Source organism: Streptomyces sp. NPDC059816 (genome assembly GCF_042732055.1).
GTDB lineage: Bacteria > Actinomycetota > Actinomycetes > Streptomycetales > Streptomycetaceae > Streptomyces.
Map to the genome: position 1 here is coordinate 171,504 of NZ_JBHWIQ010000015.1, position 49,937 is coordinate 221,440.

Sequence of the window (49,937 nt, forward strand, 5' to 3'; positions counted from 1 at the left end):
CGTCGACATCGCGGTGCAGACCAACGGCCTCGGCCTGGACGAGCGGTACCTGGAGCTCTTCGCCGAACTGGACGTCCACGTCGGCGTCAGCCTCGACGGCGACGCGGCCGGCCACGACCGGCACCGGCGCCGGGCGAACGGCCGCGGCAGCCACACCGAGGTCGCCGCCGCCCTGCGGCGCCTCACCGAGGGGCCCCACCGGCACCTGTTCGGCGGGCTGCTGTGCGTCATCGACCCGCGCAACGACCCGCTGGCCACCTACCGACACCTGCTGGGCTACGCGCCGCCCGTCATCGACTTCCTGCTGCCCCACGGGAACTGGTCCCAGCCCCCACCGGGCCGCCTTCCCGGCTCCCCGGCCACGCCCTACGCCGACTGGCTGGCCGCGGTGTTCGACGTGTGGTTCGACGCGCCCGTGCGGGAGACCCGGATCAGACTGCTCGACGACCTGGTCGCCCTGCTGCTGGGCGGCCGGGCCGAGACGGAAGGGCTCGGGCTCGCCCCCGTCGGTTACGTCGTGGTGGAGACCGACGGGGCCATCGGCCGGGACGCGACCCTGCGCACCACCTACCCCGGCGCCATCAGCACCGGACTGCACGTCCTGCGCGACCCCTTCGACCGCGCCCTGCACCCCACCGGGAGCCGCCCGCCCCCCGGTGTCCCCGCCCCCGCCCCTGCCGCCGTGCCGGGTCCCGGGCTCGCCGGGCTGTCGGCGACCTGCCGGGCCTGCCCGCTGCACCGCGTCTGCGGCGGCGGCCACGTCACCCACCGCTACCGCGCCGACGGCACGCACTTCGCCAACCCCAGCGTCTACTGTCCCGACCTCGCCTCCCTCATCGCCCACGTCGGCCGTCGACTGAACCAGGACCTGGGACGGCTGCTGGCCCGTCCGGCACCGGCTCCGACGGGGGCGGCATGAGCACCCCCCGACACCGGATGGGCGGAGCGCTCTTCGACCGGATCGCCCTCGGCGGCGGTGGGCCGGAGGCCGTCGAACTGCTGCGCCGCGGTCAGTACAGCCGTCGACTGCTCCTGGTCCGCGAGGTGGTGGCGCACGCCGAGCGGCACGGCGGGCCGACCGCGCGGACCGTCCGCGACGCCTGGTCGCTGCTGGCCGCGGTGCACCGGGCGGCCCCCGGGGCGGTACGGGAGACGCTCACCCACCCCTCCCTCGGGCCGGCCCAACTACGCGCCCTCAACGCCCTGCTGGACCCGGCCGCCGACGGTGGCGGCGGCCCGGACCGGCTGCTCGCCGCCGCCGCGGTGGCGGCCCTGCGGGCGGGGCTGTCCACCGAGGTGTCGCTCCCGCTGCGGCACGGCCGGGTGCTGCTGCCCTCCCTCGGCGCGGCCCAGTTCGGGGACGCCTCCCCCGGGCAGTCGGCGCGGGTGCGCACCGGCCCGCGCGGGGCGACCGTGACCGTCGCGGGCCGCAGCGTGAGCGTCCACGTGACGGTGCCGGGCACCCCGACCCCCGAACCGCCGGCCGACCCGGAGCCCGGCGGCACGGGCTGGCTCGCCCTCCACCCCCTCGCCGCATCGGTCGGGGGCCCGCCGTTGGTCCTCGACGACCTCGACCCGGACTGCTTCCCCGCCTCCCGGGGAACCGGCCGGCTGGCCCCCGGGGAACGGGCCCACTGGCAGCGGACGTTCACCGCTGCCTGGCAACTGCTGCACCGCGTCCATCCGCAGCCGCTGGCGGAGGTGGCGGCCGTGTTCCGGGCCGTCGTCCCGGTGCTCGCACCCGACTCCCGCGATCTGAGCGGAAGTTCCAACGAGACCTTCGGGTGCACCGGCATGTCCGCGCCGCGCTCGGCGCTCGGCCTCGCGGTGGACCTGGTCCACGAGGCCCAGCACAACAAGCTCGCCGCCCTCACCCACCTCTTCGACCTCGTTGACGAGCGCCCCGGGGAACTCTTCTACGCCCCCTGGCGGGACGACCCCCGTCCGCTCGTCGGTCTGCTGCACGGTGTGTACGCGCACCTCGGCGTCGCCCGGTTCTGGCTGAGACAGCTCGAAGCCGCCGCGGAACCGGAGGCACGGCACCGCGCCTGGATCGAGTTCGCCCGCTGGCGGGACGTCACCCGGGAGGCCAACGCGACCCTGCTCGGGAGCGGCCGACTGACCGCCGTCGGCGCCCGGTTCGTCCGGCGGACGGGGGAGGCCCTGACCGCGTTGGAGGCCCACCGGGTGCCGGCCCCGGCGGCGGCCCGCGCCGCCGAGCTGGCCCGGGCCCACCGGGGCCGCTGGAGCCGCCGTCACGCCGGCCCCCTGCGGTCCACCCGGCCGTAGCCGCCCGCGTGCGGTTACGCGGCCTTCGCCTTGGTGGCGTACACGTCCACGTACTCCTGCCCCGACAGCTGCATGACCTCCGTCATCACCGAGTCGGTGACGGCCCGCAGCACGTACCGGTCGCGGTCCATGCCCTCGTAGCGGGAGAACTCCATCGGCGCGCCGAACCGGACGGTGACCTTGCCCGGGTGCGGGATGCCCCGGCCGCCGGGCTGGAGCTTGTCGGTGCCGATCATGGCGAACGGCACCACGGGCGCCCCGGTCATCAGGGTGAGCCGGGCGATGCCCGTGCGGCCCCGGTACAACCGGCCGTCGGGGGAGCGGGTGCCCTCCGGGTAGATGCCGAACACCCGGCCGTCCTCCAGGATGCGGCGACCCGTCATCAGGGCGGCCACCCCGCCCCGGCCGCCGTCGCGGTCCACCGGAACCATGCCGACGCCCGTGAAGAACCAGGCCATCAGACGGCCCTTGAGCCCCTTGCCCGTGACGTACTCGTCCTTGCCGATGAAGACCACCTGACGGTCACAGACGAGCGGCAGGATCATCGAGTCGATGAAGGTCAGGTGATTGCCCGCCAGGATGACCGGTCCCGTGCCCGGAACGTTCTGAGCGCCCTCCACCCGGAGCCGGAAGATCAGGCGCATGATCGGTCCGAGCACTGCCTTGATGAGCGCAAAACGGGACAACGGGCCCTCCGGGGTCGGGATTCTTGGGTGCGCCGGTCACGGAATCCGCGAGCAGTCCGTGCAGGTGAAGGACGATACTCGCGCGTCACCGGCCCGTGCACATCGGGTTTACGAAATGGTCACGCGGTGTCGATCAAACGTAACGCAGGGTCCTCCGGTCGGCGGGGGTGCGCCACGGGCCGTACCGCTTCCGTCCGGCCGGCGTTCAACCGCGGGTCCCTCGACGGTCACCGTCCCGCTCCTACGCTCGGCACCGCACGCGACGGCCACGCACACGGGACGGGCGCACCGAAGGGCGCCCGTCGGAGGGAGCACGCGATGGGTACCCGAGAACGAGCCGCGGACGCACCGCGCCCGGACGGCACCGAACGGCCGCACACCACGGCTGGTGCGGGAGGGCCCGGCGCGGGGCGCGCCGCTCCCCGTCGGCGGGCGCTCCTCGGCGCGGCGGCTGCGGGAACGGCGGCCGCGGGAACGGTGCTCGCCCTGGGGGCGCCCGCCTCGGCCGCCCGGCGAACGGGCGGGGGAGGCGGCGTCGAACTCCCCGTACCCACCGTCATCGCCCACCGGGGCGCCAGCGGTCACCGGCCCGAACACACCCTCGGCGCCTACCAGTTCGCCGTCGACCTGGGCGCCCACGTGGTGGAGCAGGACATCGTCCCCACCCGGGACGGCCATCTGGTGTGCCGTCACGAGAACGACATCACCGCAACCACCGACGTGGCGGACCACCCCGAGTTCGCGGACCGCCGCACGACCAAGACCATCGACGGCACCCGGATCACCGGCTGGTTCACCGAGGACTTCACGCTCGCCGAACTGAGGACGTTGCGCGCCGCGGAACGCATCCCGGCGAACCGGCCGCACAACACCCTCTACGACGGCCGGTGGCGGGTGCCCACCCTGGAGGAAGTGCTCCAGTGGGCCGACCGCACGGGCCGCCGGCGCGACGCACCCGTCTGGCTGCACATCGAGACCAAACACCCCACCTACTTCCGCGGCATCGGCCTCGGGCTGGAGGAACGGCTCGCCCGCTTGCTGCGCCGGTACGGTCGCCACCGCAGCGACGCGCCCGCCTTCGTCCAGTCCTTCGAGCCGAGCAGCGTCCGGCGGTTGGCCCGGCTCGTGGACACTCCCGGGGTCGTCCTGCTGTCCACCGCCGGATCGCGGCCGTGGGACTTCGTGGTCGGGGGCGACCCCCGCACCACCGCCGACCTGGTCACCCCGTCGGGACTGGACTGGATCGCCGCCTACGCGCGGGGCATCGGCCCCACCCTCGACCTGGTGATCCCCCGGGACGCGGCGGGACGGCTCACCAGGCCGACGGCCCTCGTCGCCGACGCCCACCGCGCCGGACTGCTCCTGCACCCCTACACCCTGCGCAACGAGAACCCCTTCCTCCCCGCCGAGTTCCGCAGGGGCACCGCACCGGACGGCTACGGCGACGCCTTCGGCGCCTTCCGCCGGTACTTCGAGACCGGTATCGACGGGATCTTCACCGACCACCCCGACACCGCCCTGTTGGCCCGCGCCGACTTCGTCAACCGCTGAGCCGTCGGCCCCCGTGCGACTGAATCGGCGCCGCACCGGCAACCCGGACCGGGCCGGCGACGTCCCTGGTCCACATGAGCCACCCCACCCCCCGTCCGCACCCGTTGGTGGATGACCTCACCCCGTTGCTCGCCCGCGCGGTGGCGGCCGAGGCGGACCGCCCCGGGTTCCCGTCCGAGGACCTCACCCAGGACGTGTGGTTGCGCCTGTTCGAACACCTGGACGCCGTCGGGCCGCCGGTGGACCCGGCCCGCTGGTTGCGCGCCGCCGTCCGCGCGGAGGCCCACCGCGCCCGGTGCGCGGCCCGCCGCGAGCTGCCCTGCGGGACCCGACTGCCCGTCGCGGTGCAAGGCGACCCCGAAGACCTCGCGTTCGCCGCCGACCTGCGTCGCTCCCTGCGCGCGGCGGTCCGGCGACTGCCCTCGCGCTGCCGTGGGCTCGTGCTGGCCTTCCTGTCGCCGGATCGCCTGACGTACCGCGAAATCGCAGGGGAGTTGGGTATCTCACAGGGGAGCCTAGGGCCGGAACGTTCCCGATGCCTGGGATGTCTGCGCAGAATGCTCGCGGCGGAGGTTGCGGTTCCCGACCCGCGGGGAAGGGTGCGTTAGACAACCGGTGGAGCAGGTGAGCGGGAGGCATGCGCACATGGGCATGAGCGTGACCATCTCTGCGGCGACGGAGCAGGACGCCGAACAGATCCTGAAGTTGCAGTACCTGTGTTACCAGAGCGAGGCGGAGCTCTACGGCGACTACTCCATCGAGCCGCTCACCCAGTCGCTGGCGTCCCTCCGGTCGGAACTGAGCACGGGCCTGGTCCTGGTCGCCCGGCTCGGCGACGAGGTCGTGGCCTCGGTCCGCGGCACGGTCGACGCGGTGGGCGTGGCCCACATCGGCAAGCTCATCGTCCACCCCCGGATGCGCCGGCACGGGCTCGGCGGCCGGCTGCTCGCCGCGATCGAGGAACGGCTGGGCGCGGCGGGCACGGCCACCCGCTTCGAGCTGTTCACCGGCCACCGCTCCGACCGCAACCTGCGGCTGTACCGCAAGCACGGGTACGCGCCGGTCGGCACCCGCGAGATCGACGACCGGATCACCGTCGTCACCCTCACCAAGACCGTGGGCCTGCTGGCCGCCACGGCCTGAGCGATTCCGCGGCGGCGGGCCACCCGCCGCCGCGGACGGCACGGGGAAGGGGACTCAGCCCGTCCCGGTGTCCGCGGACGGTGCGGTGCGCGCCCGCCGGAGCCAGTACATGGCGGTCAGGGGCAGCAGTACCGGGATGAAGAGGTATCCCATGCCGTACTCGGACCAGACCGTGGTGTCGGGGAAGGCCGACGGATCGACCAGCGTCCAGGTGCCCACGACCAGCACTCCGGCCAGTTCGGCCGCGCAGCACACCAGCGCGGCCCGCCGGGCCCGCTCGCCGCCGCGCACCAACGAGTAGGTGATGAACCCGTACACCAGACCGGCGATCGCGGACAGGGCGTAGGCCAGCGGCGCCCGTTCGAAGTCGGTGGCGATCTGCACCGCGGAGCGCGACACCGCGCCGACGACCATCACCCCGTACAACCACACCAGCAGGGTGCCCGGTCCGCTGATCAGCGCCCGGCGCGCGTCCGGCGCTTCCTGCTCGGTCCCCACCACCTCAACCTCTCCAGACGTCGTAGAGGCGCACCTGGAGGACCGCGAGCACCACACCACCGGCCGCCACGGTCACCGAACCCCAGCGGGTGCGCTCGGCCAGTGACAGGAATCCGGCGGCGGGGATGCAGCACGCCGAACCGATCAGGTACCCCACGAAGATCGCCGTGCCCTTCACCGGTTCCTCGCCCCGCGCGAGCTGGACGATGCCGACCACCAGCTGGGCCAGTGCCATGACCGACACCACGGCCATGCCCATGAAGTGCCAGTCCTTGGTCGGCTGGTCGCGGTACGCGGCGAAACCGCACCAGGCGGCGAGCACGAGCGCGGCCACCGCGGTCGCGATCGTCAGTGCAGCAAGCATGCGGTGACCCTATTACGCGGCCGGGCGCGGGCCCGCGCCGCCCCCGCCGCACGGGCCCGGTACGCCGGAGTGCGCCCGTCGTGCGCTCGGCACCCTCAGGCCGTGGTCTTGGCCACAGTCGCCGGGCGCGCGCCGGGCCGCACCGGGGACGCGCGCATGCCCAAAGGGTCCCGTACCGGCTGGTGACGGGCGGGGTTGCGGGCGTTGGCACGGGTACGGGCGGGTGTCCAGGGATTGTCCAAGCCCGTCCGCTATTCGGACAGAGGGGGTGGACACCGCCCTGACGTCTGCTTTACTTGCCCGCATGACCACGACGAGCAGCCGCACCCTTGCGACCGAGGCGATGATGACGCCCGGTGCTGCTTGTATGTGTCGAATGTGCGCCTTCTGAGGGCCCCCGCACCACCAGCCTCGCGCCCCGAAGCGAGACGGTCGAGCCGTGTCCCCGACCGAACGTCGGCCGGACCCGCCTGCCCCGAGCGCACGATTCTCCCCCCGCACCACCGCCACCACGAGAACCGTGCCGCGTTCTGAAGACGAATGCCCCGTGCCCGGCGCCCACCACGGCGTCGCGCACTCGACAGTGACGGAATCCCAGTGATCACCACCCAGGGCCTCACCAAGGTCTACCGTTCGCGCGGTCGCGAGGTCACCGCCCTCGACGGCGTCGACCTCCATGTACGGGAAGGAGAGGTCTACGGCGTCATCGGACAGAGCGGCGCCGGCAAGTCCTCCCTCATCCGCTGCGTCAACCTCCTCGAACGCCCGACCGCCGGCACCGTGACGGTCGACGGTCAGGACCTCACGGCACTCGCCGGTCGCGGTCCCCGCGCGGGCAAGGCCCTGCGCGACGCCCGCAGCCGGATCGGCATGGTCTTCCAGCACTTCAACCTGCTGTCCACGCGCACCGTCCAGGACAACGTCGAACTGCCGTTGGAGATCCTCGGCGTCTCCGGCAAGGAGCGTTCCCGCAAGGCGCTCGAACTGTTGGACCTCGTCGGGCTCGCGGACAAGGCCCGGGTCTACCCCGCCCAGCTGTCCGGCGGCCAGAAGCAGCGCGTCGGCATCGCCCGCGCCCTCGCCGGCGACCCCAAGGTCCTGCTCTCCGACGAGGCGACCAGCGCCCTCGACCCGGAGACCACCCGTTCCATCCTCCAGCTGCTGCGCGACCTCAACCGGCAGCTCGGACTGACCGTCCTGCTCATCACCCACGAGATGGACGTCGTCAAGTCGATCTGCGACTCCGCCGCCCTGATGGAGCACGGACAGATCATCGAGTCCGGAACGGTCGGCGAACTGCTCGCCACCCCCGGCTCCGAACTCGCCACCGCGCTCTTCCCCGTCAGCGGGGACGCCACCGGGCCGGACCGGACCGTCGTGGACGTCACCTTCCACGGCGAGGCGGCCACCCAGCCCGTCATCTCGCAACTCTCCCGCACCTACAACATCGACATCTCGATCCTCGGTGCCGCGATGGACACCGTCGCCGGGAAGCAGGTCGGCCGGATGCGCATCCAACTGCCCGGGCGCTACGAGGACAACGTCGTACCGGTCGGATTCCTGCGCGAGCAGGGCCTCCAGGTGGACGTCGTCGATCGGGCCGAGCGGTCCACCCTGGTGAAGGAAGGTGCCAAGTGACCTGGTCCGAGATGTGGCCGCTGCTGGAGCAGGCGTGTTGGGACACCCTGTACATGGTGGGCTGGTCCACGGTGATCGCCGTGGTCGGCGGACTGCCGCTCGGCGTCCTCCTGGTCCTCACCGACCGGGGCGGCCTCCTCCAGAACACCGTCGTGAACAAGGTGATCGGGCAGGTCGTCAACATCGCCCGCTCGATGCCGTTCATCATCCTGATGGTGGCCCTCATGGGCTTCACCCGGACGATCACCGGCACCACCATCGGCCGCGAGGCCGCGATCGTCCCGCTGGCGATCGGCGCGATCCCGTTCTTCGCCCGACTGGTGGAGACCGCGGTGCGCGAGGTGGACGGCGGCCTGGTGGAAGCCGTGCAGTCCATGGGCGGCAACACCTGGACGGTGGTCCGCAAGGTCCTCGTCCCCGAGTCGCTGCCCTCGTTGATCTCCAGTGCCACCACCACCGTCGTCGCCCTCATCGGCTACAGCGCGATGGCCGGCACGGTCGGCGCCGGCGGACTCGGCGACATCGCCATCCGCTACGGCTACCAGCGCTTCGAGACCGAACTGATGTGGATCACCGTGGCGGTCCTCGCCGTCGTGATCTCCGTCATCCAGTTCGCCGGCGACTTCGCCGCCCGCTCCCTGCACCGCAGGGGAGGCCGCGCCGGCTCCGCGCCCCGGCTGCGCCTGCTGCGGGCGGCCCCGCCGCCCTCCGGCGGCGCCGCTCCGGCGAGCGCCGAACTCGACCCCCTCAAGGTCCCCTGACCCCGGTCGGCGGTGCCGACCGCACCGCCGCCGCCCACCTACGCGTCCCGCGCAGACCGCCGGGACCGGCACCATGGAGAAAGGCACTTTTCGTGCGTAACACCGCCAAGATCACCACCGCTGTCCTCGCCGCCGGAGCCCTCACCCTCGGCCTCACCGCCTGCGGTGCGGACGACTCCGACTCCGGCTCCGACGGACCCCTGAAGGTCGCCGCGACCGCCACCCCGCAGGGCGAGATCCTCGCCTACATCAAGGACAACCTCGCGGCCAAGGAGGACCTGGAGCTGGAGGTCAAGGAGTTCACGGAGTACGTGACCCCGAACACCGCCGTCCAGGAGGGCGAGCTCGACGCCAACTACTTCCAGCACAAGCCGTACCTGGACGACTTCAACAAGAAGAAGGGCACCGACATCGTGCCCGTCCCGGGTGCCACGGTCCACCTGGAGCCGCTCGGCGTCTACTCCAAGAACGTCAAGGCCCTCGCCGACCTCAAGAAGGGGGCCACCATAGCGGTCCCCAACGACACCACCAACGAGGCCCGCGCCCTCCAGCTCCTCGCCGCCAACGGCGTCATCAAGCTGAAGGAAGGCGTCGGCTTCGCGGCGACCCCCAAGGACATCGTCGACAACCCGAAGGACCTCAAGTTCAGCGAACTGGAGGCCCCACAGCTGCCCCGGGCCCTGTCGGACGTCGACGCCGCGGTGATCAACGGCAACTACGCCATCGAGGCGAAGCTCAGCCCCGCCAAGGACGCCATCGCCGCCGAGGACGCCAAGGACAACCCGTACGGCAACTTCCTCGCGGTGAAGAAGGGCGACGAGGACGACCCCCGGGTCAAGAAGCTCGCCAAGCTGCTGACCTCCCCCGAGGTGAAGAAGTTCATCGAGGACAAGTACGACGGCGCCGTCATCCCCGCCTTCTGATCCGGCGGACCCGGCACCCCCGACCCCTCGCATCCCTCAGCAGCGGAGTACCACCCCCATGCGCACCACCCGAACCCTGTTCGCCGCGGCGGCCGGGACCGCACTGGCCGTCGCCCTGACGGCCTGCGGCTCCGGCTCGTCCGGGGGCGACGACAACGGCGCCCTGGTCGTCGGCGTCACCCCCGTCCCGGCCGGCGAGGTCCTCGCCCACGTCAAGGACGAACTCGCCGAGAAGGCGGGCCTCGACCTGGAGATCAAGGAGTTCCAGGACTACGTCCTGCCGAACACCGCCCTCCAGGAGGGCTCGCTCGACGCCAACCTGTACCAGCACCAGCCCTACCTGGACGACTTCAACAAGTCCAAGAAGACCGACCTGGTCCCCGTCGCCGAGGTGTACCTGCCGCCCATGGGCGTGTACTCCAAGGAGGTCGACGACCTCGCCGACCTGCCGGACGGGGCGACCGTCGCGGTGCCCAACGACACCACCAACGAGGGACGGGCGTTCCAGCTCCTCGCCTCCCAGGGCCTCATCGAACTGAAGGCGGACGCGGGCCCCGACGCCAGCCCCGCCGACGTCGCCGAGAACCCCAAGAAGCTGGTGTTCAAGGAACTCGACCCGGCGCAGCTGCCGCGCTCCCTCGATGACGTCGACGCCGCGGTCATCAACAACAACTTCGCCCTGGACGCGGGCCTCAGCCCGAAGAAGGACGCGATCCTGCTGGAGACCGCCGAGGACAACCCGTACAACAACGTCCTCGCCGTGAAGAAGGGCGAGGAGGACGACCCCCGGGTCAAGAAGCTCGCCGACCTGCTGACCTCGCCCGAGGTCGCGAAGTTCATCGAGGACACCTACCAGGGCTCCGTCCTCCCCGTCGGACGGGGCTGACCCCGGCGCCCGGGGCGTTCGGCCACCGCGCCGCGACGCCCCGGGCCCGCCCGCACCACGCCCGCGCCCCCGTCGGACGGCGGCCCCGTGGTGCGTCGGCGCCCGCGGATGTTGCATGCTGGTCCACTCAACAGAGACCTGAAGGTTCCTGAAGGTTACGGAGCGGCGCCATGACGACCACCTTTCCCGACATCTCCCTCAGCACGGAACGGTTGGTCCTACGCCCCTTCGAGGACGCGGACGCCCCGGCCCTGACCGAGATGATGAACGACGAACTCGTCGTCATGTGGAGCTCGGCACCGTACCCGTACACCGAGGACGACGCCCGCACCTGGATCACCGAAGGGGCCCCGGGGACACGCACCGGCGGCCACGGCATCGCCTTCGCCGTGACGGAGTTCCTCACCCAGCGCCTGGTCGGCACCGTCCGACTGCGCGCCGTCGACTGGCGCGTCCGGTCCGCCGAACTCGCCTACGCCACCGCCCCTTGGGCGCGCGGCGAGGGTTACGCCTGCGAGGCGTCGCTCGCCACCGCCGGGTGGCTGTTCCACGACCAGAAGTTCGAGCGCCTGGAGTTGCGGACGGCCGCCGCCAACACGGCCGCCCAACAGGTCGCGCAGAAGATCGGCTGCATCAGCGAAGGGGTCCTGCGCGGCGCGCGGATAGCGCGTGCCCGCACCGATGACGGCGGCTGGATCGACCAGCGCACCGACCTCATCGTATGGAGCCTGCTCCCCGAGGACCTGGAGGGCTCCGGCGAGCAGTTCGCGGACGCCGGCTCCTACACGGCCTTCACCGACTGGAACTGATCGGAGCCCTCCCCGGCCGGCCCGTGCACAGCGGGGGCACCGGACGTCCGCACCCGGTACGCTCACGGTGCCCGATCGCGCGCGGCACCCTCCCGCCGTCCGGTCACCCTCCCGCGCCCTGCTCCGCGCCCGCCCCGTTCCCCTCGGTGCCCCACCCCCACGCGCCCCCGCGCCTGCTGCCACCCCGTACCGCCGCCCGGACACCGTCCCTACCGCCTCGACCCCTGGAGACTGACGACGATGGCCGACCGGGTCACGGTGATCGGCTGGGACGGTTCACCACTTCCCGTCGGGGCTCGCTCGGCGCTCGCGGTGGCCACCCTGGTCGCCGGGGCCCCGCACCACCTGGCCTTCCCCGAGGTGCCCGAGCACGCCGAACGCATCCGGCTCGGCAGCTTCGCCCTCGCCGCCCGCCGGATCGCCGCCCACCGGGGCACCGCGGTCGTCCTCGCGGACGGCGACCCGGGCTTCTTCGGCGTCGTCCGCGCCCTGCGCGACCCCGAGTTCGGCCTGGAGGTCGAGGTGGTACCCGCCACCTCCGCGGTGGCCCAGGCGTTCGCCCGGGCCGGGATGCCCTGGGACGACGCGGAGGTCGTGGTCGCCCACCGCCGCACCCTGCGCCGGGCCGTCAACGTGTGTCGCGCCCACACCAAGGTCGCCGTGCTCACCGCCCCCGGCGCGGGCCCCGCGGAACTCGGCCTCCTCCTCGACGGCGTGATCCGCACCTTCGTCGTCTGCGAGGAACTCGGCACCGACCGCGAACGGGTCACCGTGATGACCTCCGACAAGGCCGCCGACCGCAGCTGGCGCGACCCCAACGTGGTGATCTCCATCGGCGGGACGTCCGCCACCGAACCCGGCTGGATCGCCGGCCGCGACCCCGGCACCGGCCCGCGCGGCTGGGCCCTGCCCGCCGACGCCTACGGCCACGGACTGCGCGAGAGCGAGAACGAGCGACTGCGCGCCGCCCAACTAGCCCGCCTCGGCCCCCGCGTCGGCGACCTGGTCTGGGACATCGGTTGCGCCAGCGGCGCCTTCGCGGTGGAGGCGGCCCGCTTCGGCGCCGCCGTCATCGCCGTCGACCAGCACCCCGACAACTGCGCCCGCGCCGCCGCCACCGCCCGTCGCTTCGGCGTCCAGCTCCAGGCCGTCCACGGTCGCGCCCCGCACGTCCTGGAGACGCTGCCCGAGCCCGACGTCGTACGGATCGGCGGCGGCGGCGCCCCCGTCGTCTCCGCCGTCGCCGACCGGCGCCCCGGCCGGATCGTCACGCACGCCGCGACCCGGGACGCCGCCGAACGCATCGGCCGCGACCTGGTCGAACACGGGTACGAAGTCGAATGTGCCCTCCTCCAGTCCGTCGAACTCGACACCCGCGCCTGGACGGAGAAGGAACGGACGGTCGGATTCCTCCTTTCCGGACACCTCCCGGACCGCGCCCCCTGAGCGCCGCGGCGGTGCGCGCGAGGTAGGCTGGACGATCGTTGTACCGCACTGGGCCCCTGGCTCATTCGTGACCCAATGTCCAGAAATCCCGCCCGTTTTGGGTGGACTGTGGTACGGCAGAGGCCAAGGACGCGCGACGTGGCGCAGTCCAGCAGTCCAACAGGGACCGTTCCGGGAACTACGTGCCGAGGTGGGGGCCAACCGGGACAATGCCTTGTGGCGGCGCCGCCTGCGCCGTCGGCACGTGCCGCGCGGCGCGCCCGCTCGTTCTCCGGACGGGCGGTCGGACGCCGCCCGGTTCGGGCGCACCGACCGGCGGGGGCCGGAACGGTCGTAGAAGCACTACCGATGGGCGAGGGGTACGCATGACCGACACCGGCCGGATTCCGGACGAGGCACTGCCGGACCACCCCGGCGAGGGGACCACTGCCGCGTCCGTCCGCGGCCGGACGGCACCGCAGCCGGGCCCCGGAGCGCCCGCCCCGTACCCCGACCACGCCGAGCCCCACGACGACGACCAACTCCTGATGCCCGGCTCGCAGGGCGCGTGGATCGAGGGCCGCAGCGGGTCCGGAGTGTTCCCGATCGCCCCTGCGGTCGACACCTACCCCCCGGTGGTCCACACCACCGGTGCCCCGGCGCCGGGCCCCGCCCCGGTGCAGCCGGGGGAGCCCACCGGGTCGACTCTGCCTCCCGCCGCTCCTGCTGTTCCTGCCGCTTCTGCCGCTCCCGCCGAACCGCGCCCCACCGCGCCCGCAGGGCCCGCCCCCGTCCTCTCGGTGCCCACCTCGCTGGAGACACTGGACGACGACGAGCCCCCGAACCCGTACGAGGCCGACGCACCCGTGACCGCCGAACCCCCCACACCGATCCCCGCCGCCCAGGCGCCCGTGCCCGAGGCCGGTCCCGAGACACCTCGGGCCGCCACCGGGCACGAGCCGGGACCGCACGAGACGGCCGGCCGCGACAGCGCCTCCGTCGAGGTGTCCGACGGTCGAGCCCCCGGCGCGCACCCCGCGCCCGGCCAGGGCCCCGGCGCGCCCCGCCGCCCCCTGCACCTCGGTCCGCCCACCCCGGACACCGCCTCCAGCCCGGTGCGCTCGCTCGCCGACCGGGGCCCCGCCGGCTCCCGTCGGGGTGCGGTCAAGGTCCGCCGGCAGAGCCCGCAGGCCGAGCAGCCGGACGCTCCCGAGCAGCCGGAGCCCCAGCGCGCCGCGGCCCCGCTGCCGGGCCCCCAACTCGCCGAGATCCCCCCGCAGGCCGGCGCCCCCTGGGGCCCGCCGCCCGCCTCCGGCGGGGCCACCCCGGGCCGGAACGAGCTGCTGCACCCGGTGGGGACCGCCCCGCAGGGCGCCCAGACCGTGCCCGCGGCCCAGGTGTCCGCGCCCGCCGCCACGACCGGGGTCCCCGTGACCGACGGGCCCCCGGCCCCCGCGCTCCCCGCCGAGACCCCGTCGACCGCCGCCGCTGAGCAGCAGCCGTCCACCGGGACGGCGGTCCGACCGGACGGCGACGTACCCGACCCACTCGCCCCGGTGGCCCCGGTCGCCCCGGTTGTCGAGGGGTTGCCCACCGAGGCGTCGACCCCCGCTGCCGGTGCGCAGCCGGTCGGGGACCCCACCGAAGGCCGGGGCGTACGGGTGGCCCCGGCAGCGCAGTCCGCCGCGCCCGTGAGCGTTGTGCCGATGACCCCCGCGCCCGATGCCGCGCTCGCCGCCGTGGCCCGGGCGACCGGCACGTTCCCGATCCAGGACGTGCTCGTCCAGGAAGCGCCCGCCCAGGAAGCACCGGTCCACGAGGCACCGGTCCACGAGGCACGGGTGGCCGAAGCTCCGGCCCCGGTCGGGGAGTTCGTCCCGGTCGCGGGCTCCGTGCCCTCCACGCCGCACCTCGCGCCGACCCCGCCGCACGCCCTCGTCCTCCCCCCGCAGCAGGAGCCGCCCGTACCCGTCGCGCCGGCGGTGCCCGAGGCCCCCGCGCCGGAGGTCACCGCCGGGCCCGAGGCCGTCGCGCCCGCGCCCGTTGCCCCGGTCGTGACGCCCGCTCCGGCGACGGAGCCCGACGCCACCCCGGCGGCCGGACCCGTGGACCCACAGCCCGAGTCCGCGGCCGACACCGCTGAACCGGCCGCCGACCAGCCCGCGACCGCCCCCGTCGGGCTCGCCCCCGACGCCGTCGAGCCCGCCCCGGCCCCCGTGCAGGACCAGCCCGCCCCCCCGCCGTCCGACGCGGTCACCGCCCCGGTTGCGGTCGCGACCGCGGAGCCGGCCCAGGTCGCACCGGATCAGCCGCAGTCCCCCGAGGCCACCGTGCCCGAGGCGGAGCCCGCGACGGCCGAGACCGGGTCCGAGCCGGTCACCCCGGAGCCGGCCACCCCGGACCCGGTTGCCGAAGCCACGCCCACGGCATCCGCCGACGCCGCTGCCCCGGAGGAGCCCTCCGCCGAGGAGCCCCCCGCCGAGCCGGCTGTGGCCGTGGCCGCGCCCGAGGCGACCGTCGCCTCCGCAGCAGGGCCGGACCCGTCCGGTGCACCCGAGACGCCCACCCCTGCCCAGCAGGAACCGCCCACCGCCACCGAGGCGCCCACCGCGCCCACCGGCGAGACCGCCGCGGCACCACCGGCCGAGCCGCACGAGCCCCCCGCCGAACCCACCGCACCCGCACCCGCGCCCGCGCCCCCGGCAGCGGCGGCGGCTGACGAGACGACGACCGACGCCCCGGCCGCCGAAGCCTCCGTGGCCCCGGCCGAGGTCGCCGAAGCGCCCGAAGCCCCGGCCACCGGGGCGACGCCGAACGCACCGGAAGCGCCCGCCGAGCCGGCCGCGGAAGCCGACACCGCGGCTCCCGCCGAGGCACAGAGCGCGCCGGAAGCCGTGGCGGCACCGGAGCCCGCGAGCGCTCAGGCACCCGCCGACCAGGCGCCCCCCGTCGAGACCCCGGCCGCCCCGGTCACCCCCGAGGCAGCCGACGTCGCCGAGCCGGCCGAGGCCCCGGCCGCCCCCGCCGGCCCCGAGGAGGAAGCCCCGGCCACCGACGGGACCGACGTCCCCGAAGGCGCCGACGTTCCCGAAGACGCCGACGCCGCCGAAGCGGAGACCCCCGCGCAGACCCCGGACAGCCTGCCCACCCACTCCGCCGACGACGAGCCCGGCGGCCCCGACGCGGGTACGGAGGCGGACACCGTCACCGTGTCCGTCCAGGACCGCAGCGCTGCCCTCGCCGGCCCGGCGGCCACCCCGGCCCCGGCCGAGGAGCAGGCACCCGAGCCCGCCGAACCGGCCGGACCCGCCGACCAGCTGGCCCCCGCCGACCCCGTCGTCCCCGAGGCGCCCCGGGCCGCCCGCCCCGCCGCCCCGGGATACGACGAGGCCGAGCGCGAGGCGGTGCTGCGGGTCATGCGCGAGCGCCGGGACATCCGCAACGGGTTCCGCTCCGACCCCATTCCGCACGAGGTCCTGCTGCGGGTCCTGGAGGCCGCGCACACCGCGCCGTCCGTCGGCCACTCCCAGCCCTGGGACTTCGTGGTGATCCGGTCCGACGAGACCCGGCAGGCGATGCACGAACTGGCCGCCCGCCAGCGCGACGCCTACGCCAAGTCCCTGCCCAAGGGCCGGGCCAAGCAGTTCAAGGAACTGAAGATCGAGGCGATCCTCGACACCCCGGTCAACATCGTCGTCACCGCCGACCCGACCCGCGGTGGCCGTCACACCCTCGGCCGTCACACCCAGCCGCAGATGGCCCCGTACTCCTCCGCGCTCGCCGTGGAGAACCTGTGGCTCGCCGCCCGCGCCGAGGGCCTGGGCGTCGGCTGGGTCAGCTTCTTCGACGAGCGCGAGATGGTCCGCGCCCTCGACCTCCCCGAGCACCTGGAGGTCGTCGCGTACCTGTGCGTGGGGTACGTCGACGAGTTCCCCGAGGAGCCGGAGCTCGCGCAGGCCGGCTGGTCCCAGCGCCGCCCGTTGTCCTGGGTCGTCCACGAGGAGACGTACGGGCGCCGCGCCCTGCCGGGCGAAGAGCCGCACGACCTGCTCGCCGAGACCGTCGCCGGCATCCGCCCCCTGGACGCCAAGGCGCTCGGCGAGGCGTGGGAGCGGCAGAAGCGGATGACCAAGCCCGCCGGAGCGCTCGGCATGCTGGAGATCATCTCGGCACAGCTCAGCGGCCTCTCCCGGGTGTGCCCGCCGCCGATCCCGGAGCCGGCGGCCGTCGCGGTCTTCGCGGGCGACCACGGCGTGCACGCCCAGGGCGTGACCCCGTGGCCGCAGGAGGTCACCGGCCAGATGGTCGCCAACTTCCTCAGCGGCGGCGCGGTCTGCAACGCGTTCGCCCAGCAGGTCGGCGCCGAGGTGTGCGTCATCGACGTCGGCGTGGCGTCCGACCTGCCCGCCTCACCGGGCCTGCTGCCGCGCAAGGTGCGCGCCGGCACCGCCGACATGACCACCGGGCCCGCGTTGACCCGTGAAGAGGTCACCTCGGCCATCGAGGTCGGCATCGAGACCGCCCGCGACCTGGTGGCCGCGGGCAACAAGGCGCTGCTCACCGGAGAGATGGGCATCGCCAACACCACCGCGTCGGCCGCGCTGATCTCCGTGTACACCGGGGCCGACCCCGCGGAGGTCACCGGTCGGGGCACCGGCATCAACGACGAGACGCTGGCCCGCAAGACGGACGTCGTCCGGCGGGCGCTGCAACTCCACCAGCCGGACCCGGCCGACCCGATCGGCGTGCTCGCGGCGGTCGGCGGCCTGGAACACGCCGCGTTGGTGGGTCTGGTGCTGGGTGGCGCCTCCCTGCGCACCCCCGTCATCCTGGACGGCGTCAGCGCGGGTGCGGCGGCCCTGGTCGCCCGGGCCATCGCCCCCGAGGCGCTCGCGGCGTGCATCGCCGGCCATCGCAGCGCCGAGCCGGGCCATGTCGCGGCCCTCAACAAGCTCGGACTGCGGCCCCTGGTCGACCTGGACCTGCGGCTCGGCGAGGGAACCGGCGCGCTGCTCGCACTGCCGCTCGTCCAGAGCGCGGCCCGCGCGATGCACGAGGTGGCCACCTTCGACTCCGCCGGGGTCACTGAGAAGTGACCCGCCCCGATCCGGGGGAGCACCGGCCGCGCGACCGGCCGCAGTTCCCCCGGATCGCCGGGCCCGTCACCGCCCCGCTCGGCACCGGCTCGGCGGGGCGTCCCGCCGAGCCCTCGTTCCGACGCCCCGGGGACGGCCCCGACCGCGGCCTTGACCAGCGAAACCGTATCGTTGACCAGCGGGAACCCCGCCCACGGGCATCCGACACGTCCCACCCGTGGGGTCCCCCGCCCGTCCGGAACAGCACGCCGCTCCACCGTCGCAGCGGCCCACCCGAGGAGCCGCCATGCCCACGTCCGCCAGCGATCCTGCCTACCCCGTCGGGCTCCGCCTCACCGGCCGCCGGGTCGTGGTGCTCGGCGGCGGCCAGGTGGCGCAACGCCGCCTTCCCGCACTGATCGCAGCCGGCGCCGACATCCACCTCGTCTCGCCCTCGGCCACCCCCTCCGTGGAGGCCATGGCCGACTCCGGCGAACTCACCTGGCACCGCCGCCGCTACGAGGACGGCGACCTCGCGGACGCCTGGTACGTCCTGGTGGCCACCCAGGACCGTGCGGCGAACACCCGGGCGTCCGCGGAGGCCGAGGCCCGCCGGATCTGGTGCGTGCGCTCCGACGACGCCGACGCCGCCACCGCCTGGACCCCCGCCACCGGCCACAGCGCCGGCGTCACCGTGGCCGTCCTCACCACCGACGCCCAGGGCCGTGACCCCCGGCACACCGCGGCGATCCGGGACGCCGTGGTCGAGGGCCTGCGCGACGGGACCCTGGTCGCCCCCCACCACCGGGCCCGCGCCGCGTCCGTCGCGCTCGTCGGCGGAGGCCCCGGCGACCCCGACCTGATCACCGTCCGCGGCCGCAGACTGCTCGCCGAGGCGGACGTCGTCATCGCGGACCGGCTCGGCCCCCGCGATCTGCTCGCCGAACTGCCGCCGCACGTCGAGGTGATCGACGCGGCGAAGATCCCCTACGGCCGGTTCATGGCCCAGGAGGCCATCAACGAGGCGCTGATCGAGCACGCCAGGGCCGGCCGGACGGTGGTCCGGCTCAAGGGCGGCGACCCGTTCGTCTTCGGTCGGGGCATGGAGGAGGCCGAGGCGCTGGTCGAGGCCGGCATCCCGTACACGGTCGTGCCCGGCATCTCCAGCTCGATCTCCGTGCCCGGCGCGGCGGGCATTCCGGTCACCCACCGGGGCGTCGCCCACGAGTTCACCGTGGTCAGCGGCCACGTGGCACCCGACGACGACCGCTCGCTGGTGGACTGGGCGGCCCTCGCCCGACTGCGCGGCACCCTCGTCGTGCTGATGGGCGTGGACAAGATCGGCCGGATCGCTGAGGCACTGATCGCCCACGGCCGGGGCGCCGACACGCCCGTGGCCCTCGTCCAGGAGGGCACCACCGCCGCCCAGCGCCGGGTGGACGCGACGCTCGCGACCGTCGCCGCCACCGTCGAACGCGAGGGCGTGCGCCCGCCCGCGGTGATCGTCATCGGTGACGTCGTCCGGGTCGGCCCCCAGGCGCCGGGCGCCCCCACCGGGGCCGCACCCAGCTGAACCCGTACCGGCCCGGTGCCACCCACCGGGCCGGTGGGCACGGCCGCAGCGCCCACCCCTCCCACCTCCACTGGCCCCGAACCCGGACAAGGCGGTACCACCCCGTGGCCGAACTGATCACCGTCGAGGACCCCGACGACCCCCGACTGCGGGACTACACCGGACTCACCGACGTCGAACTGCGCCGCCGGCGCGAGCCCGCCGAAGGACTGTTCATCGCCGAGGGCGAGAAGGTCATCCGCCGCGCACGGGACGCCGGGTACGCGATGCGGTCGATGTTGCTGTCGTCCAAATGGGTCGACGCCCTGCGGGATGTGATCGACGAACTCCCCGCGCCCGTCTACGTGGTGACCCCCGAACTGGCGGAGCGGGTCACCGGTTACCACGTCCACCGGGGCGCCCTCGCCTCCATGCAGCGCGCGCCCCTGCCGACCGCGGACGACCTGCTGACCACCGCCCGCCGGGTCGTCGTCATGGAGTCGGTGAACGACCACACCAACATCGGCGCCATCTTCCGTTCCGCCGCGGCCCTCGGCATGGACGCCGTGCTGCTCTCCCCGGACTGCGCCGACCCGCTGTACCGCCGTTCCGTGAAGGTCTCCATGGGCGCCGTGTTCTCCGTGCCGTACGCCCGATTGGAGTCCTGGCCGAACGGTCTGGAAACGGTGCGCGCGGCCGGCTTCGACCTCCTCGCGCTGACCCCCGACGCGCAGGCGGTCACCCTGGACGCGGCGGCGCCGCACCGTCGGGAACGGGTCGCGCTGATGCTGGGGGCCGAGGGCGACGGCCTCTCCACCCGGGCCCTGCGGGCCGCGGACGAGTGGGTCCGCATCCCGATGGCGCACGGCGTGGACTCGCTGAACGTCGGCGCCGCCGCGGCGGTCGCCTTCTACGCGGTCGTCACCGGTCGCCCGACCGGCTGATCCGACCGGCTCCCCGTCGGCGGTCGGCGTTCAGCGGTCAGTGGCGACGGGAGCGGCCCGGTCCGCGGCGTTCGTCACCACGGGTGCGGGAACCCCGGCCCCGTTGGCGGGCCCCTGGCAGCCTTGGGCAGCGGCGATGCCCAGTGCCACCAGCAGCGTCACCACCACGAACACGATGAGCCGTTGGCGCAGCAGCCTGGGGTTCGCCGGACGTCGCCCCGCACCCGTCCGCCGCTGTCTCTCGCGCCCGCTGCGGGGGGCGGGCCGGGCGCCCGAGCGGGGGGCCCGGGTGCCGCTCCGCGATCCGTTCCCCGGACGGGTGCCCGAGCGGTTGGCGCCGGAGGATTGGGTGGGGCGGGGCGGGCGACCCGCTCCGGAGCGCTGGGTCGGCTGCGCGGCCCGGGACGCCTTGGACGACGCGGAGGGCCGCGGGGGCGGGGTGCCCTGCGGACGGCGCTGGGTGCGCTGGGCGGCGTACTCCGCGGCCAGTCCCCCCGACGGCCGGTCCGGCTGACCGCGCGGCACGGGCGGTCGCGGATCGGTCAGACCCTGGGCCTCACGAGCGGCGATCTCCTTGAGCCGCAAGGACAGTTGCAGGGTGCTGGGCCGCTCCTCCGGGTCCTTCGCGAGACAGGCCCGCACCAGGGGCGCCAGCGCGTCGGGCACTCCGCTCAGCTGCGGCTCCTCGTGCACCACGCGGTACAGCATCACCTCGGAACTGCCGTGACCGAAGGGCGAGTCGGAGGTCGCCGCGTACGCGAGCGTCGCACCGAGCGCGAACACGTCGGTCGCCGGGGTGACGGCGGCACCACGCACTTGTTCCGGGGCGAGGAACCCGGGGGAGCCCACCGCGGTGCCGACGTGCGTCAACGTGCTCGCGCCGGTCGCCCAGGCGATGCCGAAGTCGATGATCCGGGGGCCCTTGGGAGACAGCAGGATGTTCGACGGCTTCAGGTCCCGGTGGACGACCCCGGCCTCGTGGACCGCGACCAGCCCCTCGGACAGTGCCGCTCCGATCGCCGCCGCGTCGGCCGCGGGCAGCGGACCGTCGTCGGCGACCCGGTCGTGCAGGGAGGGCCCGGGTACGTACTGGGTGGCGAACCAGGGCCGCTCCGCCTCCAGATCGGCGGCGACCAGCCGCGCCGTGCAGCCACCGCGGATCCGGCGGGCCGCCGACACCTCACGGGCGAACCGCTGACGGAACTCCTGGTCCTCGGCGAGATCGGGGCGGATGACCTTCAGCGCGACCCGCTGGCCACGGCGGTCGGACCCGAGGTAGACGACCCCCATGCCGCCCGCTCCGAGCCGTCGGTGCAGCCTGAACGAGCCGACCACACGCGGGTCCTCACGCCTCAGGCGCATCATCGCCATGTTCATCCCCGCTGCCCGGTCCGGTTGACGAGCCACAGCTTACGTACACCGGGCCCGGAGCGCGCAGAGGCCGCGCCCTCTCGATCCGATCGATTGTCGGTGCCGGACCAGCGGTATGAAGGGGAGTCAGGGAACTGCCGAGGCTCGGGCGACTGACCCGGAACCGGGGCCAACCGGCTTTTCGGCCAAGGAGGTTGACCTGACGGCGAGTGGCGGCCCCGGAATGCCGGCACGCCTGCCCCGGGGGCGTCACGAGGAGGTGCGGGCGACCGGCGGAGCGGGTCGCCGCGGGGCGTCGCGGACCCGGGCGGACGGGGTGGAAGTGAGCGAACTCACCCGTGGCGGGCACACCGCCCCGACCATCCGCCACCCGCCCCGCCGGTCCCCTCGGGGAAGACCCCGAGACGTGCACGGCCGTCTCCACCCAGGGGAGTACGTGCGGGGGAGCCGGTCATCCTTGCGGAGGCCAGGCAATCGATACGAGGGCATGACGACCGGACGGCTCCCCGGTCATAGATTTGTCGTCAAGCGGCGGGTGCGGTACTCGTCCCCCGAGGTCAAGCGCCCGCCGCTCCGTACACACACGACGTGCGACGGGCCCGGCAACGGGTCCCGCACGGGAGACAACCAGGAGAGGGACCATGGCGGACACGGCCACCCGGACCATGATCCGTGCACGAGGACGCAAGGCGTACGCCGCGTTCGACGGCAGCCGGCCCGGTGAGCGCCACCCCTTGGTGGCGACGGCCATGGTCCTCCCCCTGGCGGCCCTGCTCGTAGTCGTCTTCGGCGGCTGGGAGGCAGTGGTCACCCAAGCGTCGTCCGTGGTGGAGATGCTGGGGCGCTGAGCGGCGCCCCGGGCCCGGAAGAGCGGTCCGGGCGGGGACATCCCACCATGAAACCCCGTGGGGACGGGGGTGCGGCGGACGGCACAAGGCCCGCGCAACCTGGGGAGGTTGCGCGGGCACTTTGCTGTGTCGGCCCGCAGCCCCCTGGACGTGCGGGGCCGGCCGGGCTCGTAGGCTGACGGGAGCGCGGCGGCCGGTACGGACCGTCCGCCGAGCGGGGCGTCGAACCAGGGGCGGGGCAGTCGATGAGCGGTGCGGTGGTGCGGGGACTGCGCGTACGGGCCCGGACCGCGGTCCACGGGGCGGACCGGGAGTGCGACTGCGGGCACGCCGGTGAGGTGCTTGCCCGCCGGGACGACGGGGTCGTGGTGCGTCACGGCGGCGTGGTGGCCAAGGCGCACGCCGGCGGCTCCGACCCGGACGAGCTGGCCGCCCGGATCGCGGTGGCGGGCCATCCGGCGCTGGCGGACGTGCTGCTGCCCCCACTGGTGCCCCGCCCGACGGAGCGCACCGCCCCACCCGCGACGGCACTGGCCGGCCGCCCGGTCAGCCTCTGGCCCTACGGGGTCCCGGTCGACCCCGACGCCCCCGAGCGGGCGCCGTGGGAGGCGGCGGGCGCCCTGCTGGCCCGCCTCCACCGCGTCGACGTGTCCCGGCTGCCGGGCCCCCTGCCCGCGATGCGGGGGCCGGCGAAGGCCGCGCTGGCCGTCCACCGGATGCGGACCGGGGTCGGCGGGCCCGGCCTTCCTTGGCCGCTGGCCGCGGGCCCGGCGGCAGCGGCGGTCGCGGCCGTGGAGCGCGCCTGGCGGACCCTGCCGCCCTGGGCCCGGGGCGAGGCACCGGCACCCGGCCCGCCCGCGCTCTGCCACGGCGACCTCCACCTGGGGCAACTGGTCAGGGCGCCGGACGGCCCCTGGCGCTTGATCGACGTGGACGACCTCGGCGCCGGGCCGGCCGTCTGGGACCTCGCCCGGCCGGCCGCCTGGTACGCGTGCGGGTTGCTCGGCCCGGCCCAGTGGAACCGTTTCCTCGGTGCGTACCGGGCGGGTCGGGGCCCCGCGGTGCCCGCCGGGGGCGACCCCTGGCCGGCGCTGGACGTCGTCGCGCGGGCCCTGACCGTGCAGACGGCGGCCCTGACGATCACCAGGAGCCTGCGGGAGGGGCGCCCGCCCGACGGGGACGAGTGGGCGGTGATCAGCGCCTGCGACCGGATGGGCGGGACGCCGCCCGTCGAGTGACCCGTTCGCCGGGGGAGTTGGCCGGGAGGGAAGCGAAGTAGGGTGCAGAAGAACGAAAGCCGGGCAGTATTCCGGCGAAGCGGTACCTAACGGCGAGGAGTTGAGCCCGTCCATGCAGTGTCCGAAGTGCCACGCGCCCATGAACACCTACAACCGCAACGGCGTCCAGATCGAGCAGTGCTCCGGTTGCCGCGGGATATTCCTGGACTACGGCGAGCTGGAGGCGCTGACGCGGTTGGAGTCCCAGTGGACCCAGCCCGCGCCGCCGCCGCCCGCCCCGCAGGGCTACCCCGCCCAGGCCCCGCCCGCACCGGCCTGGGGCGCACCGCAGCACGGTGGGCACGGCGCGCACCACGGTCACCACGGGGGTCACGGCGGCCACCGGAACCGCGGCTTCGGGCGGATGCTGTTCTCCTCCTGAGCCCACGGCCCGCCCGCCGCACGACGGCGTGTGAAGGGCTCCGTGCCCCTGGAGGACCCCTGGTCCCCGGGGCGCGGAGCCGGTCCGTGCGCAGGTGAGCACGCGGCCCGGGCACGACACAGCCCCCGGTGTCCAGGACGACCGGGGGCTGACGGGTGGTGCGCGATACTGGGATTGAACCAGTGACCTCTTCCGTGTCAGGGAAGCGCTCTCCCGCTGAGCTAATCGCGCGGGGTGTCCCGGGAGACTACCAGGAGCGGTGACCCGAGGGCCGCCCGGAAGTCGACCGGAGGGTGGTGCGGTGTACTGCGTGCGCGATACTGGGATTGAACCAGTGACCTCTTCCGTGTCAGGGAAGCGCTCTCCCGCTGAGCTAATCGCGCGGGCACCCGATGCCGGGTCCAGTGGACGATACTGGGATTGAACCAGTGACCTCTTCCGTGTCAGGGAAGCGCTCTCCCGCTGAGCTAATCGTCCGTGGAGGTGGAGACGGGATTTGAACCCGTGTAGACGGCTTTGCAGGCCGTTGCCTCGCCTCTCGGCCACTCCACCAGGGATGCGGCGGGTTCTGAGAACTCCCCGCTCCTGAGCGGACGACGAGGTTCGAACTCGCGACCTCAACCTTGGCAAGGTTGCGCTCTACCAACTGAGCTACGTCCGCATGTCGTTTCGGTGCGCTTGCGCGTCCCGGCGACGTGTTGAACTCTAGCGGATTCCCGGGGAACCACAAAAACGCGTTTACGCAGCGTGCTGCCCCGACACCACCCCACGGCGCCCACCGGGTCCCCCGGCCTAGACTCGCAGCCGTGCGTACCCTCCCCGCCCTGGCCCGCTTCGGCGGCCTCCTCGCCACCGGTCTGCGTGACGTGACCAGCGATCCCGCCGCGCTGGACGGCCGGGGCTTCTGGGCCGTGTGTGCCGACTTCGAGGGCCGGCTGGTGTGCGCGCGCTTCGACGACGTACGACCCGCCCCGGTGCCCGCGCCGACTCCGGGGGCGTGGCGGGGCCCCGGCCCGGACGACTGGGCGTCCTCGCTCGACCGCGAGGCGTACACCCGGGGCGTGCGGCGCATCCGTGCCCACATAGCGGCGGGCGAGGTGTACCAGGCGAACCTGTGTCGGGTCCTGTCGGCTCCCGTGGCTGCGGACGCGGACGTGGACGCGTTGACCGCACTGCTCGCCCGCGGCAACCCCGCCCCCTACGCCGGAACGATTCGCCTGCCGGAGCACGGCGTGGAGATCGCCACCGCCTCGCCCGAACTGTTCCTGCGCCGTACGGGCCGGACCGTGGAGTCGGGTCCGATCAAGGGGACCGGGCGCACCGAAGCCGACCTGCTGGAGAAGGACCACGCCGAGAACGTCATGATCGTGGACCTGGTCCGCAACGACCTCGGCCGGGTCTGCGTCACGGGCTCGGTCACCGTCCCCGACCTCTGCGTGGTCGAGAAGCACCCCGGGCTCGTCCACCTCGTCTCCACCGTCCGCGGTGAACTGCGCCCCGGCGCGGGCTGGGCGGAGCTGCTGGGCGCCGCCTTCCCGCCCGGGTCCGTCACGGGGGCGCCCAAGTCCAGCGCCCTGCGGATCATCGAGGCCCTGGAGGTCGGACCGCGCGGCCCCTACTGTGGGGGCATCGGCTGGGTCGACGCCGACCGGGGCACGGGTGAGCTGGCCGTGGGCATCCGCACCTTCTGGATCGACCGTGCCGCGGGTCTCCTGCGCTTCGGCACCGGTGCGGGCATCACCTGGGGCTCGGACCCGGAACGCGAGTGGCGCGAGACCGAACTGAAGGCGGCCAGACTGCTCGCCGTGGCATCGGGCGGCTCGCCGCCCCCCACGGACCCCGACCCCCTGGAGGGCTCCCTGTGAAAATCTGGCTCGACGGCGCACTCCGGGACGCCACGTCCGCGCGCGTCTCCGTGTTCGACCACGGACTCACCGTCGGTGACGGGATCTTCGAGACGATGAAGACCGTCAACGGGCGGGCCTTCGCCCTGACCCGCCACCTGGACCGGCTGGCGCGCTCCGCCCGCGGCCTCGGCCTCCCGGAGCCCGACCTCGACGAGGTCCGCCGGGCCTGCCGCGCCGTCGTGGACGCCAACCCCATGCCGCTCGGACGGCTGCGCGTCACCTACACGGGGGGCGAGTCCCCGCTCGGCTCCGACCGGGGCGAACACCCGCCCACCCTGGTCGTCGCGATCGGCCCGGTCCCCCGGCGCGCCGACACCACCGCGGTCGTCACCGTGCCCTGGACCCGCAACGAGCGCGGGGCGCTGGCCGGGCTGAAGACCACCTCGTACGCCGAGAACGTGGTCGCGCTCGCCCGGGCCCGGGAACGGGGCGCCACGGAGGCGCTGTTCGGCAACACGGTCGGACGGCTCTGCGAGGGCACCGGATCGAACGTCTTCGTCGTCCTCGACGGCCAGCTCCACACCCCGCCCGTCGCCTCGGGCTGCCTCGCGGGCATCACCCGTGCGCTCGCGGTCGAGTGGTCGGGCGCCCAGGAGACGGACCTGCCGTTGGACGTCCTGGACCGCGCGGAGGAGATATTCCTCACCTCGACGCTGCGTGACGTCCAGGCCGTGCACCGCGTCGACGGCCGTGAACTGCCGGCGCCCGGACCGGTGACCGCCAAGGCGATGCGGATCTTCACGGAGCGGTCCGCCGACGACTTGGACCCGTGAGCCCGTGACCGCGCCCCCGGCGCGCTCGCGCAAATTCCGATGACTGGGTGCCGCACGGCGGGTAGACATCAGCGATGACCACCACCCTGCGGCCGACCGGGCCGCTCCAGCAACTGGCCGACGGGGGCCGTTCCCGGCACTTCCGGATCTGCGTCAACAGTCGTCCCGTGGGCGAGATCGACCTCGCCACCGACGAGCGGTTCGGCCCCCGGGTGGCCCGGGTGCGCGCGCTGCGGGTCGACGAGCCGGACCGGGCCCGCGGCCGGGGGACCGTCGCCGCGCTCGCCGCCGAGGAGGTGGCCCGCGGCTGGGGCTGCCGGCGGATCGAGGCGTCGGTCCCGGCCGACGCCCCGGTGGCCCTGCGACTGGGCCGGGCCCTCGGGTACGTGGAGCGCAACCGGCTCATGGCCCTCGACCTCGACCGGGCGGCGCCGCCGCCCCCGGACCCCTCGGCCCGGCCGATGACCGCGGCCGAGTACGGTCCCTGGCGCACGACGTCCCAGGAGGCGTACGTCGGTGACTGGATCGAACGGGGCGTGCCGGAAGACGAGGCCCGGGCCAAGGCCGAGCGCGACTACGTCCGTCTGCTGCCCGACGGGCTCGACACCCCGGGGGCGGCGATCAGCGTCCTCGAACACCGGGGCACGGTGGTCGGGACGGTCTGGGTCGCGCTCGGCGCCGAGAGTTCCTACGTCTACGAAGTGGAGGTCGTCCCGGAGCACCGGGGCCACGGCCACGGACGCACCCTGATGCGGCACGCCGCGGCGCAGGCGCTCGCCGCGGGGCACCGGACGATCGGCCTCAACGTCTTCCTCGGCAACACCCCGGCCCTGCGGCTGTACGAGTCGCTGGGGTACGAGCCGACCGTCCACCACCTCTACAAGCCCCTGTGACCGCTGTGACGGGAAGGGGCGTGGAAACCCAGGGGTTCCGGAGGATCCGGGGAATCGGGGGAGTCAGCGGGCGAGCAGTCGGTCCACGATCTCCTCGATGCGCTCCCGCAGTCCGTCCTGACTCTCGCCCCCGTCGAGCCGCTGCCCGTCGATGACGTACGTCGGGGTTCCCGTCACGCCCAGCGCCTTGCCCTCCGCCTGGTCGGCGTCGACGATCAGGGTGTGCCGCCCGTCGATCAGCGCGGTGTCGAACTCCTCCGCGTCCAACCCCAGCTCCCGGGCCACCTCGACCAGCAACGCCTCGCCCCCGCGGTCCAGTTCCTCGGCCCGGGCGAGCACCGCCTCGACGTAGGGCCAACCCCGGCCCTGCGCCGTCGCTTCCTCCGCGGCCTGGGCGGCGGCGAACGCATGCCGGTGCTTGGCCAGCGGGAAGTGGCGCAGCCGCAGCTCCAGCCGGTCCCCGTAGCGGGCCCGCAGGGCGTGGAGGTCGTCCAGCGCGGTCCGGCAGTCGGGGCACTGGAGCTCGCACCAGAGGTCGAGGACGGGACGGCCCGCGGGCTGCGGGGAAGGGGAAGCGGAGTCGTTCATGGGGCAAGTCTCGCAGCTCTCCCCGGCCGGGTCCGGCCCGGGACCTGGGGAGGAGATCGACCCCGAGTTCTCCCTGAGGTGCGTTCCGGCCGTGGCCCGAGGGGCCGGGGTCGGTGCAGGATGGATGGGGACGAACCGTCCGACCGATTCAGCTGGAGGCCGGAATGATTGCCGAAACCGTGTGTTCCGCCGTGGCCGTGGCGGGCCTGGGCATCGCGGCGGTCACCGCCTACCGCAAGCGGTTCCTCGCTGCGGCCCGGACCGCTGCCTATGCGCTCGTGCCGCTCGGGCTGGTCATGACCGGGGCCGTCCAGTGGATCGTGGACACCGCTTTCAGCCCGACCGCGTGGGCCGGGTTCGGGGTGCTCGGCGTGGCGTGGGGCCTGTTCCTGACGACCCGGGCGGTGGAGCGGCGGCGCGGGGTGAGCCGCAAGGACCGGCGGGCGGCCAAGGCCCAGGCGAAGGCGGCCGGTGCCGGGGAGCGGGAGGCGGTGGCGCCCGGCGCGTCGGCACAGGCGAGCGGCCGTCCGTCGCTCAAGCCGTCCAAGCCGTCCGCCAAGCCCGCCTCCCGGCCGTCCTCGGGCCCCGGCTCGGAGGACTTCAGCGACATCGAGGCCATTCTGAAGAAGCACGGCATCTGACGGCTGTCGACTCCCGCCGGGAGCTGCGCCCGGGGCACGAACGCCCTGCCGAGCCGTCTCAACATGTGACACGGAATCCGGTGAACTCCCGCCCAATACGGGCGTGTTGATCGCGTCGCGTCTGGCGATGCGTCATCATCGGCGCGAGATGCTCGACACCACGCACCACGGTGCCGCCCTCGTCGATCCAGTTGCCGCGAACACGGCGGACCGGGCCGGTCGGGCCCCCCTGGACGACGGCGCCACCAGGAACCACACAGCCACCCCCGCCCACACCGTGCGCCCCAGCGCACGCCGCCCCCGGAACCGACGCACCGCGCCATCGGCGTGGCTCACGTCCGGGGCGGACCCCTCCCACGCGCACCCGGCAGGACCACCCCCGTCCCCGGTGGCGGTCCGCCGGGCGCACGCCCGTCCGGTGGGCCGCAAGGACCTGCGACGGTCACCCTGGGTCACCGCGTACGGGGGGCGGTCGGCGCGTCCCGTCGGCCGGCGGGACCCGGTCGAACCGCCGCCGGCCGCCCCTGCTCGGCCGGAACGGACCGGGACGCCCTCCGTCGACGTGCCCCCGGGCGTTCCCCAAGAGGCGCAGGGCTGTCTCTACGCCCTCTCCCAACCACCACTGATGATCTTCCTGACGGTGATCGGCACCCTGTTGATGATGGGGGCGGTGCACGACCTGTTCCTGCTGGGACGCTGACCGGGGGCGGAGGGCGGGCGGCCCGCCGCGTTCAGCCGGTGGCCTCCCTGCGGCGGGCCCGGTACGCGGCGACGTGCAGACGGTTGCCGCAGGTGCGGCCGTCGCAGTAGCGACGGGAGCGGTTGCGGGACAGGTCCACGAAGGCCCGCCGGCAGTCCGGGGCCGCGCAGCGGCGCAGCCGCTCCTGCTCCCCGGCGACCACGAAGAACGCGAGGGCCATGCCGCAGTCCGCCGCGAGGTGGTCCCCGATGGAGGCTCCCGGCGCGAAGTAGTGCATGTGCCAGTCGTAGCCGTCGTGGTCGGTGAGCCGCGGGGTGGTGCCCGCCTCGGCCACCAGTTCGTTGATCAGTGCCGCCATCGTCGCCGGACCGTGGCCCGCGAACGCCTCGGCGAACCGGGCGCGGACCCGGTGCACGGCCGTGAGGTCCGCCTCGCTCAGGGCGCCGACGTCACTGATCTCGTGGTCGAGCACGAAGGCCCGCAGCGCTGTGAGGTCGGCCAACCCGTCACTCTTCGGATCGGCGCCGTCGTCCTCCGGTGCGGAGTTCACCAGATCGACCACGGTGTTCAGGGCGCACCGGGTGTCATGGGTGATCAGCACGAATCGCTCCCCTGGCCGCGAACCGGGCCCGTGGCCCGTCTTGAGGGCCGATGCTACTGGCTCCGCGAGCCCCTGTACGGGCGCCTGCGCCCCTCCCGCGCCCCGAACGCACTCACCGGCGCCCCCGCACGGTGTTCCGCTGCGGTGGCGCCGGTGAGTGCCCTCTACGGGGGCCGGGGCCCGCGCCGTCTCCCCGAGTCGGACGGCGTCGGGCTCGTTCGGTGTGGCTGTGCCCACCTTCTCTCGTCGTGCGGTGGCTCTCCCGGACCTCTCCTAGCTCTCGGCCAGGATGTGGGACAGCTCCGTATCGAGATCGAAGTGGCGGTGTTCCGTGCCCGGCGGCACGGCTGCGTCCGTTCGCTTCAGGAACGATTCCAGGGCCCGCGCCGGGGCCTCCAGTAGAGCCTCACCTTCGGGGGAGCTCAGGGCGATGCACACCACGCCCTGACCGTGGCTCCGGGACGGCCAGACGCGGACGTCGCCGGTGCCGGTGGGCCGGTGCAGGCCCTCGGCGAGGAGATCACGGGCGAAGACCCACTCGACGGTCTCCTCGGCTCCGGTGTGAAAGGTGGCGTGCACGGCGTAGGGATCGGCCGTGTCATACCGCAGTCCTGCGGGAACAGGCAGTGAGGACTCGCTCGACACAACGAGGCGCAGGTGCAGCTCGCAGCTGACCGTGGTGTTCATAAGCGCCATGGCCTTTCGCTCAGTGTGCGCTCGGGGATTCGCACGTCGGCGAAATCGACATGCCACCTACGGTGCCGTTGTAAACCCCTCTGAGGGTTTTGCGTGTCTTTAGGTACCCCGTACGGCGGAGCCATTGTTCGTACCACGGGACCATTCCGGTGACCGGATTCCTTCGGGTACGTTTGTCCTCATGAATACGGGGAGTGACGGAACGGGGAAGGTGGCCTTGGCGGCCGACGGCGCGGAAGACGAGCAGGCGGAACGGCCCCTGGGCTCCCGGGCCCCGGCGTACGTCCAGCGGCGCAGGGTGCTGCACCTGAGCTGGCAGGTCGGCGTGTTCATCGTGGGACTCGCCGTGGTCGGCGCCGGTGTCGCGATGCTGGTGCTGCCCGGGCCCGGCTGGCTGGTCATCTTCGCCGGCATGGCCATCTGGGCGACCGAGTTCGTCTGGGCCCAGCTGGTGCTCCGCTGGACGAAACGCAAGGTCACCGAGGCGGCGCAGCGGGCACTCGACCCCAAGGTGCGCCGTCGGAACATGATCCTCACGGGGCTCGGGCTCACCATCATCGGTGTGCTCATGGGCTACTACCTGTGGAAGTACGGGCTGACCATGCCCTGGGACGTCGAGTGGTGAGCCACCCGGCGGGCCCGTCCGGTGGGCGGGCCGGGGTGGTCGGAGCGCCGGCTGACATGCGGTAATGTTCTCCGTGCACCCGGGGCGATTAGCTCAGTGGGAGAGCGCTTCGTTCACACCGAAGAGGTCACTGGTTCGAACCCAGTATCGCCCACCCCGGACCCGTGGCCCGGAGGCCCCAAAGCCTCCGGGCCACGGGTATTTGGCGTGATACTTCACTGACCGTGTTCGAGGCTGAATTGCCACCGTCGCTTTCCGGTGAATTCCACGCGTCGGAACTCCGCTTCTCCGGGGTGATTCTGACCGGCGCTCAGTTCGCCTCGCCGCCAACCCCGTCGAAGCCCCGCCCGGGCCGCGCGGCCCGGGCGGGGCAGCCCTCACCCGCCGGCTCTCAGTGCAGCCGACCGAGCACCGTACGGAAACGGCGGACGTCCCGCAGACGGTGTTCGTACGTCGCTCCCACCCCCAACAGCAGCAGACCGGCGAGCGCCGGGGGCAGCCAGCGCGGCAGGGCTCCCGCCACCTGGGCGACGTACGGGGCGAGTTCGCGCAGGGCCACCAGCGCGAGGACCGTCCCGCCGAGGACCAACGGCGCCTGGAGGCGGTGGCGCGCCCCCACCAGGGTCACGCCGAGCGCCCCCGCGCCGAGCAGCAGCGGCCGTACCCATCCGGTGTCGGACCACGCGGCCATCAGCGAGGGCAGCAGCGTCACGGCCAGACCCGGTCCGTACGCGGCCCAGGAGGAGGTCAGCGGAGCGCCGCGCCTGCGCAGCGCTCCCACCGCCAGGGCCAGGGCCGTCACCGGAAGGGCGTACGCCTCCGGGGCCGTCACCTCCCACCCGAGCAGCCGGGCCCAGGCGGACAACACGAACAGCGCCGCCGCCACGTACCCCGCCGCCCGCCGGTCGGCGCGCAGCGCGGTCACCGCCGCCAGCCCGCCGCACACTCCGAGGACCAGGGAGAGCACCGCTGCGTCCGGTACGGCGAGCAGCACCGCGACGAGGGCCGCTGGCACCCCGCCGCCCTCCACGGCCCGGGTCAGCGGATCGTCCCCGAGCCAGGCCGCGAGCAGGACGGTGACCGTCGGCACGGTGAGGACCAGCAGGGCGGTACCCGGGCGGCCGAGGTCGAGCGCCGCACCGACGGCCCCGAGCAGACCGGTGGCGTAGCCGAGGCAGACCACGGCCGCCACCGGGGCCGCGAGCGGCACGCGGCCCCCGCGCAGCGCCCGACCGGCACCGGCGGACACGGCGCACAGGGCACCCAGGACCATCAGGGTGGCGGTCTGCGTGGCCAGGGCCAGGGAGGTGGTGCTGAGCGAGGTCAGCAGGGCGAGCGGCAGCGCCGGGTGCGGCAGTGCCGTCGGCCCGCCCTCCTTGCCGGGCGTGGCACCAGCGGGCGCGATCCCGCCCCGACGGCACCCCTGGGCCACCAGAACGGCCACCAGCACCCCGTACGCCGTCAGCGCCGCCGCGTAGGGCAGTCGCAGGGCCGACGGGAGCGAGACGGCGCCCGCCCAGCCCAGTACGACGACGGCGAGCCGCAGCCGCGGGTCCGGGACGCCGCCCCGCTCCCGCAGGACGGCGAGGCCGTACGCCACGGCGGCGAGCACCCCGAGCACCACGGTCGCCGCCAGCGGCTCCGGGAGCCCGGCCCTTCCGGCCGAGGACGGCAGGTGCTCGGGGCTCCCGGACCACACGGCGCCCCACTGCCGCAGCGGCCCCACCACGCCCAGCGCCACCACGGGGCCCGCCCACAGCAGGCCCGCCGCCTGCACGACCCCCGCCGCCAGCAGCACACCGCGGCGCACCGGACCGGCCGGCCACCGCGACGGGTCCGGCAGCAGGGCCGCCGCGCCCAGGACGAGCGCGACCGACAGGTACCCGGGAAGCACCCAGGCGTCCGGCAGGAACCGGGCCGGAGCGACACCGAGCGCCGCCACCGCGAGGAGGCCACCGGCCAGCGACAGCGCCAGGGCGAGCCCTCTCGACGTCACCGCCCGGGCCGCCGCCACCGCGAGGGCCGCGGTCGCCGCCAGCAGCGCGGCACCGATCAGGGAGTCCGCCAGCGAGCCGGCCGACCCAACCTGCCACAGGCTCGCGAGCACCGCCGCCGAGCCCACGACCCCCGCCGTCACGGCGGCGGTGATCCGCACGGCACGGCCCGGGGCGCGCAGGGCCAGCACCGTGTCGCCGGCGCTCGTCACCAGCAGCGCCGTAGCCAGCACCGGGACCTCCGCCCCCGCCGCCACCGCCCACAGGAACAGCACCGGTTGCGCGGCGAGCACCGCCGCGGGGAGGGGGAGCCGCAGGGCGCGGACCCGCAGCCCGTACCCCGCCCACCCGGTGGCCAGGGCCGCCGCGGCGACCGCCGTGTAGGCCGTCGTCCCCAGCTCGGGCAGCGCCACCCGGTGCACGGCGTACGCGTCCAGGACCGTCAGCACGAGGCCGGTGCCCGCGATCGCCTCGGCGGTGGAGCGCAACCCCCGTCGCAGCACGACCAGCGGCACGGCGAGCGCCGCCGTGGTCACCGCGCCGAGCACCAGGGAGCGCCCCGTGATGCCCATCCGCCCCCAGCTCAGCAGCGTGAAGGCGACGGCCGCCACCGCGAGCAGCAACCCGCCCAACACCAGAAGGAGGTTCTGCACCCCGCGCGCACCCGTGTCGGGGCCCGGAGCCCTCGACCCGGACGGGGGGCCCGTGCCGGCCGGCGGCGGGGCGGGGGCGGCGGCCCGGAGCACGTTCAGCAGCCAGGCCCGGCGCTGGAGCAGGACCGCTCGACGGGCGTCCAGCATCCCGAGTTCGCGGTCCACCAGCCGTAGTTCCTCGGCCGGCGGGGGGTAGTTCGTCATACCGGGAGTGTGACGACGATCGGCGCGCACCACCTGAGCACGCGTACTCAGCCGGCGTACTCAGTGGTCGGGCGCGTCCCGCCGGGCGGGACGCCCCCGGCCGGGCACACTGACCGGCATGGACTGGTGCCACTACCGCCTCCACAGCCGTTGGGACCTGCCCGCGCCGCCCGGCACCGTCTTCGCCGTCCTGGAGCGGGCGGAGGACTATCCGCGCTGGTGGCCGCAGGTGCGGGAGGTGACCCCGGCGCCCGGGCGCGCCGGGGACGGGGAGCCCACCGGCACCGCCCGGTTCCGCTCGTTCCTGCCGTACGCGCTCGTCGTCACCGCGACCCGCGTGCGGAGCGACCCGGCCGCCGGGGTGCTGGAGGTCGCCATGAGCGGGGACCTCGACGGCTGGGCCCGCTGGACCCTGGCGCCCGGCGGGCTGGGCACCCTCGCCCGCTACGAACAGGAGGTCGAGGTGCGCCGGCCGTCGATGCGGCGGCTCGCCGTCCCGGGCCGGCCCTTCTTCCTGCTCAACCACGCGTGGATGATGCGCTGCGGGCGGCGCGGCCTCACCGCGCTGCTGCGTCGGGGCACGCACCGCAGGGCGGGCAGAACGGTTTGAACGAACCCGCCCGGGACCTGTATGGTTCAGTGCGTTCCCGGGCGATTAGCTCAGTGGGAGAGCGCTTCGTTCACACCGAAGAGGTCACTGGTTCGAACCCAGTATCGCCCACCCGGGAGAGGACCGGTCCGCCGAGAGGCGGGCCGGTCCTTCTGCGTCCGGACCCCGCCGGGCCCTCAGACGGCGGTCCGCAGTTCGGGGCGCAGCGGCCAGGCCGGGTCGACCGCTTCCTCGGTGCCGGTGCGGGCGAACCACGCCTGGGGACCGCGGGCTTGTGCGGCGTGCCAGACCGCCTGGAGGGTGTGCAGTTCGGCGGGCGAGAGCCGGCCGAGCCGGGCCGCGAAGCGCTGGCCCACCGCCCGGACCACCTCCATCGCCCGCAGGGCGTCGGCCGCCGTGTCGTGCGCTCCGACCGGTTCCACGGCGTAGTGCGCGCACAGGTCGGCCAGGGTCCGGCCGCCCTTGCGGTAGCGGTCGAAGTGCCGGTCGAGCACCCACGGGTCGAGCACCCGCAGCGGAGTGGTCTCCAGGTAGCGGGGGAGCGTGGCCGCCCGGTGCCGACGCAACTCGCGGTCCAGCAGGGTCAGGTCGAACGGCGCGTTCATCACCACCAGGGGGCGGCTCGCGGCGCCGTGATCGCTGAGCGCGCGGGCGATCTCCTCCATCACCGGGGACGGCCACCGGCCGGTCCGTGCCACCTGCTCGTCCGTCAGGCCGTGCACCGCCGTGGCCCGCTGCGGTATCGGCACGCCCGGGTTGACCAGCCAGCGCGTGACCCGGGGGCGCCCGCCCGGCACGTCCTGACAGACCACGGCCGCCGCGACGATCCGGTCGGACTCGACGTCCACGCCGGTGGTCTCCGTGGCGAAGGCGGCCAGCGGGCCCTCGTACCAGAGCGTCATGGTCACCCAACTCCTCAGTCCAACTCGGCACTTGGCTGTCGCCTGCTGCCCGCTCGGGTGATACCCGGGCCGCTTCGGGCATACGCGGGCCGGCGGCAAGACCCCGCCTCGGTTACGGCAGTTCGACGACCCGCCGGCACCGCTGGTTGCGGAGGGGGAACGTCCTCCCCCCGAGGAGACCCGGCGCCGCCGTGCGGGGCGGGGGCACGGTGACCGGGCGCGGGCGGGCCGGGGCGTGCGAGGGCGCGCCGGGGGAGTACACGCGGCGTCGCCCGCGGTAACCGTTTCGCGGTGGACGGCCCCGGCTCGGTACGATCCGGGGAGCGCGTACCCGCGACTGGTAGCGCCCCACCTTCAGGCAGGAGAGTCCGGTGTCAGACGTCCGTGTGGTCATCCAACGCGATTCCGAGCGGGAAGAGCGAGCGGTGACGACGGGCACCACGGCCGCCGACCTGTTCCCCGGCGAGCGTTCCGTCGTCGCCGCCCGGGTGGACGGCGACCTGAAGGACCTCGCGTACGAGGTGCGCGACGGGGAGAGCGTCGAACCCGTCGACATCTCCTCCGAGGACGGCCTCAACATCCTGCGCCACTCCGCCGCGCACGTCATGGCGCAGGCCGTGCAGGAACTGTTCCCCGAGGCCAAGCTCGGCATCGGCCCGCCGGTCCGGGACGGCTTCTACTACGACTTCGACGTGGCGAGGCCCTTCACTCCCGAGGACCTCAAGGCCGTCGAGAAGAAGATGCAGGAGATCCAGAAGCGCGGTCAGCGCTTCTCGCGCCGCGTCGTCAGCGACGAGGCGGCCCGCGAGGAGCTGGCGGACGAGCCGTACAAGCTGGAGCTGATCGGCCTCAAGGGCGCCGCCTCGCACGACGACGGCGCGGACGTCGAGGTCGGCGCCGGCGAGCTGACGATCTACGACAACCTGGACGCCAAGACCGGGGACCTGTGCTGGAAGGACCTCTGTCGGGGCCCCCACCTGCCGACCACCCGGAACATCCCCGCGTTCAAGCTGATGCGCAACGCCGCTGCGTACTGGCGCGGCAGCGAGAAGAACCCGATGCTCCAGCGCATCTACGGCACCGCCTGGCCCTCCAAGGAGGAGCTGAAGGCGCACCTCGACTTCCTGGCCGAGGCCGAGAAGCGCGACCACCGCAAGCTCGGCAACGAGCTGGACCTCTTCTCGATCCCCGACCAGATCGGCTCCGGTCTCGCCGTCTTCCACCCCAAGGGCGGCGTCGTCCGTCGGGTCATGGAGGACTACTCCCGGCGCCGCCACGAGGAGGAGGGGTACGAGTTCGTCTACACCCCGCACGCCACCAAGGGGAAGCTGTTCGAGACCTCCGGGCACCTCGACTGGTACGCCGACGGCATGTACCCGCCCATGCAGCTCGACGAGGGCGTGGACTACTACCTGAAGCCCATGAACTGCCCGATGCACAACCTGATCTTCGACGCGCGGGGTCGCTCCTACCGCGAGCTCCCGCTGCGCCTGTTCGAGTTCGGGACGGTGTACCGGTACGAGAAGTCGGGGGTCGTGCACGGCCTCACCCGTGCCCGCGGCTTCACCCAGGACGATGCGCACATCTACTGCACCAAGGAGCAGATGGCGGACGAGCTGGACTCGACGCTGACCTTCGTGCTGAACCTGCTGCGCGACTACGGCCTCACCGACTTCTACCTGGAGCTGTCCACCAAGGACCCCGAGAAGTTCGTCGGCTCCGACGAGATCTGGGACGAGGCCACCGAGACGCTGCGCAAGGTCGCCGAGAAGCAGGGCCTGCCGCTGGTCCCGGACCCGGGCGGCGCCGCCTTCTACGGCCCGAAGATCTCCGTCCAGGCCAAGGACGCCATCGGCCGGACCTGGCAGATGTCGACCGTGCAGCTCGACTTCAACCTGCCGGAGCGCTTCGACCTGGAGTACACCGGCCCCGACGGCACCAAGCAGCGGCCGGTCATGATCCACCGTGCGCTGTTCGGGTCGATCGAGCGGTTCTTCGCGGTGCTCCTGGAGCACTACGCGGGGGCCTTCCCGGCGTGGCTGGCACCGGTCCAGGCGACCGGCATCCCGATCGGCGACGCCCACGTGCCCTACCTGGAGGACTTCGCCCGGCAGGCCCGCAAGCGCGGGCTGCGGGTGGAGGTCGACTCCTCCTCGGACCGGATGCAGAAGAAGATCCGCAACGCGCAGAAGCAGAAGGTGCCGTTCATGATCATCGCGGGCGATGAGGACATGGCGAACGGCGCGGTCTCCTTCCGCTACCGCGACGGTTCCCAGGAGAACGGCATCGCCGTCGCCGACGCCCTGGCCAAGATCGAGCAGGTCGTCGCGGACCGCACCCAGGTCTGAGCCGACGCCCCGGCATCCGGCCCCCGGGAGGCTCGTCCTCCCGGGGGTCTTATGCTGCACAGCATGACGACGAGTGAGCCGGAGCACCAGATCGGAGTGGGCGTCCCCGACGCTTTCCAGAGGCTGTGGACGCCCCACCGGATGGCGTACATCCAGGGAGAGAACAAGCCGACCGGCCCCGGGGTGGACGACGGTTGTCCGTTCTGTGCGATTCCGGCCAAGTCGGACGAGGACGGGCTGATCATCGCCCGGGGCGAGCAGGTCTACGCGGTGCTCAACCTGTACCCGTACACCGGCGGGCACGCCATGGCCGTGCCCTACCGGCACGTCGCCGACTACACCGAGTTGGACCGGAGCGAGACGCTGGAGCTGGCGGACTTCACCCAGCGCCTGATGACCGCACTGCGGGCCGCGTCCGGAGCGCACGGCTTCAACATCGGCATGAACCAGGGGACCGTCGCCGGCGCCGGCATCGCCGCGCACCTGCACCAGCACGTGGTGCCGCGCTGGGGCGGTGACACCAACTTCATGCCCGTCGTCGGACACACGAAGGTGCTGCCCCAGCTCCTCGCCGACACCCGGGCCATGCTCGCCGCGGCCTGGCCCGTCTGAGCCGCCCGCCGCCCGTGCCCCTCGGGGCGCGGGCGGCGCAGCCGCGGACCTCAGGCGTCGTACAGGTCGGCCTTGCGCGGTGACGGGTCCTGGACGGCGCCCGAGAGGAACGCCGAACGGGCTCCGAACTTGTCGGTGTCGACGCCGTTCTCGTCGAGCACCTTCAACGCCGCCGCGTGCACCACCCGCAGGACCGGGGTGGCCGCCCGCAGCGCGTCGTCCGCCATGAACCGGTGCCGCCAGGGCTGCGAGGCCCACGCGTGCCGCAGCCCGAACGGCTCCGGCAGCGACATCTTGCCGCCGAGCCAGTCCAGTAGCGGCGGGTACCAGGTGAGCGGTGCCCGCGCGGCCAGCCGCACCACCTCGTCCGGTTCGATCAGCGGCAGGTTCACCGTCCTGGTCTCCCAGAACCTGATCGCCTTGGACACGGACTTCGTCTTCGGTGACGACGGTGTGGTGAACAGCCCGTGCACCGGCCCCAGGGCGTGCCCCGTGACCTCGATGCGCAGCGTCTCGTGGAGCACCGTGACGGTGATCATCATGGTGATCACCAGCTGACCGTCCCACAGGACGAACTGGACGCCCAGGTAGTGCCGGTCACCGCTGCCGAACTGCTGCTCGTTGCAGATCCGCTGTATCTCGTGCGACTTGATCTGGTACGCGTCGACGTCCGTGCCGCTGGGCCGTGACACCCCCTTCGCGCCCTCACCGATCGGCGTCACGATCCAGTGCCGTATCGAGGGGGTCGGGAAACCACCGGTGTGCAGGGGTCCGCGGGTCAGCATCCGCAACTGGTCGTGGATGGCGCGCACGACGTCCCAGCTGCGGAACGGATGGATCTCCTTGCCCGGCTCCCGGGACACCAGGTCCTCGGCGAGCTGCCAACTGCCCCAGCGGGTGCCCATCCCCAGGATGCCCTTGGGGCCGGCGTAGAAGACGGAGTTGGACTGCTGCTCGGCGCCCAGTCGGGCCAGCCCCTGGCGCAGCGCCTCGGCGGCGGTCTGGTTGGGGTGGGTGGGCACCGACTCGGGGATCTTCGCCCCGACCCCGCCGCCGGACAGCAGACCGTCCCAGCGCGAACGCAGGTCCTGCGCCGTCCGCTCGCAGATCTGCTTGGCCCACAACCAGCCGATGACCGGAGCGACGATCGCGGCCCGCGCGTACCAGGGCCAGAAGCCGGTGAACGGCAGCTTCCACAGCAGCAGGGCGGCGAACACGCCGACCCCGATCAGCAGTGCGGTGCCCAGGGTGGAGGCGCGCTTGTCGCTGGAGCCGTTCACCCAGCGGCGCACCTGGAAGACCAACAGCCAGCCCAGCAGCCCCGGGAGGAAGACGAACCCGCACAGCGCCATGATCGCGGTGAGCCAGCTGTCCCGGTGCTTGCGGATGCGACTGGCCGCCAGGGCGTGTTCCACGACGGCCTGCGGATCGATGCCGAAGGACTGGATCAGCGGCGCCCGGCCGCCCCCCAGCATCCGGACCTGGATCGCCCGGGAGAACGCCTCGCCGAGGTTCGGCGCGAACAGGGACGCCCAGGGGCGACCGCCGTCGACGCCCGACTGGTACAACTCGTTGTCCGCCTGCTTGATGTCCTCGATCGGACTGTCCCGGTACGCGGCCGACGCGAGCGCCGTGGTGGCCGCGGTCTGACCCGATGAACCCGAGAGCGGAACCTGAGCCCCCGGAGTGAAATCGAAACCGTCCGCCACCGCAGAACCCCCTCCTCGCCGCGCTGTCGCTCCTGCGGCCCTTCCCGACTTGACTGCTCCGCACACCTGTTGACCAGGTGGACGGCTGGATCGAACCGCCCCCGCCGTCGTGACGGCACGGGGTGCACGCGCACCGCGACATGACCAGGACTCAGCGTATCCGCAGGGGCCGGTATCCGTCAGGGGACGAGGAAAGGCCACCCGCCGGGGCGAGTTCGGCCCTCGCCACCGGGGCCGACGCTCAGGCGTGCGCCTCCCGTTGCCCCCGCACCCGCTCCGCGACCTGCCGCGGCATGGGTTCGTGACGGAGGTAGCCGCGGCTGAAGCGCGCCGTCCCGTGCGCCAGCGAACGCAGGTCCACCGCGTACCGTCCGATCTCGATCTCCGGGACCTCGGCCCGTACCAGCGTGCGGCCCCCGGGCTCCTGCTCGGTGCCCACCACCCGGCCCCGTCGCCCGGTCAGATCGCTCATCACCGGGCCCACGTACGCGTCGCCCACCAGGACCCGCACCTCGGCGAACGGCTCCAACAGATGGACCGTCGCGCCCTCGGCGGCCTCCCGCAGGGCGAGTGCCCCGGCCGCCTGGAACGCGGCGTCCGACGAGTCCACCGAGTGCGCCTTCCCGTCCCGCAGGGTGACCCGCACGTCGATCAACGGATAGCCCGCGACCACCCCCTTCGACGCCTGCGCGCGCACGCCCTTCTCCACCGAGGGGACGAACGCACGGGGCACCGCCCCACCGACCACCGCATCCACGAACTCGATCCCCGAACCGCCCGGCAGCGGCTCCACCTCGATCTCGCAGACGGCGAACTGCCCGTGCCCGCCGGACTGCTTGACGTGCCGACCCTGCCCGGTCGAGGGGCCCGCGAAGGTCTCCCGCAGCGGCACCCGGTGGGGCACGACGTCGACCTGCACCCCGTACCGGGCGCGCAGGCGCTCCAGGGCCAGCTCGGCGTGCGCCTCCCCGACGCACCACAGGACCACCTGGTGGGTGTCCTGGTTCTGCTCCAGCCGCAGCGTCGGGTCCTCCGCGGCCAACCGCGCCAATCCCGTCGACAGCCGGTCCTCGTCGGCCTTGCCGTGCGCCCGGACCGCGACCGGCAACAGCGGGTCCGGCAACTCCCACGGGGCCATCAGCAGCGGGTCGTCGATCGAGGACAGGGTGTCACCGGTCTCCGCGGCGCCCAGCTTCGCCACACACGCCAGATCACCCGCGACGCACTCGGCCAGCATCCGCTGCTGCTTCCCGAAGGGCGAGGTCAGCGCACCGATCCGGGCCTGCGCGTCATGGTCCTCGTGGCCCCGGTCGGCGAGCCCGTGCCCGGACACGTGCACCGTCGCGTCCGGCCGCAGCGTCCCGGAGAACACCCGCACCAGCGACACCCGGCCCACGTACGGGTCCGACAGCGTCTTCACCACCTCCGCGACCAGCGGGCCGTCCGGGTCGCAGACCACCCCGGGCCGCCCCGCGCCGTCCGGGGTCGTGACCGGTGGCGCCGTGCGCTCCAACGGGGTGGGGAAGCCACCGGTCAGCAGCTCCAGCAGCTCCACCGTGCCGAGGCCCTGCCGGGCACCCGGGGCGGCCGGGGCCGCCGCGAGCACCGGGTGGAACACCCCGCGCGCCACCGCCCGCTCCAGGTCGGCCACCAGCGTCTCCACCTCGACGACCGCACCGGCGAGGTAGCGGTCCATCAGCCCCTCGTCCTCGCTCTCGGCGATGATCCCCTCGATCAGCCGGCTCCGTGCCTCCCGCACCAGCGGCACCTGCACGGGTCCCGTCTCCGCCGCCACCCGCCGACCGGAGGAGTAGTCGTACGACCGCCCCGACACCAGGTCGACCAGCCCGGTCACGGGTGCGTGGCCGTCCGGCCCCGGCTCGCCCCGCAGCGGCAGGTGGAGCGGGAGCACCGCATCGGGGTCCTCACCGCCGAAGGTCCGTGCGCACAGCTGGGCCACCTCCTCGAAACCGGCGCGCGCCGACTCCAGGTGGGTGACCACGACGGCCCGGGGCGTCCCCACCGCGGCGCACTCCTCCCACAGCAGCCGGGTCGCCCCCGCCGTCACCTCCGGCCCCTCGGCCGCCGACACCACGAAGAGCGCCGCGTCGGCCGCGCGCAGCCCGGCCCGCAGCTCCCCGACGTAGTCCGCGTAGCCGGGGGTGTCCAACAGGTTCACCTTGCAGCCGTTCCACTCCAGCGGGACCACGGACAGCTGCACCGAACGGTGCTGCCGGTGCTCGATCTCGTCGTGGTCGGAGACGGTGCTGCCGTCCTCGACCCGGCCCGCCCGGTTCACCGCCCCCGCGGTCAGTGCCAGGGCCTCCACCAGGGTCGTCTTGCCGGAGCCGCTGTGGCCCACCAGCGCCACGTTCCGGACCGACGCGGGACCGTCGGCCGGCACCACCCCCGCGGCGGCTGTGGGATGCGCGTTCGCCTTGTCGCCCATGGCCTGCCTCCCGGTCGTGTGCACGGTGGGAGCCCCGTCCGGAGCGGGTCCTGCGGGGCCGCACGGGGAGGCCGGCCCCGCAGGACGCCCGCGGTGTTGCGGGGCCTTCCCCTCCCGCAACCGTGCGTCCATCCGTCGGACGCGGCCACCGGGGCGGACGGTGCCCGGGGGGAGCACCCGGCCGGGCGTGGCTACGATGGGCCAGCCGGAGGCCAGTAAGGGCCGACCGGTCCACCGAACCTCCGGGAAGGCCATGCTGAACAAGTACGCGCGTGCATTCTTCACGCGTGTCCTCACGCCGTTCGCCGCATTTCTGATCCGCCGCGGGGTGAGCCCGGACACGGTCACCCTCCTCGGGACCGCCGGAGTGGTGGTGGGCGCGCTGGTCTTCTTCCCCCGGGGTGAGTTCTTCTGGGGGACGATCGTCATCACCCTGTTCGTCTTCTCGGACCTCGTCGACGGGAACATGGCCCGCCAGCTGGGCCGCTCCAGCCGCTGGGGGGCGTTCCTCGACTCCACCCTGGACCGGGTCGCCGACGGGGCCATCTTCGGCGGGTTCGCCCTCTGGTACGCGGGGCAGGGCGACAACAACGTCCTGTGCGCGGTGTCGATCTTCTGTCTGGCCAGCGGCCAGGTGGTGTCGTACACCAAGGCGCGCGGCGAGTCGATCGGGCTGCCGGTCGCGGTCAACGGCCTCGTGGAGCGCGCCGAACGGCTCGTGGTGTCGCTGGTCGCGGCGGGCCTCGCCGGACTGCACGCCTTCGGGGTCCCCGGCATCGACGTGCTGCTCCCCGTCGCGCTGTGGATCGTCGCCGTGGGCAGCCTCGTCACGCTCGTCCAGCGGGTGATCACCGTCCGCAAGGAAGCCGCCGAGGCCGACGCCGAGAACCCGCGCCCGCCCAGCGGCCACACCGCTGCCGGCACCGAGGCGACCGGATGAGCCTCGGCGACCGGCTCGCGGACACCCTGTACGGCACCGGCTGGGCCACCGTGAAGAAGCTGCCGGAGCCGGCCGCCGCCCGTCTGGGCCGCACGGTCGCCGATCTCGCCTGGAAGCGCCGCGGCCAGGGGGTCCTGCGGCTGGAGGCCAACCTCGCCCGGGTGGTCCCGGACGCCGGCCCCGAGCGCCTCGCGGAGCTGTCCCGGGCCGGCATGCGCTCCTACCTGCGCTACTGGATGGAGTCGTTCCGGCTCCCCGCCTGGAGCGAACAGCGGGTGCGCACCGGATTCACCTGCGAGGACGTCCACCACCTCACCGACGGGCTCGCCGAGGGCCGGGGCGTCGTCCTGGCCCTGCCGCACCTCGCCAACTGGGACCTCGCCGGGGCGTGGGTCACCACCGAACTCGGGACGCCGTTCACCACCGTCGCCGAACGCCTGAAGCCCGAGACCCTGTACGACCGCTTCGTCGCCTACCGGGAGGGCCTCGGCATGGAGGTGCTGCCGCACAGCGGTGGCGCCGCCTTCGGCACCCTCGCCCGCCGGCTGCGCGCGGGCGGCCTGGTCTGCCTGGTGGCGGACCGCGACCTGTCCGCGTCCGGTGTCGAGGTCCGGTTCTTCGGGGACACCGCCCGGATGCCCGCAGGGCCCGCCCTGCTCGCCCAGCAGACCGGGGCCCTGCTGCTGCCCGTCACCCTCTGGTACGACGACTCGCCGGTGATGCGGGGCCGGGTCCACCCGCCCGTCGAGGTGCCCGCGTCAGGTGACCGGGCCGAAAAGACGTCCCTCATGACCCAGGCCCTGGCGGACGCGTTCGCCGCCGGGATCGCCGACCACCCGGAGGACTGGCACATGCTCCAGCGGCTGTGGCTCGCGGACCTCGACCCGGCGCGGGCGCCCGACGCCCCGCGGTACGGGGGAGCGGCATGAGGATCGGCATCGTCTGCCCGTACTCCTGGGACGTGCCCGGCGGCGTCCAGTTCCACATCCGCGACCTCGCCGAGCACCTGATCGGGCTGGGCCACGAGGTCTCGGTCCTCGCGCCCGCCGACGACGAGACGCCGCTGCCGCCGTACGTGGTGTCCGCCGGACGCGCGGTGCCCGTCCCGTACAACGGTTCGGTGGCGCGGCTCAACTTCGGTTTCCTGTCCGCCGCCCGGGTGCGCCGCTGGTTGCACGACGGTACCTTCGACGTGATCCACATCCACGAGCCCGCCTCGCCCTCGCTCGGCCTGCTGGCCTGCTGGGCCGCGCAGGGCCCGATCGTGGCGACCTTCCACACCTCCAACCCGCGCTCGCGGGCGATGATCGCCGCGTACTCCATCCTCCAGGCCGCCCTGGAGAAGATCAGCGCCCGGATCGCGGTCAGCGAGTACGCCCGCCGGACCCTGGTCGAGCACTTGGGCGGCGACGCGGTCGTCATCCCCAACGGCGTCGACGTCGACTTCTTCGCGCGCGCCGAGCCCCGCCCCGAGTGGCAGGGCGAGACGATCGGTTTCATCGGACGGATCGACGAGCCGCGCAAGGGCCTCCCGGTGCTGATGGGTGCCCTGCCCGAGATCTTCGCCGAACGGCCGGGCGCCCGGCTCCTGGTGGCGGGCCGCGGGGACGCCGAGGAAGCCGTCGCGACCCTGCCCGCAGCCCTGCGCTCCCGGGTCGAGTTCCTCGGCATGATCAGCGACGAGGACAAGGCACGGCTGCTGCGCAGCGTCGACGTGTACGTGGCGCCGAACACCGGTGGCGAGAGCTTCGGCATCATCCTCGTCGAGGCCATGTCCGCGGGAGCGCCCGTCCTCGCCGCGGACCTCGACGCGTTCGCCCAGGTGCTGGACCGGGGCAACGCCGGGGAACTGTTCGCCAACGAGGACGCGGACGCACTCGCCAAGGGCGCGGTCCGGCTGCTGGCGGACCCCGAACGCCGCGCGGAACTGCGCCGGCTCGGCAGCACGCACGTGCGCCGCTTCGACTGGTCCACCGTGGGCGCCGACATCCTGTCCGTCTACGAGACCGTCACCGCGGGTGCCGCGGCCGTCGCCGCGGACGAGCGGGCCACCGGGCTGCGCGCCCGGCTCGGCATCGGCAACTGACCGCGCGCCCGGCGGCTCCCCGCGGGCGGGCGGCTAGCCTTGCCCCCCGTGACCTCCACATTGATCTGGATCGTCGTGGCCCTGGTGGCCGTCGGCCTCTACCTGAGCTGGACCGCGGGTCGGCTGGACCGCCTGCACACCCGCATCGACTCGACCCGCGCCGCCCTGGACGCGCAACTGCTGCGACGGGCCTCCGTCGCCCAGGAACTGGCCACCTCGGGGGTGTTGGACCCGGCGGCCTCCATCGTCCTGTACGAGGCGGCCCACGAGGCCCGGCAGGCGGACGAGGAGCACCGCGAGGTCGCCGAGAGCGATCTGAGCCAGGCGTTGCGCGCGGTCTTCGGGGAGGCCCCCCAGGTCGAGGCGGTCCGCGCGGTGCCGGGCGGTGAGGAGGCCACCGGCGAACTGGCCCGGGCGGTGCGCATGGTGCCGATGGCCCGCCGGTTCCACAACGACGCCGTACGCGCCGCGCGGGCCCTGCGCCGGCACCGCAAGGTCCGCTGGTTCCGGCTGGCCGGGCACGCACCCTTCCCGCTGGCCTTCGAGATGGACGACCGGCCGCCGGCCGCGCTGGCGGAGCGCGCCGCCTAGCCCGCCGCACGTACCCCACGGGCCGCACATACCCCACGTACCCCACGGGCCCCAAGGGCCGCACACGGCTCCACAGGGCCGTAGGGGGCGCACGGGGGCGCTGCTCCCCGGTGGCCCTGCTCGGGGGAGCGGCGCCCCCTCGTGCTCGGCCGCTGGGGCCACCGCGCGGGCCGGGCGGGAGCACCGCCGGGGTGGACGGGCGAGAACGATCCACCGGCTCCCCATTGGCTCTTGTCGCCCGACCCGCCCGAAAGGTTTCCTCGGGGCAGCAGAATCACTCTTCCCCCGAGCGAGGTCCTCCCGTGTCCAGCACGCTTCCCAGCACCGACCAGACCGCCCCGGCCGCCCCGCAGGGCACCCCCGCCACCGGCACCGCGCGCGTCAAGCGCGGCATGGCGGAGCAGCTCAAGGGCGGCGTGATCATGGATGTCGTCACCCCGGAGCAGGCGAAGATCGCCGAAGACGCGGGTGCCGTCGCCGTCATGGCCCTGGAGCGGGTCCCGGCCGACATCCGCAAGGACGGCGGGGTGGCCCGGATGTCCGACCCGGACATGATCGAGGGCATCATCGGGGCCGTCTCGATCCCCGTCATGGCGAAGTCCCGCATCGGCCACTTCGTCGAGGCCCAGGTCCTCCAGGCGCTCGGCGTCGACTACATCGACGAGTCGGAGGTGCTCACCCCGGCCGACGAGGTCAACCACTCCGACAAGTTCGCCTTCACCACCCCGTTCGTCTGTGGCGCCACCAACCTCGGCGAGGCGCTGCGCCGGATCGCCGAGGGCGCGGCGATGATCCGCTCCAAGGGCGAGGCCGGCACCGGCAACGTGGTCGAGGCCGTCCGGCACCTGCGGCAGATCAAGAACGAGATCGCCCGGCTGCGCGGCTACGACAACAACGAGCTGTACGCCGCGGCCAAGGAGCTGCGCGCCCCCTACGAGCTGGTCAAGGAGGTCGCCGAGCTGGGCAAGCTGCCCGTGGTGCTGTTCTCCGCCGGCGGCGTCGCCACCCCGGCCGACGCGGCGCTGATGCGGCAGCTCGGCGCCGAGGGCGTCTTCGTCGGCTCCGGCATCTTCAAGTCCGGCGACCCGGCCAAGCGCGCCGCCGCGATCGTCCGCGCCACCACCTTCTTCGACGACCCCAAGGTCATCGCCGACGCCTCCCGCAACCTCGGCGAGGCCATGGTGGGCATCAACTGCGACACCCTCCCCGAGACGGAGCGGTACGCCAACCGCGGTTGGTGACCGGCCACCGCCCCCGGTACGGCGCCCCCGCGGCGCCGTACCCCTGTACCGCACCGAGTAGCGAGGCACAGGTCACCCGACCATGACGACCACCACCGTGATCCCCCCGCAGCCGACCGCGCCGGACGCCCGCACGCCGTTGATCGGCGTGCTCGCCCTCCAGGGCGACGTACGGGAGCACCTGGCCGCCCTCGCCGCGGCCGACGCCGTGGCCCGACCGGTCCGCCGCCCCGAGGAACTCGCGGAGGTGGACGCCCTGGTGATCCCCGGCGGCGAGTCCACCACCATCTCCAAGCTCGCGGTGCTCTTCGGGCTGATGGCGCCGTTGCGGGCGCGGGTCCGCGCGGGCATGCCCGTCTACGGCACCTGTGCGGGCCTGATCATGCTCGCGGACCGCATCCTCGACCCCCGGTCCGGTCAGGAGACGATCGGCGGGATCGACATGGTGGTGCGGCGCAACGCGTTCGGCCGGCAGAACGAGTCCTTCGAGGCCGCCGTCGAGGTCGCGGGCGTCACCGGGTCCCCCGTGGAGGGGGTCTTCATCCGCGCGCCCTGGGTCGAGTCGGTCGGCCCCGGGGTCGAGGTGCTGGCCACTCACGCCGGGCACGTGGTCGCCGTCCGCCAGGGCCGTGCGCTGGCCACCTCCTTCCACCCGGAACTGACCGGCGACCACCGGGTGCACGCCCTCTTCGTGGCGATGGTGCGGGCCGCCGTCGCCTCCTGACGGAGGACGTCCCGCGCCCGTCCCGGTGCCCGGGACGGGTCGGGCGTGCGGACGGGGGGCCGTGCGATCCTTGTAGGATCGCTGGCGTTCGTAAAGAGATGGGTTACGCGAAGGAGACAGGCAGATGTCCGGCCACTCTAAATGGGCCACGACGAAGCACAAGAAGGCCGTGATCGACGCCAAGCGCGGCAAGCTCTTCGCGAAGCTGATCAAGAACGTCGAGGTCGCGGCCCGCCTCGGTGGCGTCGACCTCGAAGGCAACCCGACGCTGTTCGACGCCGTGCAGAAGGCCAAGAAGCAGTCGGTTCCCAACAAGAACATCGACTCCGCGATCAAGCGCGGTGGCGGTCTCGAAGCCGGTGGCGCCGACTACGAGACGATCATGTACGAGGGTTACGGCCCCAACGGCGTCGCCGTCCTGATCGAGTGCCTCACCGACAACCGCAACCGGGCCGCCTCCGACGTGCGGGTCGCGATGACCCGCAACGGCGGCTCCATGGCCGACCCGGGCTCGGTGTCGTACCTCTTCCACCGCAAGGGCGTCGTGATCGTCCCCAAGGGCGAGCTGAGCGAGGACGACGTCCTCGGCGCCGTCCTGGACGCGGGTGCCGAAGAGGTCAACGACCTCGGCGAGTCCTTCGAGGTGCTGAGCGAGGCGTCCGACCTGGTCGCCGTCCGCACCGCCCTCCAGGAAGCCGGCATCGACTACGACTCGGCCGACACCAACTTCGTCCCGACGATGCAGGTCGAGCTGGACGAGGAGGGCGCCAAGAAGATCTTCAAGCTGATCGACGCCCTGGAGGACAGCGACGACGTGCAGAACGTCTTCGCCAACTTCGACGTCCCGGACGACGTGATGGAGAAGGTCGACGCCTGACGCCGCAGCCCGCGAACCGTCCCCGGACGGACGCGCGGACCGCACCGGGCACCGCCGACGGGCCGACGGGACACACCCCGCGGGCCGGCGGCGCGGGGGGGGGCCCGCCCCCGAACCGCGCGCCCGGGGGCGCGGGGGCCCCGTGGTGGGG

44 protein-coding genes and 7 tRNA genes (1 of these 51 only partly in view) are annotated in these 49,937 nt (G+C 73.7%); 35 read left to right on the plus strand and 16 right to left on the minus strand.

Going from position 1 to position 49,937, the window contains the following annotated elements; translation table 11 throughout:
- Together ACFV88_RS21000 and ACFV88_RS21005 are read left to right on the plus strand one after the other, a co-directional pair.
- On the plus strand, positions 1–919 hold the 3' portion of the coding sequence (locus tag ACFV88_RS21000; protein WP_385493187.1) for an FxsB family cyclophane-forming radical SAM/SPASM peptide maturase. Its footprint begins 398 nt before the window's first position; the window shows 919 of its 1,317 coding nt (coding positions 399–1,317); its start codon lies beyond the left edge, outside the window; its stop codon occupies positions 917–919.
- Positions 916–2,289, plus strand: a complete 1,374-nt coding sequence (locus ACFV88_RS21005; protein ID WP_385493189.1) for an HEXXH motif domain-containing protein — start codon at positions 916–918, stop codon at positions 2,287–2,289. Before ACFV88_RS21000 ends, ACFV88_RS21005 begins: the two co-directional genes overlap by 4 nt.
- 14 nt (positions 2,290–2,303) lie before the next feature.
- On the opposite strand, the gene ACFV88_RS21010 is transcribed toward ACFV88_RS21005, so the two are convergent.
- Positions 2,304–2,933, minus strand: a complete 630-nt coding sequence (locus ACFV88_RS21010; RefSeq protein ID WP_385493244.1) for a lysophospholipid acyltransferase family protein — start codon at positions 2,931–2,933, stop codon at positions 2,304–2,306.
- A gap of 360 nt (positions 2,934–3,293) precedes the next feature.
- Here ACFV88_RS21010 and ACFV88_RS21015 point away from each other — a divergent pair, with 360 nt between their 5' ends.
- The 3 genes from ACFV88_RS21015 (at position 3,294) to ACFV88_RS21025 (ending at position 5,669) form a co-directional block, all read left to right on the plus strand.
- Positions 3,294–4,526, plus strand: a complete 1,233-nt coding sequence (locus tag ACFV88_RS21015) for a glycerophosphodiester phosphodiesterase (protein WP_385493190.1) — start codon at positions 3,294–3,296, stop codon at positions 4,524–4,526.
- Positions 4,527–4,600: 74 nt separating this feature from the next.
- Positions 4,601–5,134: an RNA polymerase sigma factor gene (locus ACFV88_RS21020; protein ID WP_385493191.1), complete on the plus strand. Its 534-nt coding sequence runs from the start codon at positions 4,601–4,603 to the stop codon at positions 5,132–5,134.
- 37 nt (positions 5,135–5,171) lie between these two features.
- Positions 5,172–5,669, plus strand: coding sequence for a GNAT family N-acetyltransferase (locus ACFV88_RS21025; protein ID WP_385493192.1), 498 nt, complete (start codon positions 5,172–5,174; stop codon positions 5,667–5,669).
- Between the two features lie 54 nt (positions 5,670–5,723).
- On the opposite strand, the gene ACFV88_RS21030 is transcribed toward ACFV88_RS21025, so the two are convergent.
- Entirely contained in the window at positions 5,724–6,167 is a 444-nt protein-coding gene (locus ACFV88_RS21030; RefSeq protein ID WP_385493193.1) for a hypothetical protein, read from the minus strand.
- A gap of 4 nt (positions 6,168–6,171) precedes the next feature.
- Positions 6,172–6,531, minus strand: a complete 360-nt coding sequence (locus ACFV88_RS21035; RefSeq protein WP_385493195.1) for a hypothetical protein — start codon at positions 6,529–6,531, stop codon at positions 6,172–6,174.
- Between the two features lie 597 nt (positions 6,532–7,128).
- Here ACFV88_RS21035 and ACFV88_RS21040 point away from each other — a divergent pair.
- The 9 genes from ACFV88_RS21040 to ACFV88_RS21080 all read left to right on the plus strand — a co-directional run bounded on the left by ACFV88_RS21040 (position 7,129) and on the right by ACFV88_RS21080 (position 20,544).
- The gene (locus ACFV88_RS21040) at positions 7,129–8,169 is read left to right on the plus strand and encodes a methionine ABC transporter ATP-binding protein (protein ID WP_385493196.1); all 1,041 of its coding nucleotides are present in this window, start codon (positions 7,129–7,131) and stop codon (positions 8,167–8,169) included.
- Entirely contained in the window at positions 8,166–8,930 is a 765-nt protein-coding gene (locus ACFV88_RS21045; RefSeq protein ID WP_385493197.1) for a methionine ABC transporter permease, read from the plus strand. Before ACFV88_RS21040 ends, ACFV88_RS21045 begins: the two co-directional genes overlap by 4 nt.
- Positions 8,931–9,022: 92 nt before the next feature.
- Positions 9,023–9,853 carry a MetQ/NlpA family ABC transporter substrate-binding protein gene (locus ACFV88_RS21050; protein WP_385493198.1) on the plus strand — a complete coding sequence of 277 codons (831 nt, stop codon included), beginning with the start codon at positions 9,023–9,025 and terminating at the stop codon, positions 9,851–9,853.
- Positions 9,854–9,911: 58 nt separating this feature from the next.
- Positions 9,912–10,739 (plus strand): MetQ/NlpA family ABC transporter substrate-binding protein, encoded by an 828-nt coding sequence (locus ACFV88_RS21055; protein ID WP_385493199.1) that lies wholly within the window; start codon positions 9,912–9,914, stop codon positions 10,737–10,739.
- 170 nt (positions 10,740–10,909) lie between these two features.
- Entirely contained in the window at positions 10,910–11,548 is a 639-nt protein-coding gene (locus ACFV88_RS21060) for a GNAT family N-acetyltransferase (RefSeq protein ID WP_385493201.1), read from the plus strand.
- A 240-nt stretch (positions 11,549–11,788) separates the two neighbouring features.
- Positions 11,789–12,994, plus strand: coding sequence for a precorrin-6y C5,15-methyltransferase (decarboxylating) subunit CbiE (gene cbiE / locus ACFV88_RS21065; RefSeq protein WP_385493202.1), 1,206 nt, complete (start codon positions 11,789–11,791; stop codon positions 12,992–12,994).
- 365 nt (positions 12,995–13,359) lie between these two features.
- On the plus strand, positions 13,360–18,069 hold the full coding sequence (gene cobT, locus ACFV88_RS21070) for a nicotinate-nucleotide--dimethylbenzimidazole phosphoribosyltransferase (RefSeq protein WP_385493203.1): 4,710 nt from the start codon (positions 13,360–13,362) through the stop codon (positions 18,067–18,069).
- Positions 18,070–18,355: 286 nt separating this feature from the next.
- Entirely contained in the window at positions 18,356–19,621 is a 1,266-nt protein-coding gene (cobA, locus tag ACFV88_RS21075; RefSeq protein ID WP_385493204.1) for a uroporphyrinogen-III C-methyltransferase, read from the plus strand.
- 104 nt (positions 19,622–19,725) lie between these two features.
- On the plus strand, positions 19,726–20,544 hold the full coding sequence (locus ACFV88_RS21080; protein ID WP_385493205.1) for a TrmH family RNA methyltransferase: 819 nt from the start codon (positions 19,726–19,728) through the stop codon (positions 20,542–20,544).
- 30 nt (positions 20,545–20,574) lie between these two features.
- Here ACFV88_RS21080 and ACFV88_RS21085 read toward each other — a convergent pair whose 3' ends face one another.
- Positions 20,575–21,921 carry a protein kinase gene (locus ACFV88_RS21085; protein WP_385493206.1) on the minus strand — a complete coding sequence of 449 codons (1,347 nt, stop codon included), beginning with the start codon at positions 21,919–21,921 and terminating at the stop codon, positions 20,575–20,577.
- Positions 21,922–22,556: 635 nt separating this feature from the next.
- Here ACFV88_RS21085 and ACFV88_RS21090 point away from each other — a divergent pair.
- The 3 genes from ACFV88_RS21090 (at position 22,557) to ACFV88_RS21100 (ending at position 24,422) form a co-directional block, all read left to right on the plus strand.
- Positions 22,557–22,763: a hypothetical protein gene (locus tag ACFV88_RS21090; RefSeq protein ID WP_385493208.1), complete on the plus strand. Its 207-nt coding sequence runs from the start codon at positions 22,557–22,559 to the stop codon at positions 22,761–22,763.
- Between the two features lie 245 nt (positions 22,764–23,008).
- Positions 23,009–24,001 carry a phosphotransferase gene (locus tag ACFV88_RS21095; RefSeq protein WP_385493209.1) on the plus strand — a complete coding sequence of 331 codons (993 nt, stop codon included), beginning with the start codon at positions 23,009–23,011 and terminating at the stop codon, positions 23,999–24,001.
- Between the two features lie 112 nt (positions 24,002–24,113).
- Entirely contained in the window at positions 24,114–24,422 is a 309-nt protein-coding gene (locus ACFV88_RS21100) for a zf-TFIIB domain-containing protein (protein ID WP_385493210.1), read from the plus strand.
- A 156-nt stretch (positions 24,423–24,578) separates the two neighbouring features.
- Here the strand turns inward: ACFV88_RS21100 and ACFV88_RS21105 are convergent.
- From ACFV88_RS21105 to ACFV88_RS21125, 5 genes are all read right to left on the minus strand, one after another.
- A tRNA-Val gene (locus ACFV88_RS21105) sits at positions 24,579–24,653 on the minus strand.
- A gap of 80 nt (positions 24,654–24,733) precedes the next feature.
- Positions 24,734–24,805, minus strand: a tRNA-Val gene (locus ACFV88_RS21110).
- 22 nt (positions 24,806–24,827) lie between these two features.
- Positions 24,828–24,899 (minus strand) — tRNA-Val (locus tag ACFV88_RS21115).
- Between the two features lies 1 nt (position 24,900).
- A tRNA-Cys gene (locus ACFV88_RS21120) sits at positions 24,901–24,974 on the minus strand.
- Between the two features lie 36 nt (positions 24,975–25,010).
- Positions 25,011–25,083, minus strand: a tRNA-Gly gene (locus tag ACFV88_RS21125).
- Positions 25,084–25,228: 145 nt separating this feature from the next.
- On the opposite strand from ACFV88_RS21125, the gene ACFV88_RS21130 reads away from it, so the two are divergent.
- From ACFV88_RS21130 to ACFV88_RS21140, 3 genes are all read left to right on the plus strand, one after another.
- Positions 25,229–26,287: a chorismate-binding protein gene (locus tag ACFV88_RS21130; protein WP_385493211.1), complete on the plus strand. Its 1,059-nt coding sequence runs from the start codon at positions 25,229–25,231 to the stop codon at positions 26,285–26,287.
- On the plus strand, positions 26,284–27,102 hold the full coding sequence (locus tag ACFV88_RS21135) for an aminotransferase class IV (protein WP_385493212.1): 819 nt from the start codon (positions 26,284–26,286) through the stop codon (positions 27,100–27,102). Before ACFV88_RS21130 ends, ACFV88_RS21135 begins: the two co-directional genes overlap by 4 nt.
- 74 nt (positions 27,103–27,176) lie before the next feature.
- Positions 27,177–27,995, plus strand: coding sequence for a GNAT family N-acetyltransferase (locus ACFV88_RS21140; RefSeq protein ID WP_385493213.1), 819 nt, complete (start codon positions 27,177–27,179; stop codon positions 27,993–27,995).
- A gap of 63 nt (positions 27,996–28,058) precedes the next feature.
- Here ACFV88_RS21140 and ACFV88_RS21145 read toward each other — a convergent pair whose 3' ends face one another.
- Positions 28,059–28,583, minus strand: a complete 525-nt coding sequence (locus ACFV88_RS21145) for a DsbA family protein (RefSeq protein ID WP_385493214.1) — start codon at positions 28,581–28,583, stop codon at positions 28,059–28,061.
- Positions 28,584–28,747: 164 nt separating this feature from the next.
- Between ACFV88_RS21145 and ACFV88_RS21150 the strand changes: the two genes are divergently transcribed.
- Both ACFV88_RS21150 and ACFV88_RS21155 read left to right on the plus strand, forming a co-directional pair.
- Positions 28,748–29,224 carry a hypothetical protein gene (locus ACFV88_RS21150; RefSeq protein ID WP_385493216.1) on the plus strand — a complete coding sequence of 159 codons (477 nt, stop codon included), beginning with the start codon at positions 28,748–28,750 and terminating at the stop codon, positions 29,222–29,224.
- A 127-nt stretch (positions 29,225–29,351) separates the two neighbouring features.
- Positions 29,352–29,924: a hypothetical protein gene (locus ACFV88_RS21155; RefSeq protein ID WP_385493247.1), complete on the plus strand. Its 573-nt coding sequence runs from the start codon at positions 29,352–29,354 to the stop codon at positions 29,922–29,924.
- A gap of 31 nt (positions 29,925–29,955) precedes the next feature.
- On the opposite strand, the gene ACFV88_RS21160 is transcribed toward ACFV88_RS21155, so the two are convergent.
- Positions 29,956–30,525, minus strand: a complete 570-nt coding sequence (locus tag ACFV88_RS21160) for a CGNR zinc finger domain-containing protein (protein WP_385493217.1) — start codon at positions 30,523–30,525, stop codon at positions 29,956–29,958.
- Positions 30,526–30,798: 273 nt separating this feature from the next.
- Complete coding sequence (locus ACFV88_RS21165) at positions 30,799–31,212, minus strand: SsgA family sporulation/cell division regulator (RefSeq protein ID WP_003959770.1); 414 nt, start codon at positions 31,210–31,212, stop codon at positions 30,799–30,801.
- Positions 31,213–31,402: 190 nt separating this feature from the next.
- On the opposite strand from ACFV88_RS21165, the gene ACFV88_RS21170 reads away from it, so the two are divergent.
- Together ACFV88_RS21170 and ACFV88_RS21175 are read left to right on the plus strand one after the other, a co-directional pair.
- Positions 31,403–31,846: a TIGR02611 family protein gene (locus ACFV88_RS21170; RefSeq protein WP_385493218.1), complete on the plus strand. Its 444-nt coding sequence runs from the start codon at positions 31,403–31,405 to the stop codon at positions 31,844–31,846.
- An 82-nt stretch (positions 31,847–31,928) separates the two neighbouring features.
- Positions 31,929–32,000: transfer RNA gene (locus ACFV88_RS21175), tRNA-Val, on the plus strand.
- A gap of 237 nt (positions 32,001–32,237) precedes the next feature.
- On the opposite strand, the gene ACFV88_RS21180 is transcribed toward ACFV88_RS21175, so the two are convergent.
- Entirely contained in the window at positions 32,238–34,697 is a 2,460-nt protein-coding gene (locus tag ACFV88_RS21180) for an SCO7613 C-terminal domain-containing membrane protein (protein WP_385493219.1), read from the minus strand.
- 118 nt (positions 34,698–34,815) lie between these two features.
- Between ACFV88_RS21180 and ACFV88_RS21185 the strand changes: the two genes are divergently transcribed.
- Complete coding sequence (locus ACFV88_RS21185; RefSeq protein WP_385493222.1) at positions 34,816–35,307, plus strand: SRPBCC family protein; 492 nt, start codon at positions 34,816–34,818, stop codon at positions 35,305–35,307.
- A 39-nt stretch (positions 35,308–35,346) separates the two neighbouring features.
- Positions 35,347–35,418, plus strand: a tRNA-Val gene (locus ACFV88_RS21190).
- Positions 35,419–35,483: 65 nt separating this feature from the next.
- Here ACFV88_RS21190 and ACFV88_RS21195 read toward each other — a convergent pair.
- The gene (locus ACFV88_RS21195; protein ID WP_385493223.1) at positions 35,484–36,209 is read right to left on the minus strand and encodes a 3'-5' exonuclease; all 726 of its coding nucleotides are present in this window, start codon (positions 36,207–36,209) and stop codon (positions 35,484–35,486) included.
- 371 nt (positions 36,210–36,580) lie between these two features.
- On the opposite strand from ACFV88_RS21195, the gene thrS reads away from it, so the two are divergent.
- Positions 36,581–38,557: a threonine--tRNA ligase gene (gene thrS, locus ACFV88_RS21200; protein WP_385493224.1), complete on the plus strand. Its 1,977-nt coding sequence runs from the start codon at positions 36,581–36,583 to the stop codon at positions 38,555–38,557.
- A 51-nt stretch (positions 38,558–38,608) separates the two neighbouring features.
- Positions 38,609–39,169 (plus strand): HIT family protein, encoded by a 561-nt coding sequence (locus ACFV88_RS21205; RefSeq protein ID WP_385493225.1) that lies wholly within the window; start codon positions 38,609–38,611, stop codon positions 39,167–39,169.
- Positions 39,170–39,219: 50 nt separating this feature from the next.
- Here the strand turns inward: ACFV88_RS21205 and ACFV88_RS21210 are convergent, their stop codons facing one another.
- Positions 39,220–40,878, minus strand: coding sequence for a hypothetical protein (locus ACFV88_RS21210; RefSeq protein ID WP_385493226.1), 1,659 nt, complete (start codon positions 40,876–40,878; stop codon positions 39,220–39,222).
- A gap of 241 nt (positions 40,879–41,119) precedes the next feature.
- Positions 41,120–43,327 (minus strand): elongation factor G-like protein EF-G2, encoded by a 2,208-nt coding sequence (locus ACFV88_RS21215; RefSeq protein ID WP_385493227.1) that lies wholly within the window; start codon positions 43,325–43,327, stop codon positions 41,120–41,122.
- A 196-nt stretch (positions 43,328–43,523) separates the two neighbouring features.
- On the opposite strand from ACFV88_RS21215, the gene pgsA reads away from it, so the two are divergent.
- From pgsA to ACFV88_RS21250, 7 genes are all read left to right on the plus strand, one after another.
- On the plus strand, positions 43,524–44,267 hold the full coding sequence (gene pgsA, locus ACFV88_RS21220) for a phosphatidylinositol phosphate synthase (RefSeq protein WP_385493245.1): 744 nt from the start codon (positions 43,524–43,526) through the stop codon (positions 44,265–44,267).
- On the plus strand, positions 44,264–45,196 hold the full coding sequence (locus tag ACFV88_RS21225; RefSeq protein ID WP_385493229.1) for a phosphatidylinositol mannoside acyltransferase: 933 nt from the start codon (positions 44,264–44,266) through the stop codon (positions 45,194–45,196). The genes pgsA and ACFV88_RS21225 overlap by 4 nt, the downstream gene beginning before the upstream one ends.
- Positions 45,193–46,353 carry a glycosyltransferase family 4 protein gene (locus ACFV88_RS21230; protein WP_385493230.1) on the plus strand — a complete coding sequence of 387 codons (1,161 nt, stop codon included), beginning with the start codon at positions 45,193–45,195 and terminating at the stop codon, positions 46,351–46,353. Before ACFV88_RS21225 ends, ACFV88_RS21230 begins: the two co-directional genes overlap by 4 nt.
- A gap of 48 nt (positions 46,354–46,401) precedes the next feature.
- On the plus strand, positions 46,402–46,944 hold the full coding sequence (locus ACFV88_RS21235; RefSeq protein ID WP_385493231.1) for a hypothetical protein: 543 nt from the start codon (positions 46,402–46,404) through the stop codon (positions 46,942–46,944).
- A gap of 392 nt (positions 46,945–47,336) precedes the next feature.
- Complete coding sequence (gene pdxS / locus ACFV88_RS21240; protein WP_385493246.1) at positions 47,337–48,185, plus strand: pyridoxal 5'-phosphate synthase lyase subunit PdxS; 849 nt, start codon at positions 47,337–47,339, stop codon at positions 48,183–48,185.
- An 82-nt stretch (positions 48,186–48,267) separates the two neighbouring features.
- A complete protein-coding gene (gene pdxT, locus ACFV88_RS21245) occupies positions 48,268–48,909 on the plus strand; it encodes a pyridoxal 5'-phosphate synthase glutaminase subunit PdxT (protein WP_385493232.1) in 642 nt (213 codons plus the stop codon).
- Positions 48,910–49,033: 124 nt separating this feature from the next.
- Positions 49,034–49,786, plus strand: a complete 753-nt coding sequence (locus ACFV88_RS21250; RefSeq protein ID WP_385493233.1) for a YebC/PmpR family DNA-binding transcriptional regulator — start codon at positions 49,034–49,036, stop codon at positions 49,784–49,786.
- Positions 49,787–49,937: the final 151 nt, after the last annotated feature.

Bases quoted from the DNA above. Each gene is read 5' to 3' on its own strand.
- ACFV88_RS21180 (WP_385493219.1), bottom strand. From the start codon at position 34,697: ATGACGAACTACCCCCCGCCGGCCGAGGAACTACGGCTGGTGGACCGC.
- ACFV88_RS21015 (WP_385493190.1), top strand. From the start codon at position 3,294: ATGGGTACCCGAGAACGAGCCGCGGACGCACCGCGCCCGGACGGCACC.
- ACFV88_RS21165 (WP_003959770.1), bottom strand. From the start codon at position 31,212: ATGAACACCACGGTCAGCTGCGAGCTGCACCTGCGCCTCGTTGTGTCG.
- ACFV88_RS21100 (WP_385493210.1), top strand. From the start codon at position 24,114: ATGCAGTGTCCGAAGTGCCACGCGCCCATGAACACCTACAACCGCAAC.
- ACFV88_RS21170 (WP_385493218.1), top strand. From the start codon at position 31,403: ATGAATACGGGGAGTGACGGAACGGGGAAGGTGGCCTTGGCGGCCGAC.
- ACFV88_RS21215 (WP_385493227.1), bottom strand. From the start codon at position 43,327: ATGGGCGACAAGGCGAACGCGCATCCCACAGCCGCCGCGGGGGTGGTG.
- ACFV88_RS21060 (WP_385493201.1), top strand. From the start codon at position 10,910: ATGACGACCACCTTTCCCGACATCTCCCTCAGCACGGAACGGTTGGTC.
- ACFV88_RS21140 (WP_385493213.1), top strand. From the start codon at position 27,177: ATGACCACCACCCTGCGGCCGACCGGGCCGCTCCAGCAACTGGCCGAC.
- ACFV88_RS21150 (WP_385493216.1), top strand. From the start codon at position 28,748: ATGATTGCCGAAACCGTGTGTTCCGCCGTGGCCGTGGCGGGCCTGGGC.
- pdxT (WP_385493232.1), top strand. From the start codon at position 48,268: ATGACGACCACCACCGTGATCCCCCCGCAGCCGACCGCGCCGGACGCC.
- ACFV88_RS21205 (WP_385493225.1), top strand. From the start codon at position 38,609: ATGCTGCACAGCATGACGACGAGTGAGCCGGAGCACCAGATCGGAGTG.
- ACFV88_RS21090 (WP_385493208.1), top strand. From the start codon at position 22,557: ATGGCGGACACGGCCACCCGGACCATGATCCGTGCACGAGGACGCAAG.
- ACFV88_RS21025 (WP_385493192.1), top strand. From the start codon at position 5,172: ATGGGCATGAGCGTGACCATCTCTGCGGCGACGGAGCAGGACGCCGAA.
- ACFV88_RS21195 (WP_385493223.1), bottom strand. From the start codon at position 36,209: ATGACGCTCTGGTACGAGGGCCCGCTGGCCGCCTTCGCCACGGAGACC.
- cobT (WP_385493203.1), top strand. From the start codon at position 13,360: ATGACCGACACCGGCCGGATTCCGGACGAGGCACTGCCGGACCACCCC.
- ACFV88_RS21225 (WP_385493229.1), top strand. From the start codon at position 44,264: ATGAGCCTCGGCGACCGGCTCGCGGACACCCTGTACGGCACCGGCTGG.
- ACFV88_RS21230 (WP_385493230.1), top strand. From the start codon at position 45,193: ATGAGGATCGGCATCGTCTGCCCGTACTCCTGGGACGTGCCCGGCGGC.
- ACFV88_RS21035 (WP_385493195.1), bottom strand. From the start codon at position 6,531: ATGCTTGCTGCACTGACGATCGCGACCGCGGTGGCCGCGCTCGTGCTC.
- ACFV88_RS21020 (WP_385493191.1), top strand. From the start codon at position 4,601: ATGAGCCACCCCACCCCCCGTCCGCACCCGTTGGTGGATGACCTCACC.
- ACFV88_RS21185 (WP_385493222.1), top strand. From the start codon at position 34,816: ATGGACTGGTGCCACTACCGCCTCCACAGCCGTTGGGACCTGCCCGCG.
- ACFV88_RS21095 (WP_385493209.1), top strand. From the start codon at position 23,009: ATGAGCGGTGCGGTGGTGCGGGGACTGCGCGTACGGGCCCGGACCGCG.
- ACFV88_RS21155 (WP_385493247.1), top strand. From the start codon at position 29,352: ATGCGTCATCATCGGCGCGAGATGCTCGACACCACGCACCACGGTGCC.
- cobA (WP_385493204.1), top strand. From the start codon at position 18,356: ATGCCCACGTCCGCCAGCGATCCTGCCTACCCCGTCGGGCTCCGCCTC.
- ACFV88_RS21005 (WP_385493189.1), top strand. From the start codon at position 916: ATGAGCACCCCCCGACACCGGATGGGCGGAGCGCTCTTCGACCGGATC.
- ACFV88_RS21250 (WP_385493233.1), top strand. From the start codon at position 49,034: ATGTCCGGCCACTCTAAATGGGCCACGACGAAGCACAAGAAGGCCGTG.
- ACFV88_RS21145 (WP_385493214.1), bottom strand. From the start codon at position 28,583: ATGAACGACTCCGCTTCCCCTTCCCCGCAGCCCGCGGGCCGTCCCGTC.
- pdxS (WP_385493246.1), top strand. From the start codon at position 47,337: ATGGCGGAGCAGCTCAAGGGCGGCGTGATCATGGATGTCGTCACCCCG.
- ACFV88_RS21055 (WP_385493199.1), top strand. From the start codon at position 9,912: ATGCGCACCACCCGAACCCTGTTCGCCGCGGCGGCCGGGACCGCACTG.
- ACFV88_RS21085 (WP_385493206.1), bottom strand. From the start codon at position 21,921: ATGAACATGGCGATGATGCGCCTGAGGCGTGAGGACCCGCGTGTGGTC.
- cbiE (WP_385493202.1), top strand. From the start codon at position 11,789: ATGGCCGACCGGGTCACGGTGATCGGCTGGGACGGTTCACCACTTCCC.
- pgsA (WP_385493245.1), top strand. From the start codon at position 43,524: ATGGGCCAGCCGGAGGCCAGTAAGGGCCGACCGGTCCACCGAACCTCC.
- ACFV88_RS21010 (WP_385493244.1), bottom strand. From the start codon at position 2,933: ATGCGCCTGATCTTCCGGCTCCGGGTGGAGGGCGCTCAGAACGTTCCG.